Below are 57,671 nucleotides of genomic sequence, written 5' to 3' on the forward strand. Positions count from 1 at the left end.
ACGACGACACCATAAACTGGAAAACATCTCACCAGTTGAATATGAGATGAAATTAATGAAAAGTGCCTAATAAAGTGTCCAAGAAGAGTTGACCATTACACCATAGCAGCAACCGCCGATGTTTTTAAGTCCTCATCTCCATCTTTATCTAACACCAACAACACATAACCTTCTTTTATCGCATTTATCACGCGCTCTTTACTTGGGCCTAATTCTTTCATGGTTTTCTCTCACAATAATAATAGTCTCACTATTAAAGCACCGAATGAATAGCTTTTGATTAAGTAGAATGGTGCATGTAAACGTTCTAGGTAACCCCAGAACGGTTTAAGCGATGACCATCGCATTCCTTTCAACGTCAGTTAAATTAAGGGATGGCTTATTTTCTTTGAGGCAATAAGCCACCAGTCCACCCATCAAGTTGAGCGTAAAACCATTGATACTGCGATGACGGGAGTGTTCAATGAAAGATATATTCTTTAATTGGTCGTTAATCGTCTCGATAATGAATCGCTTTGACAGCATTGCCCGATCCCATAATGACATCGCTTTTGCTTTCATGTTCTTGCGAACCGTTGTGATAAGCGTGACGCCTTTATCAAATAAATTGTCTCTCAGAGCATTGCTTAAGTAGCCTTTGTCGCCGTAAAGTTTATCTGTTAAACCTTTCGCTAGTTCTTCGACTGGCTTGGTATCATGCACGTTACCAGTGGTGACTTTAGCAGCAACAATTTCACCCTTATAGTTAACAATTAAATGCAACTTGAACCCATAAAACCAGCCCATCGTACCTTTACCTCTTTGTGCAACACCATCAAAGGTTTTATGCCTTGGTATACGAATGTTATGGCACACCTTTAACGTTGTAGAGTCAATGAATTCAATGCCTGTGGGTTTGCCTTTGAGTGAAGTGAAATAAGCGCCCATGGGCACAATGAGGCTAGGCATCACTTCCAAAAATCGTGTGTAGCTCAATAATTTAGGGAAGTCATTTTTATAAAAACACGAGATATAGCCTAGGTAATAATTCTTGAAATCACGGTGATGACTCATATGGAAACCAATGACGACTGTCATCATTTCGCTTATAGACATACGGCTATCTCTGCGCCTTTGGCGACCACCATCTTCTAATAACTGCTTTTGCCATTGCGGAATGAATACTTTGCAAAAATCATCGACATCACAGTACAACTCTACTAAATTCTTCATGCCTGTTCCTTGTGTTGATTGGTCTCTCTTGGTCGAAAGATCCGATCAGGGAACAGGCATTTAGTTCAATTTCTTAAACCGAGTTGGGGTTAGTTAAAAAACACAACCGTGATATGCCTGCCAGGTTTGACATGATTAAAACACAAATTGAAAAATCACTTAATTAAGCCTCACGAAGTTAAGTGTTTTTTACGCCTGTTAAATAGTAAATGGCCGTGGTTTATAGGGAATTTAAATTGTATAAAAAATTTCACATTTTTTGTTCTCATATTGACTAGGATCAATACTAATTTGATAAAAAACTGCTTTAATTATAACTAGGACAGGGTTTCGTCCTATTACATTTAAATGTGAGGTAAACCATGTCGATGACGCAGCAAGTAAATATAAATCAAGTGCTCGATGACACCTATGTTGTCCTCTTAGCGGGCGGCCAAGGCAGTCGATTACACGAGTTGACGCAATCAAGAGCCAAACCTGCGTTGGAATTCGGTTGTAACCATCGAATTATTGATTTTCCCCTTTCCAACTGTGCCAATTCGGGACTGAAAAAAATTGGGGTAGTGACTCAATATAAAGCACAAAGTCTGATACGTCATTTGGTGAATGGTTGGGCTAACTATCAACGGGGTTTTAACACTTTCTTAGAGATTATGCCCGCGTCACAGCAAATTAATGCCGACTGGTATACTGGTACTGCTAACGCACTTTATCAAAACTTAGAATTTTTGAAGTCTACCAAAGCAAAATTCATCTTGGTGTTATCTGGCGATCATATCTATAAAATGGATTATCGTACATTACTGACCGAGCATGTCCGTTCAAAGGCAGATATGACAGTGTCATGTATTGAAGTGTCAAAAAATGAAGCTGCAGGTCAATTTGGGGTGATGAACGTCGACAGCAAAGATAGAGTAACCTCATTCGAAGAAAAACCTAGTAATCCACCAAGTTTACAAGACTCCCCTGGTAAGGTGCTAGCCTCCATGGGCAACTATGTATTTAATACTGATTTTCTTGTTCAACAGTTGGAAAAAGATGCTAAGGACCTTGCGTCAAATCACGATTTTGGTAAGGATATTATTCCCAATATTATTCAACAATTTCATATACAAGCATCTCGCTTTCATGCAAACGACGGTGACACAACCGCCTATTGGAAGGATGTTGGAACGATTGACGCTTATTGGCAAGCTAATATGGCGTTATTGGCGGCTAATCCTGCGGCAAAAGTGAATGATGTTAACTGGCCTATTTGGAGTAACCCTAGTTGTAATGCGCCTACGCAGATAATCAGTGATGAACTTGGACGTTCAGCTAGAATAAAAAATTCACTATTGGCAAATGGCACAACGCTTCAAGTTTGTAGCATAAGTGGCTCTTTGTTGTGCAGTAATGTAACTGTTGATGAAGGTGCGAATGTGATCGATGCGGTTATTTTACCAAATGTTAAAATAGGCAAAAACGCGGTGTTAACTCGTTGCATAATTGATAATGATTGCCATATTCCTGCGGGTCTGAAAATAGGTCTAAATATGCAAGAGGATAGAAAACGTGGCTTTCGTATAAGTGCAAAAGGTATTAGGCTAGTAAATCAGAGTATGATTGATAAATTAGCCTATGTGCAACCGCAGCCTAATCTTTATCAATCTAGTGAAAAAAGTGCAGCCGAAACTGATAGAGCGGCTAATATGTTGCCGCTTTTAGTTGAACGAGAAAAAGAAAATACTCACATCTCAACATTTTGAATAAAATTGTGAGACTTTTCGATGGTCATTTGGGACCATTGAATGGAGATTTTAATAGGAGGAGCCATGCTCAAAACTATCCCTACTTTATTGCAGGAAGCGCGACAGAATGTGCGCATGTTAACCGCTGAAGAAGCGAATGCGGAAAAAAAGCAAAATAATGGAATCATTATCGATGTGCGTGAACCCGCTGAATTCGAAGCTGGATCAGCCAGTGGGGCCATTAATGTTCCTAGAGGACTGCTAGAAGTAAAAATGTTAGAGCTTGAGAAAGACCCCAAACGTCCTATTTATTTGCATTGTGCGTCTTCGCTACGGGCTGCGCTTGGAGCTGAGCAGTTGGCAAGAGTCGGTTATGAAAATGTCAGTGTCATTACGTGTTCATTGGATGAAATTAAAAAAGTTTGTTGCTAACTAGGTTTTTTATCTACCTCAGCACACATTTTCAAAGGTTATAAAAATGAGAGTGTGTGTGAGGGTAAGTTAATGTTTATCCCTCACATTCGTAAGCAAATCATTTAAATTCTATCGCAAATTATGCAATTGTGAATCGTACTTATCTGTAGCTTATAGGTTTGCTATCGCTCGGTCATTGTTCTGGCTGTAGCTTCAGATTCGAATACTTCATCAGTCCCCATGTCCATTGATTGATCTTTCAAGCGCGTTGCAAAATAAGCTGCAATCAACATACAAATACCACACAATACCAGCGCATTGCGCGGATCACTTTGTAACAATGAGTCATAAAAAAGGCCCACAGTGAACATGCTGAATATTTGCGGTAAACAGATAAAGGCATTAACTAGTCCCATGTAAACACCGATTTGTTTAGCTGGAACAGAATCTGTGACAATAATGAAAGGCATGGTCATGATGCCTGCCCATCCCATCCCTACCAATACCATTGCTGCATAAATTAAATATAAGTTGGTGGTAAAAAGCATTGAGACAAAACCGATTCCTGCCAATCCTAACAACAACGCATAAGTATTTTTCTTACCTAACTTGTGCACAATGGATGGGACTAAGAATGACATACACAAAGTGGTAATGTTCATTACGGTTAATGCAACACCGCCTCTGGCGACACCTTCTGCAAAAAGTTCAGATTCAGGGCCTGGCGCATTGAAGCTATGGCGTGCAATAGACAATCCAAGATATTGCCACATTAAGGGTAAGCCATACCAAGAAAAGAATTTAACCCACCATAGATTTTTAACTTCTTTAGGCATTGTTTTGACTGCGCTGACAATATCCTTAACAGCGCTGAGCATGACATTCTTATTTTTACGTTCGGCTAAAATTTGCTGTAGATTTTCAGGAGGATCTTCTTTAGTGGTGATGGCTGTCCAGGTCATAGTGGTAAGCATGGCAATTACACCAATTACAAAAGAATATTTCACCACATCAGGAATTGAATTGACTGCGCCTTCTTCAGAGATACCTGAAACCCCAACCGCCAGCATTATCAATGGCATTAATCCGGCAAGTATTTGACCGGCCGCCACCATAAATGTCTGAACCGCATAACCTACAGTACGCTGGGGAGTGTTGAGTTTATCTCCCACCAGGGCACGATAGGGCTCCATAGCTGTATTCATACCTGCATCTAAAATCCAAAACAAGCCAACCGCCATCCAGAGATAGGGCACGTAAGGCATGAACATAACCGCAATACTGCCTACCAATGCGCCGATTAAAAAGAACGGTTTACGTCTACCAAAACGTGTCCAAGTACCATCACTTAGCGCGCCGATTAACGGTTGAATTAGCAATCCGGTAATTGGCCCTGCTAACCATAATATAGGTAATTCCGATTCCACAGCGCCGTGATATCGAAAAATAGGGCTTAAATTGGCCTGCTGTAAACCAAAACCATATTGAATGCCTAAGAACCCGAAGCTCATGTTCCATATTTGCCAAAAGGACAAGGTTGGTTTTTGTTTACTGTATTGCGACATAAGGTTCTCTTTCGATTCTAAAAACAACCGCAAATTAGCGGTTGATTGATGCTTGTTAATGTTTTGTTAGTTTAATCTTAATGGTTTAAGAGTTTGAATTCCAGCATTTATTAACTGGAAATTTACAAGTGAATAGGGTTAAACCCGGCACTTTCTAATCTAATTCCGACGATTTAGCGGCTGTTATCGAGCAAACCGTTCTTCTTTGGTTAGATTTAGCGGTCGATTTTTCACTAACTTAATGGTTAAGTTAGTGAAACTAATTGTATATTGAACATAGGTAAAGAGATGATTGCGCTCAATTTAGAGATTTAATTGTTTTTCTTTTGAATAAAAACAATTGAAAAAATGGATTAAAGTAGCTTTAATCTGAATAACCTTTAAGATTGTTAAGGATTTATTAAGATACTTCTTAAATTTAAGATATCGATTAAGAAGCTGTCTAATTAAACGTTGTCGATAATTTGGTGTGGGTCGTTTGCAAGGGGAAAGTTAAGTGGGAAGAGCAAAAAAGTTGAATCTTAAGCAAGTTGCTGAGGCGTTGGGCGTATCAACCGCGACTGTTTCCAATGCATTTAACCGACCAGATCAATTATCAGCAAAATTGCGCGAGCGCATTCTACTTGAAGCCGCTGATTTGGGCTACCATGGCCCCAATTTAGCCGCTCGTACTTTGCGTCGAGGCGAATCAGACGTGATAGGTGTAATGCTGCTCGATTCACTTAAATACAGTCTGTCAGATCCCGTGGCCAATCAACTCTTGCAGGGGATTGCGGAAGTCTTAGTGGAACGCAATAAACATATGTTGCTGCTATCTAGTCATGCTGATGCGGATCAACAGCGAGGGGCTGAATCTTTACCTGATGGTTTCATTTTGTATGGTGCTATCGATCCACGTTCTTTTGAGTTTATTTTAAAAACGGGTAAACCTGTGGTGGTTGTCGATTCTGAATATAAAGAGACGGCATCTATTAATATCGACAACCAAAATGGCGCATTCACAATTGCTGAATATGCTATTCGAGATGAAGACGAGCGAGTCGCTATTTTAGGACTTCGTTTAATTGATACTGACAGAGTATGTCGCCTCACCGAGGCCGATCTAAATGAAGACTCACAAGAAGTATCCCATGCCAGATTAGCCGGTTACCGAAAAGCAGCAGAGAAAATAAACTGCCATATTGCAGCGGCTTCAATGTGGCATATTCCTATTAATGATGCTGAGTTGGCAGAAATTGCTGCCCGTGAAGCGTTAACGATGAACCCACGTCCGACGGTATTGTTGTGTATGAGTGATATTATCGCTTTGGCTGCAATTCGTGTTGCTAGGGAATTGAATATTAAGGTGCCAGACGAGCTCAGTATCACGGGGTTTGATGATATCCCTGAGTCTGCTAGATCAGAACCTGCATTAACCACAGTGTGTCAACAGAGTATCGAAAAAGGCCGAGTGGCGGCTACTTTGCTATTGGATGGCAAAACCAATGAAAATGTGGTGTTAGAAACCAAATTGGTGGTCAGAGACAGCTGCAAACCGAGCTAACTTAGCATATAAATTGGCTCGGCAAGGTAGTTTGCCGAGCAACTGTTAATTATTTACTAGTGACAATTCCTAGTGCAACAAAAAGACTGCTATTTGGCGGTCAACCACATCACTTGATAGCCTGCGAGTTGAATGCCATTTTGAGCATGGCTTAAGGTGTTTTTAGAAATATGATCTTGATATTTACTGCCGTCAAGCTGCTGTAAAATTTCTGAGTCGATTAGCTGCGGATGCTCACTGAAATTGTTAATAGCTAGCAAAACCTCGCCTTCATCAGAGTATCGTGTGTAAGCAAACACATGTGGGTTTTGATTGTCTAATATTTGAGTATTTGCATCCCCTAATACCGGTAAGTTTTTGCGTAATGCAATTAAATTTTGCAGTTCTTTGGATACTGTATAAGACGTTGACTTAGGATTTTGCGCGTCGTTTATTGCCTGCTCAGTAAGTGTAATACGGTTGACCCATCGTGCATCATGCAATTTACTCTCATCAAGGCGATAACTGTAATCATTTAATAAGCCAATTTCATCCCCTGAGTAAAGCAATGGAATACCACCAATTGACAAGATAACTGCATTGATTAATTGAATTCGGGCAAGCGCATTTTGAATCAGTTCCTGATCGTTGAGTTCGATACCTTGCTCTAAACCTGCCAATGATGCCATTGAACCACAGACTCTGCAGTCTCCGGTGCTTGGGTTCTCGCCAAATGCGACTCCTTTGGCGAAACTACCGTCGAATCGTCCGGTGTAAAATTGGTTTAAAAATTGTCTATGATTGTGACCATCAATTCCTAAATGTTCAGCCACTTTGTCATCAAAAGTCCAACCAATATCATCATGACAGCGCACATAATTTACCCAACTACATTTGGGTGAAATACTGAAACTCTTTTGCATTGACTGGGTCAGTAAATTGGTCTTGCGCGTGGCAAGGCTATTCCACAATAACGCCATTAACAAAGGATTATAAGACAACTGACATTCTTCAGGATCAATGTACTTGAGCACTTCGTCTGGGTGCACAATTGCTTCAGATTTAAACACCACCGCTGGCGCTGATATTTGCAAACAGCTATTGAAAGCTTGAATTAATTTGTGTGCTTTATCTTGATTTTCACAGGTTGTGCCCATTTCTTTCCAAATGAAGGCGAGGGCATCTAAACGCAATGCTTCGCAACCTAAGTTGGCAAGAAATAACATTTCTGAGGTTATCCCATTAAAAACCGCAGGATTGGAGTAATTTAAATCCCATTGGAAATTATTGAAAGTAGTCCATACCCATTTCTGCGCATCTTCATTCCAGGTGTAGTTACCGCGTCGAACCTGAGGAAAGATCTCTCGTAAATTATGTTCGTACTGGTCGGGAATTGTGCGGTCATCGAACATATAATAAAAATCTTGGAATTCAGGATCACCTTGTTTCGCCGCCAACGCCCATTTGTGTTCATCTGACGTATGGTTAAACACAAAATCCAATACTAAGCTTATACCTTCTTTATTCAAGGCTTTTGCCAGTGCGATTAAATCTTTAGTGGTGCCTAACTTCTGATTAACTTTGCGATAATCGGATACAGCGTAGCCACCATCACTATCGCCTTTTGGAGAATCATATAGCGGCATCAAGTGAAGGTAGGTTATCCCTAATGATTTTAGATAGGGTATTTTTGCTTGTAAATCTTGAAGGTCTTGAGCAAATAAGTCTACGTAGCACGCCATGCCAAGCATATTTTCATTTTTATACCACAATGGATCTGCAAGACGTTGTTTGTCTTTTTGTTTTAACGCCCTAGAGCGTTCGCCAAAGCCTTTCGCAAGGCAAACTATAAGCTCTTGAAGATAATAGAAAACATCATAACGATGGCCGTAAATTTCTAGAAAAAGCGTAAATAATTTGGGAAAGTGATTGTGCAATCGTTGCTCAAATAATTGTTGGTCAGCTTTGCTCATCGAAGTCAGATCAATACTGTCTAAGATTCGTTTTAACGAGCGTTTACTCTCAATTTCTAGGTTCATAAATTACCCTGATAAGATATCTTTCTAATTCGATTAAGATTTATTTTATTGATGATACAGCGTGATAAAAGCATTATCAATAACAAATAAATAACATTTGTTAAGAATTTAATGGATTTAACTTAAACGTTATAGTAAGGTTGCTTAAATTGCGTTTGTGAACTAACTAAACAGTTATTTGCAAAGGTCTGATACGAAAATCAAGCTAGGGCTTAAATTAACCCGATAGCTTAATCATAGAGTCATAATTTAAGTGGCGCTGTAGCGGGATTAGGTCGTAAGTCAGACGTTAACATTTACTGGTTTAGCTAGGTTTTAACAACATGAGTTAATAAAATTGAGATTTAGAAAATGAATACATATTTTGCAGCGATAGAAGGTGGCGGTACTAAATTCAACTGTGCAATTATCGATAAAGAACGGAAAGTTTTGGCCAGTAGACGCATCGATACTCGCACTCCGGAATACACTATTGGCGAAACGATTACATTCTTTAAACAGCAACAAGAAGCAGGTTATCACTTTAGCCAGCTCGGCTTGGCCAGTTTTGGTCCGATAGATCTTCAACCTCAATCGAAGACTTATGGATATATTACTAAAACCCCAAAACCGTCATGGTCGAACACGCCAATAGTCGGGCAACTGCAAAGCGCTTTAAACTGTAACGTGGTTATTGACACTGATGTGAATGCCGCGGCGCTTGCTGAATGTAAATGGGGTGCGGCCAAACATACATCTGTTTCTGTCTACGTGACCGTTGGCACTGGTGTTGGTGTCGGTATTGTTATCAACGGAGAAACCTTAAAAGGTTTGGTGCATCCTGAGTTGGGCCATATGCTAATTCCTGCGCCAGAGGGAATTAAAGGTGTCTGTCCTTTTCATGGGAATTGTGTTGAAGGGCTGGCTTCAGGCAAGGCGATGAGTGATATTTGGGGCACGCCTGCGGAAACTTTGGCTGATGATCACCGAGCCTGGGACGTGCAAGGGCAAGTGTTGGCAAAGTTAGCCCACAACCTTACGATTAGTTACAGTCCAGAACGAATTATTTTTGGTGGTGGCGTAATGGCCAAACCAGGTTTATTAGATAGAGTGATTAAATACACTGAAGAATCTTTAAGTGGATATGTGGTTTTTCCTAAAGAAATCGATTTACAGCATATTATTCAACGTCCAGGATTAGGTGAGTTTTCGGGATTATTCGGTGCTTTAGCGCTTGTGATCGATAAGGGATAGTGGCGGAACTGGATTAAATTGAAAAATGTGAACACTTTCAACAAATAAGCATTTGTTTCTATCCGGCTGTCGAGATAAAGTTAACGCTGTATTTTTCCGATTGTAAAAAGGTGTTATGACAAATACTCCGACAGCCATCGAATTCGAAAACGTCTCTTTTGGTTATCCCAATCAAACGACTAGATTTAAAATCGACTCGCCAAAGAATGCAATTGATATAAAAAAGTGGCATGTGGACCAAGGACGTTCGGTGTTTATCTCTGGGGAGTCCGGCTCGGGGAAGAGTACGTTATTGAATCTGATCTGTGGCACCTTGGTCCCAACTAGTGGCAAAATATCGATCTTAGGGCAAACTTTTTCTGAATTATCGGAAAGAAAGCGGGACCGTTTCCGCGCGTTGCATATTGGGGTGGTATTTCAACAATTTAACCTCATTCCGTATTTAACGGTGAAGCAAAATATTGAGGTCGCCGCTTATTTTGGCAAGGGCCGAAAGTTTGCTCCAACTTCAAGTATTATAAATCTTTGTAGTCAGTTGAATTTAGCCAGTGAATTACTGCAAAAACCCGCCAATCAACTTAGTGTTGGGCAACAACAACGGGTGGCCATTGCTCGAGCTTTGATCAACCAGCCTGAACTGTTAGTTGTCGACGAACCCACCTCCGCCCTAGATACGTCAGCGCGAGATGGTTTCATCAAATTACTATTAGCATGTGCTAAGCAGTATCGGTTTACTTTGCTGTTTGTAAGCCATGATCTTAGTTTAGCAAACTACTTCGATCAGCATTTAAAACTAGCAGAGATTAACCATGCTCAAGAGGTGGTTGAATGATAATTAGTATTGCTGCACGCAGCCTAAAACATCGCTTACCAGCAGTATTACTGACTATGTTATCGATTATTGTTAGCGTGTCTTTATTGCTCAGCGTGGAACATTTAAGAGTGCAGGCGAAAGCCAGTTTTGGTCGCACTATCTCTGGTGTTGATTTAATTGTCGGTGCACCAACGGGACAGTCAAATTTATTGTTATATTCGGTGTTTCGTATTGGCAGCCCAACCAATAGTGTTTCCTGGGATAGTTATCAATCTTTATCGAAACTACCTAGTGTGAAGTGGATTATTCCAGTGGCTTTAGGTGACTCCCATCGAGGGTATAGGGTGTTGGGCACTAATAATCAATATTTTAAGCATTTTCAGTACGGCAATAAACAGCCTTTAGTCATCAATAGCGGAACATCATTTGAGTCAACATTTGATGCTGTCATTGGTTCAGAAGTTGCTCGTAAACTCAATTATAAATTAGGCGATGAAATCGCGATGTCCCATGGCTTAGCTGACGTGAGTTTCAGCAAGCATGTACACTCGCCATTTACTATCACGGGTATACTCGCACCAACAGGTACGCCGGTTGATAGAACTATCCACGTCAGCATGAGTGGCCTGGAAGTTGCGCATATGAGTGAAGCAAAAATAGATGAAATACAGCATAATATCGAATCAGGACAACCAGTTAATATAGCTGTAGATAGCGTGACAGCAATGTTCATTGGCCTCAATTCGAAGATGCAAATTTTTCAATTGCAACGTTCAATCAATACCTATAAACAAGAACCTATGTTAGCGATCATTCCCGGCGTGGCCTTTGCTGAGTTATGGCAATTAGTCGGTAGTGTCGAAAGTCTCTTGTTGTTTATTTCGGTGCTTATTTTGTTTTCATCGTTACTTGGACTTGCCACTATGTTGCTCACCACTGTGCGCGAACGACGTCAAGAAATGGCTGTGTTGCGGGCGATAGGTGCCCATTCGTGGGTGGTGTTTTTGCTGATCCAAATTGAAGCATTATTACTGAGTTTATGTGCAAGTTTGATTGCATTAGTGGTTGTTTGGGGTGGTTTTCAATATGGCGCGTCCTGGCTAAGCGCCGAGTACGGTCTATTTATTGAAAATACTATTTTAGGCACCCGTTCTCTAGTCATTATTGGGATTGTCTGTGCGGCTACCTTTGTGATTGCAAGTATTCCCGCTTTGAGCGCTTATCGTCAGTCGATTCAACAGGGAATTCAAGGGAAATGAGTGATACAAAAGAACCCGCTCAATTAACTCACTCACAAGCAATGCGCTATAGCCGGCATATCATGTTGTCCGGATTTGACTTGGAAAAACAAGAGTTACTATTATCCAAAAAAGTGCTGTTAATAGGAGTGGGAGGTTTAGGTTGTGCCGCAGCTCAATATATAGTGGCAAGTGGTGTGGCAGGGATTACCTTAGTTGATGATGACATTGTCGATGAATCTAATTTGCAAAGACAGATACTGCATAATGAATCCAATATTGGCGAGAACAAGTGCACATCTGCAAAACGCAAATTAGCGATGTTAAATAGCAGTACAAATATTACTGTAATTGAACGCCGTTTAGATACTTCAGCATTAGATAAGATAATAAAAAATCATCATATTGTAGTGGATTGCTGTGATAATTTAGCGACTCGAAATCAATTGAATTTGGCCTGTTTAAAAGCAAATAAACCGCTAGTTTCAGGTGCGGCTATTCGCATGGAAGGGCAAATATTTAGTATGCAACCGGCCAAACAAAGTGCCTGTTACGGATGTTTGAGCAGACATTTTGGAGAGCAGCAATTAAGTTGCAGCGAGGCAGGGGTATTGTCTCCTCTGGTGGGCGTTATTGGTGCCATGCAGGCATTAGAAACACTCAAGATATTAGTCGATTTCGGACAAACATTAAGCAATAAACTGATGTTATTTGACGCTATGTCTATGCAATGGCAAACACTTAATCTAAATAGAAGTGCTAAGTGCCAGACTTGCTCTGTATTTGATTTAAAATAATTAAAATCGTGAACAAACTGAATGCTACCGTTAGCGTTTTAAAAGACCTTTTCACTGTTTGCTGAATAATAGGAGTTAGCATGTCAGTACCAATTTCTTATCAAGGCATTTTTTTCTTAATCACAATGACTTGTGTCTCTGTGTTCGCTCACGCAGCCAAAACAGATAACACCGAGCTTTTTCAACAATTACTGGATGATCATTGGCAACATGAAAATCAGGAAAAAGTGTTTTTTAGAAACGATCCTGATGCGTTTAGAACGAATGGCAAATTACCCGATATGTCTGAAAAAGGACGGCAAAGAAGAGAAAAGTTTAATCAAACCTTGATTCAACGTTTAGCCAGAATTGATGTATCGCAATTGTCAGAAAATAATCAGGTAACTTACAAGTTATTTTCTTATGAAAGACAAGCCGAAGCCAAAACCTATCAGCAACTAGATCGCTATTTTCCATTAAATTATTATGCTGGGTATCACAGCTATTTCGCTGGCGCACCAGCAAATATGTCATTTTTAAGCGCTGAAGACTATGATAATTATTTGCTTAGTTTGGCCGACTTTCCTCGTTATAATCAAACGTTTTTAAGTGATTTGTCTGAGGCCGTCAACAAAGGTTATGTGCATTACTGCGAAACCTTTAAAAACTATGATAAATCTATCAGCAAACATATTGTAAACAATGTTGAAGACAGTGTTTTTTGGGCTCCATTTGCGACTCTTCCTGCGCGTATTTCTGCTCAAGAAAAACACAAATACCAGCAACAAGCTAAACGCCTGATCATGCAAACTGTCATCCCCGAGTACCAAAAGTTCTATGATTTTTTCACTCAACAATACATGCCTAATTGTCGCAAAACTGCGGGTATTAGCAGCGTTGATAACGGTGCTCAATACTATAAATATCTAATCGAGTACTACACCACAACAGATTTAAGCGCTGAAGAAATCCATCAAATTGGCTTAGAAGAAGTGGCCCGGATCAGATCTGAAATGCAAAGCATCATTGCAAAAGTAGGCTTTGAAGGCAATTTCAGTGAATTTATACATTACTTGCGAACAGACGAGAAATTCTACACTGATACAGCACTGGACATGGTAGAAAAAGCCAGCTACATCACACGTAAGATGGCGGGCCAATTACCGAAGTGGTTTAGTGTGTTACCGCGCACTACATTCGACATTAAATCCAGTCCCAACGGCGGGGCCTATTATGTTTCCTCTGATGGCAGTGGCACTACATCTGGTACATACTTTTTAGATACCAAAGATTTAAAAAGCCAACCTCTTTACACTTTAGAGGCGCTGACATTCCACGAAGCAGAACCCGGTCATCATTTCCAAAGCTCCATTGCACAAGAAATTGATATGGCCAATTTTAGAAAAAAACTTTATCACTCCGCATATGGTGAAGGTTGGGGCTTGTACTCAGAACGTTTAGGCAAGGAGATGGGGTTCTATCAGGATCCAATTAGTGACTTTGGTCGACTAACCTTCGAAGCGTGGCGCGCATGTCGCTTAGTGGTCGATACCGGTATCCATGCCAAAGGCTGGACTCGCCAGCAAGCTATCGATTATTTGGCAAAAAATACAGCGCTGAGTATGAACGAAGTGATTGGCCAAATTGACCGCTATATTAGTTGGCCAGGACAGGCGTTATCTTACAAAATTGGTGAGCTAAAAATTATGCAGTTACGGCAATATGCTCAGACCGAATTGGGCGAACAATTCGATGTGCGTAAATTTCATGATCAAATTCTTAAAAACGGCAGTTTACCCCTCGATTTGCTAGAAGAGTTGACGAAAGACTGGGTTGCCCAACAGAAAATTTAATGGTTTAAATTAGGATGTTAAATTGAATAATTTGGAACGCTTTAAAATAGCTTATTTAAAGGCAGTAAGCATATTAATGTTGCTCGTATGCACCTTTAATGGGTACGCTCAGGATACTTTGGTAAAACAAATACCACAGGGTTTTGTTACCGGGATTAAGCAAGATCAGAGTATCCAATTCAAAGGCATTCCTTATGCAAAGGCGCCGGTTGATGCGCTGCGTTGGCGACCTCCTGTAGCGCCTGAAAGTTTTGCGGGCCCCCTTGTTGCTGATCAATTTGGGCCAGCTTGTCCGCAACGAAATGGCAATTTAACCCAAAGCGAAAACTGTCTAACCCTGAATATTTTCACCCCAGAAACCCCAACCAATTTGAGTGAAACATCTTTACCTGTTCTGGTCTGGATTCACGGCGGAGGTTATGTTGCCGGTTCGGGGAATATTAAGCCTGATAGTCATAAAAACTGGACCGATAATGGGATTATATTGGTCACCTTTAATTATAGGTTAGGGGCGCTGGGAATATTTGCTCCAAGTGCCTTGGACTTGCCTGATGGAAATAACTTCAGCGTGATGGATATGGTCGCTGCGCTGAAGTGGATTAAAACCAATATTGGTGCATTTGGTGGCGATCCCAATCGAGTTACTATTGCGGGCGGCTCCGCTGGCGGCATGGCGATTCAAATGCTTATGGTCAATCAGGAAAGTCGCGGATTATTCCAAGGGGCTATAGCGCAAAGTGGATACGGCGCTTGGCCACTTTCTAGAGTGTCATCTGTTATTGAACTAGCTGGCAGTCCTGATGCACAAACAATTTCCGATAAAATTGCAATGCGCGCGTTAAATGCAGCGCAAGATAGTATAAATTCAGCGTCACTCTATGCACTGCCGGCTGATAAATTAGTTTCTGCAATTGATGGCTTTCATGTCCCCATTGTCGATGGAAAAACATTGCCAGAAGAGCCTGCGATAATGTTTATGCAAGGCAAACAACATGATGTTCCCTATATCAGTGGTGGGAATAGTTTTGATGGTAGCGTGTATCCTTATTCTGGCGTCCCAGCAGAGCACTTATTGTCATTGATGGGGAATCAAAAGGCACAGGCGGAAAAAGTTTATGAATTAACAACGCCTTCTATTCAAGCGCTGCCTTATCAGCATTTGTTTGGTGATTTGAGGTATGTGATAGCCGCGAAAATCACCTCACAAAGCATGAATCGAATAGGGCAAGCTGGTTATAGATATTTTTTTGATTATGTGAGTGATGCGCAGCAATACCCCAATGGTGCGAATCACGCTGCGGAGACATACTTCTTATTTAGGCCAGACAATGTGCCAGTATTAAACAAAATGCGTCAATACTGGTACAACTTTATAAAATCTCACAACCCGAACGGAGATGATCTGCCTGCATGGCCTAATTTAACGGATAAAAACTCACAATGGTTAAAAATCTCCGATAAGATTTCCGCCACATCACAGGTGCGAGAAGATAAACTCAAGGTTCTTGAAAAAGTATTTCTGCAGCGCACTCGCGGGGTGATTAAGCAATAAACAAAGCACTATTAAACTTGTTCGGTTAAATACAACCCGTGTTCATTGATATATTGAGCGACCTCTTTGGGGACTTGCTTATCAATGTCTTTGTGGTTTATGAGATTGTTACGCACCGCAGTTGAGCGTATAGCTACACGTTCAGGTACTACCAATATTTCCCACTTATCTGAAACTTCTTGGGATTTATAAAACTTGTGCCAATTTATTTGATTATCAGGTCCCATGACGAATGTGAGTTTTGCATCAGGAAAGTATTCTGCTTGCAAGTAGGTTAATAAATCAAAGGTGTAAATTGGGTTGGTACCATCACTTAGTTGATCTTCAACCGGGAATACTTCAATCTTAGGTTCATTAAGTTGTTGTGCGAATAGGTGTAACATTGCCACTCTGTGTTCATAAGAGAGCATTTTTTTTGAGAAAGCATGAGCATATGAGGGAATTAATAATATGCTGTCGAATGTCGGTTGTTGTGAAGCGATGTATTCTACTGCGTCTTGATGCCCTAAAGTGGGAGGGTTAAATGCCGCACCAAAAATCGCTATGTTCATATGTAGGGTTCCAGTAAAAACAATTGTTATGACGAATTAGAGTAAGGGTTAACGCCTTACTATTGAGCCATAACTTTGGCGAAAAGTGTAGTAAAAACCATTAAAAATTATAATCATAAAACTCAAAATGTTGTGTAAATGTATACAGCGTAAATGCGGTATTAAATTTCAGGAAAAAGGTGTTAATGAAATCTAAAATAGCGTCAATTAATGTGGATCCACAAAAAGGTTTTACACCTCTTTGCCCAGATGAACTGCCAGTCAATGAGGGCGATCAAATTGTTCCTGAACTCCTTGCTCAAAATGCATTAGCAGATTTAATAATTGGCTCCAGTGATGCACATTGTGAACAGGCTTTGTTCCGAGTCGACAAAGATGAAGAGCAATTTAAACCGCTTGATCACGCCAATACTGATTGCACTTTCAAAATGCATTGTCGTCCTGGAACCAAAGGATTTGAGCTTTTGGATGGCTTACCAACGGCCACTGAATACGATTTTTTTGTTTGGAAAGGTGTGGCACCAGACTTACATCCGTATGGCGCTTGTTATCATGACCTCGCGGAAAAATTATCAACGGGGATCATTGAATATTTAGTGTTTAATAATGTCGATACTGTGATTGTTGGTGGCTTAGCGACAGATTATTGTGTAGCCACCACGGCCTTACAATTGCAAGCTTCCCAGCGTTTTGATGTTGTCCTCAATTTAGCTGCGTGTCGTGGTATTACTCCGCAAGGGGTCACTGAGAAAATAGAGTTAATGCAAAGCCAAGGGATCACTATTTTGCAAAATAGTCATGAGCTAAAAAAATGGTTAGCTAATCGGAGTGCTGGTTAGTGAAGTTTTCGAAAGCGTCAGTTAAGCGCAATTCTTTATTTCGGAAAAACCTCAATTTTTCCACCTTAGATAATGACTATTATAAAATGAATATGTGGCAGTGCTTTATGCATCAATATCCCTATATTGAAGAAGCCGAATATCGTTTTTTTATGCGCAGTGATGTGGACTTGAGACCTTACAAAGCTGAAATCCAGCAAGAGTTGCAAAAACTGGACGGCCTTAAATTTACAGATGATCAAATTCGCTGGTTGGAAAAGACACCTTGGTATACCAAAGATTTCATAGAATGGGCGCGAATGTGGTCCTTTCAGAGTCGATTTTTGTACATTACCGAAGAAAATGAGCAATTGTCGATAAGTGCCCGTGGCCCACTAATGCATATTCATAATTTTGAAATGCCAGTTTTATCGACGGTCGCTGAAGTGTATAACCGCCGTAATTATCCGAATAAGTCATATCAAGATGTGCGAAAACCTTTATTTAAAAAAATTGATTGGTTAAAAGAGCAACACCAGAAACATGACCTCAGCGGCTTAACCTTAGCTGATTTTGGGACTCGCCGTAGATTTAGCTATGAAACTCAATTAACCGTAGTTGATATGCTAAACAAGCAATTGCCTGAATTTTTTATTGGCACTTCTAACATGCACATTGCTAAAGAGTTAGGGGTTAATCCCATAGGTACTATGGCACATGAAATATTTATGCTATCGCAACAGGTAGGCGTGCAATTAGCACACTCCCAAAAGCATACGTTAGAATGCTGGGTGAAAGAGTTTCGCGGACAACTAGGTTACGCCCTAACTGATATTATTGGTATGGACGCATTTGTCCGAGATTTTGATTTGTATTTTGCAAAGTTGTTCGAGGGATTGCGACAAGACTCAGGCTGTCCTTTTGAATTCGGTGAAAAAGCGATAAAAATGTATTCAGATCTGAAACTCGATCCGAAAACAAAAACGGTAATTTTCAGTGATGCCCTGAACTTTGAAAAAATGGTCGAGCTATTTCTGCATTTTCGCGGACGCATTCGCACATCTTTTGGTATAGGGACCTTTTTATCAAATGATGTGGACGGGGTTGAACCTCTAAATATGGTGATGAAGCTGGTTAAAGTAAATGGTAAACCTGTCGCAAAAATATCTGACACCGCAGGCAAAAACTTGTGTGATGATGAGAATTTTGTGCGCTATCTAAAAGACGTTTATAACGTTACTTGGGCTTAAAAAAACATTTATGTGAAAAAAAGCCTGAACTCACTGTATTCAGGCTTTTTTGTTATATAGTTAATCTGTAGGATATTGTTGGCTAATCCGATAAATCAACAACGCCGCCTTGTGCATATTCTTCGCGAAGCTCGTCATATCAGCAATCTCGCCTTTTGTATGACCGCCGGTTCCCATTAAACCTAAACCATCAAGGGCCATGTCTACGTGCTCTGCGGCGAATGAAATATCAGCGGCCCCTGCGTTACGCGGGTTGACGGCTGCCACTTTACCGTAACCGAGGGATTCACTGATATCACTATACCATTGCAACAATTGATAATTCTGCTGAGTTGGAGCCATAGGTGGATAGCCTTCACCAATCACTAGCGTGGCGCTGGTATGCAGTAAGTTTTGTTTTACAATCTTATGCATAGTGGTTTTTGCGGTATTCAACTCATCTTGAGTCAATGCTCTTATTCCACCTTTTACTATTAGATGCTGAGCTACTACGTTATTTTTACCAAATGTTGTGCCAATGGCAGTTTCATCTTCGAAGTTTACTTCGGTACCGCCTAAGATAACCCCTGGATTGAAGGTTAAATCACCAAGGTTGGCTAACTCCTGACGAAATGTATCTAGGATACGAGCACCTTCAAAAATAGCGCCAAAGCCCACCTTTTGGCTAAATATTTGCGAGGAATGGGCTGGCCGTCCGGTTACATCTAGTTGCCAATCAACCGAACCTCTACGGGCAACCACTGCGGTTTCTATATTGCCATCACCATCTTCGAACCCAAGAGCGATATCTGCCCATTTGGCAGCGTTGATAATTGCCGCTTTTGAGGCGGATAAGGGTTTACCGCTGCGTTCTTCATCGCCAGTCATGACAATCTGAATACTTACATCATCAAGCAGTCCTAGGTGTTTAAGGGCGCGCATCACTTCAATAATAATAACGTCTCCGCCTTTCATATCTGTGACACCAGGGCCTGAAGCTTTATTGTCAGCTAAAGCTTGGTAGGTTTGAAATGCATCTGTCTTAGCAAATACCGTATCTAGGTGACCGATCATTAGAATTTTCGGACCTTTTGTTCCATAGCGTGCAATCAAATGTCCAGCTCGTCCAAATTCAGCACCGTCTTGCCACTGGGTTTCAAATCCGAGTTGTTCTAATTCATTTTTAAATAACATTCCTACTTTTTTAACACCGCTAAAGTTCATGGTGCCGCTATTGATGTTAACCGACTCAATTAACAGGGCTTGCGCTTGTGGAAGTTGTTGATTTAATGTGTCAACGATTTTAGATTCGATTTGTGGCTGAGTCTGGGCCGCGTTTATCGCCAATGAAATTAGCATTAAAGAACAGATAAAAGAGATTCGAAACTTCATAATAATCCATAGGGTTTGATTTATTTAACAGGATAAAATTTGCGTCTTATAAAGTCTAGTTATAAGAAAAAAGAGTAAATCCGTTTATTTTTACTATCTGATTAAGTATCGAGCTATAAATATTCCCCATATTCCTGTAAATTACGCGCACTTTTTGTCATCATGTAACGTCAATGCCACTTATCATCCGCTGTGGATTGACCACCAAATTCAACGAGGAATCATATGAAAACACTTTCTGACATAGCCGTAGTAGGCTTAGCCGTAATGGGCGAAAACCTAATTTTAAATATGGCCAGTAAAGGGTTTACGGTCACGGCTTATAACCGCTCGTATAGCAAAGTGGAAAATTTTCTCGCGACCCGAGCGAAAGATAAAACGATTCGTGGTGCCGACTCTATTGAGTCATTAGTTGCATCATTGAGTTCGCCTCGCAAGATTATGCTAATGGTTAAATCTGGTCAGCCAGTAGATGATTTTATACAACAGCTCATTCCACATTTGGATAAAGGTGACATCATCATTGATGGTGGAAACAGCCAGTTTGAAGATTCTAATCGTCGTACCGCTATGTTAACGGACAAAGGTTTGTTGTATGTAGGGACGGGCGTGTCAGGTGGAGAAGAAGGCGCGTTGCTTGGTCCTTCAATTATGCCCGGTGGAAATCCTGAAGCATGGCCTCATGTGAAACCTATTTTTCAAGCTATTTCAGCGAAAGTTAAAGACGAAAATGGCGAGCTATCAATTCCATGTTGTGATTGGGTTGGTGAAGGTGGAGCGGGTCACTTTGTAAAAATGGTACATAACGGCATTGAATATGGTGATATGCAAATCATTTGCGAGGGCTTCATTTTAATGCAAGATTTGTTGGGAATGAGTACCGACGAAATGCAAGCTGTCTTTAAACAGTGGAATGAAACTGAATTATCAAGTTACCTGACAGAAATCACCGCTGATATTTTAGGTTACAAAGAAAATGGTGAAGCGCTGGTTAATAGTATTTTGGATACTGCAGGGCAAAAGGGAACGGGTAAATGGACCGGTATTACGGCCTTGCACTTAGGTGTTCCTCTAACCCTAATAGGTGAAGCTGTTTTTGCTCGTTGTCTCTCTGCAATAAAAGATCAACGAGTACAGGCTGCTAAGACCATATCTGGACCAAAAGCAGAATTTACCGGCGATAAGTTGGCTTTCCTTGAAAGCTTACGCCAAGCATTGCTTGCTTCAAAAATAGTCTCTTATGCACAAGGGTTTGCGGTACTTCAAGAGGCAGCCAAAGAATATAAATGGAATCTCGATTATGGCAGTATTGCGATGATGTGGCGTGAAGGATGTATTATTCGTTCAGTATTTTTGGATAACATTAAAGCCGCTTACGATAATAACCCTAATTTGGATAATTTATTGCTAGATGATTATTTCAATCAAGTGGTTGCCAAGGCTCAACAAGGCTGGCGTGAAGTGGTTGCAACTTCAGCAATGCAAGGTGTGGCAGTGCCTTGTTTGTCGTCTGCACTGAGCTATTTTGACGGATATCGTACGGAAAACTTACCTGCTAATCTGTTGCAGGCCCAACGCGACTATTTCGGTGCGCACACTTATGAGCGTAAAGATAAACCTCGCGGAGAATTTTTCCATACAAATTGGACTGGTAGAGGCGGTGATACTGCTTCCACTACTTACGATGTATAATTGGTAATATCGCGACAAAAGGCTGCATATTGCAGCCTTTTTTGCAGGCGTATATTAATTTTCCGGCCATCTTAACGATTGCTGTATTAACGGCATAAAATGCCTCGCTAACTGAGTGTGTTGGGCTAGGGTTGGGTGAGGATCAAAATTGTCTCCTTTACAATTAATACAGGCTAAATAATCCAGTTGTGGCTCCTTTAGCTCATCCACAAGATCTTTTAAAGATTGGATTAAGATTCGTTTTTTGACTTCATTTTCAGAGGTGTCGCATAACATGGGTCCTTCTGAAATCATGATTTGAACATCAGGATATAAATTCAACAAGTGTTTTACACCAAGGGCATAAGTTCGTTTAAAAATACTCAGGTCAGGCGTATTGATATAAAAATCATTTGTCCCCAAACAAATGAAAATGCCCTCTGGTATGTAGGCATCAACTGGCCATTTTTGGGTATAGGGAGGCACGGGTATTGTCAGTGGAAAAATCTCTGGTAATTGGGCTTCACTCGCTAGCATGTTTGAACCTTGGATTAGTCCTCGGCCACCAAACCCAATAAGATGCACTTGAGCTTTGAGTAAACGTCCTAATTGCATACCAAAAGATTGATAAGCATTGGCCAATTGAGGTCCTTTTTTCGCATTAGGATGTCGCTCCATTAATGCGCCTGTCACAATAGAATCACCTATGAATATCAACTTTCTATCAGGAAGTTGGGGCGGTTCAATAAGTTCACCATCTTGTATGAGTAATGAGATTAAATTAATAACCCCGTGCCAAGACTCCCCCCGATTAAGCAATTCAATTTTGACATTTTGTTTATGTTTTGCCGAAAATATGCGGAACGTTCTAGGTGTTTTCGCAATAACAAGCTGTTTGCTAAGCGTGTTATTGATGATCACATCTATTCTGCCTTTACCAACGGCACATTTAGCGACTAATTCGACATTTTTAGCCTGCACATTGAATGAAATGCTTACACCTGGATAACTAAACGCGATTCCTTCATCTAACCTCAGGATTCTACCCATAACTGTTATTTTTGCGTTATTACAATCGATGATATTTTTCATTTGCAGACTAAATTCAGTTAGTTATGCGATATTTGACACTAATTATAAGGTAGATGGTATGACGAATTACACAGTAAAGAGTAAACTATCACTGAATTGTTTTGTTGGGTTACACAATCAGTACCACTCTCTAGTTGGAATTCAATAGATTCCATCCAGAACGGGGTTACTTTCCCGATTGTGACTTGTGAAACGCTTCTCCCCAATTTTCCAGAAAATCTGGACATTTTATGCCCCGCTTTTTGCGGGGCTTTTTTTATTTCTGGCTTATCAATCTGGCACTTGCTGATATTTTAATCAATTTTCGGCGAGCTGAATTTTTCGTTTTAACTTTTTCGGTAATTTTTTTTCGATTTTTACAAAACAAAATTTCGATTATAAATTTCAAATTTATCTTGAAAATTAAGATTTCAAATGTGAAAAAGCAATATAAAACAACTGGTTAAATCTATGCAAACGATTGTTATTGATGTTTGGGTATATAAATTGCCCCGATTAAGTGTTGGTTTGTAATAAGTAACTTACTATTTTGTAACGTTTTTTTAGCAAAACAGGTTGATAAATTAGGCATATCCAACTATAAATAAAACTGTGATTAGGCTATAAAAATTCTTATACATCAAAAAATAGCTTATCCAACATGACGATTTCAGTATCGGTGCGCCAATAAGGACTTAACTGAATCGCATGATTACGTCGAACAATGGACGGAAAAACCAAACACTTAATTATGGGAACAACACATGAAGAATAACTTTTCTAAACTCTCTATGGGGATCAAAATGGGATTGTCAGCAACAGCTGCATTGTCTTTGACAATGACCACACCGCTGATGGCTCAAGAGTCCACAGACAAAAATGCAAACGTTGAAAAAATAGCGGTGGTTGGTAGCCGCGCGGCACCACGTTCTGTTGGTGATTCTCCAGTACCAATTGATATTATTGGTTCTGATGAGCTAACAAAAGCCGGTAATACCGACATGCTAGAAATACTCAAAGGTACTGTACCTTCACTTAACGTTCACACTAACCCAATTAGTGATGCCGCTACTTTGGTTCGTCCTGCAAATTTACGAGGGTTATCAGCAGACAGTACCTTAGTTCTGTTAAACGGGAAACGCCGCCATCGTTCATCCGTTATTGCGTTTTTAGGCGGTGGCATTAACGATGGTGCACAAGGCCCTGATATTTCAGTTATCCCAAGTATTGCTTTGAAACAGGTCGAAGTGTTAAGAGATGGTGCTGCGGCACAATATGGTTCTGATGCAATTGCCGGTGTAATGAACTTTGTGCTCAAAGATGATTCAGAAGGTGGTTCATTGGTTGTTCGCCACGGTGAATATTATGAAGGCGATGGCACTACAACAGAAATTTCTGGTAACGTAGGTATGCCATTTACTGATGATGGTTTTGCAAACTTAAGCTTTCAGTACAAAAATGCAGATGCAACCAGTCGCAGTGTACAACGCCCAGATGCCGCAGCGTTTGCTGATGCTGGTTTGACCGTTGAAGATCCTGCACAAATATGGGGTTCGCCTGAAATAAACGACGACATTACTATCTTTGGTAACGTCGGTTTAGATTTAGGTAATGATAAAGAATTTTACATGTTTGGTAACTATTCCGAACGGGATGTTAGAGGGGGCTTCTACTACCGTAACCCTACAACCCGTCCGGGTGTTTATGGCGGTATTGTGCGTAACTTAGATGGCACACCTTCTTATCGTCCTGGTGATGATGATCCAACCGGTCAAGCTGCTTGGGATGCAGCACCTGCAACGGTTCTTGTTGGTTCTTTAGATGGTTTGGAGCAGCAATTAAATTGTCCAGTAGTTGAAATCGGTGACAATGGTCTTCCTGATCAAACGGCACTAGATTCATTAACTGCGGCAAATTGTTTCTCTTTCAACCAAATGCTCCCTGGAGGTTTTACTCCAAACTTTGGTGGTAATATAACTGATACTTCTTTAACAATTGGTACCAAAGGTGAAATTAAAGAAGGTTTCGCTGAAGGAATTTTATACGATATTAGTGGTGCTGTTGGTCGTAATGAATCGCAGTTTTTCATCTACAATACAGTCAATGCTTCCCTTGGTCCTGATACTCCTCGCGATTTCTCACCGGGTAAATACATTCAATTAGAGAAAACCTTTAATTTCGATTTGGTTAAATTGATTGATGCCGACTTATATGATGACATTAACCTTGCCGGTGGTCTTGAATGGCGTGAAGAATCTTTTGAAGTGATTGCAGGTGACGAAGCATCTTTTGTTGCTGGCGATCTTTTCTCTCAAGGGTTTAGCGTAGGCTCTAATGGTTTCCCTGGATTTAAACCTTCAGATCAAGGGGTTTCAACTCGTCGCAGTGCTGCCTTGTATGTTGATGCAGAAGTTCCCTTCACAGAAGCTTTCTTAATGGGTTACGCTTTACGTTACGAAGATTATGATACCTTTGGTTCAACGACTAATTACAAGATTTCAGCACAGTTTCATGCCACAGATGATCTCTCATTCCGTGGTTCTGTAAGCACAGGTTTCCGTGCTCCTACTGTTGGTCAAGCGAACGTAAGTAACGTGCAAACTAACTTAGACAGTGGTGTATTAGTTGATTCAGCGTTGCTTCCGCCTACTAATCCAATATCTGTGCAACTTGGTGGTACTGAACTAGAGCCAGAAGAGTCTCAAAGCTATACCTTTGGTATGATTTATCAAGTTGGTAGCGTGTTCGTTACAGTTGATTACTACAACATTCAAGTTGAAGACCGTATTAGTCAATCGGATAAAATCAATCTGTCTGATGAAGATAAAGAAGTCCTTAAAGATGCAGGTGTACAAAACGTCGATGGTTTGGCACAGGTTAGCTTCTTTACTAACGACTTTGATACAACTACACAAGGGATTGACGTAGTGGCAAATTACACTACCAGTCTTTTTGATGGGAGTTCAACGTTTGCCTTAGCGTATAACTGGAATGAAACCGAAGTTGATAGATATTCTGATATTACCGGTGAATTCAAAGTTAAGCGTATTGAAGAAGATCTACCTAACCACAGAGCTACGCTGACATGGTCACAAAGTTGGGATAGCTTCAGCATGTTTACACGTTTGAATTACTATGGTGAATATCAAGGTGTGCATGTAGATTATGATGCAACGGCAATTACTGCTGATTCAGCCGTTACGGTTGATTTTGAAGCGAGTTATTTCGTGAATGATGCAATTACTCTATCTGCTGGTGCGCAAAACTTGTTTGATCAGGATGCTGAAAAAATCAATATTCCTGCGGATCAAGGCATTGCGAATAACACATGGGGTGGCGTTTATTACGAAACTTCTCCTATGGGATTCAATGGTGGTTTTTATTACTTAAAAGCAACCTACAACTTCTAATCTAAGCGGAAGTATGAAAGCCTTGTCAGTAGACAAGGCTTTTTTTTTGAGAAGTGCGATAGAAATGCGAGAGAAATATTGAATAATCAAATTCGAATAGGAAATGACTATTTAGCCAAAGGTGATTTGCTCAATGCGCAGAAGATATTTGTTCAGTCACTGAAAAATGATCCAAATAACGGGGCAGGGTATCTCGGCTTAGGCAAAGTCGCTAAAGCGGCGTTCCAATATGATCAGGCTATCAATTTACTGCAAAAAGCCTGTCATTTATTAGATAAACAACCTGAGCCACTGTTAGAGCTAGCAGATGCTTTCGGTATTGTACATGCCACTGAGGATGCTCAGACTGTATTACGTTACGCTTATGAAAATTGTTCGCAAAACAAAGCTGTGCTCGCAGCATTGATACAACACTACATTGCCACTGCACAAAATACGCAAGCGCTGCCACTGCTTTGGTCACAAATTCGTTCTGCAGATCCAGAATTTTCAGCCTATGGATGGCTCGATTTAATTCGCACACAAGTGACACCCTTAAATCCAGATGAATGGGCATTATTGACGTCTAGCTACGCCAGTTCCACACCTGCATCACAGCAACGAATGCTACTTGATTACGCACTAGGTCAGGCATATGACAAACTGAAAAATTACCCCAAAGCCATAGAACACCTGCAAATGGCCAATGCATATCAGTTAACATTGTGTCCTTATAGAACGGAGCAGATGTCAGCATTTTTTTCGACACTTTCTGACAGCTATCAACAGGTTGCATTTGCGCAAAAGAAATCAAATGACAATACATATGCGGTTACCCCGGTTTTTATCCTAGGATTGCCCCGCACAGGCTCTACATTGTTGGAGCAAATGCTATGTCAGCACAGTGACATAAATAGCTGCGGTGAACAGGCATATCTAAGTCAATATAGTGTGCCTTTTTTAGAGAAAATGACGCAGTTGAGTTATCCTGAATTAGCTAGCAAGCTAAGCGAGTTTGATACCTCAAAGGTATCAGAACATTATTTAAAATTGATAAAAATTGGTTTAAATGAAGCTTTTATCATTAATAAGTTACCGGCAAATTTTCAAAATATCGGTCTAATTTATCAACTTTTCCCGAACGCAAAAGTGATTCATATTACTCGGCAGATTAAAGATGTTTCGCTATCGATTTATAAAAACTATTTCTACGAAAACGAACCATATTTTTGTGATATTGAGGAGTTTGATAAATATGTCAGTTTCTATCAGCAACAAATGCAGTTCTGGGAGGCGTTGATACCCAACAGAATCCTCACCATTACTTACGAAAATTTAGCCGCTGAGCCAAAACAAGTCATTAAAAACGTACTCAACCATATGGGACTTGAATGGCAGGCGTCTTGTGTGACTGCCATTGATGGCAAAGGAACTATCAATACTTTAAGTGCGGCACAAGTACGTAAACCTATTCACCACAAATCAATTGGCCAGTGGCAAAACTATAAAGCGCTTTTCAATTAGCTAAAAAAACGCCAAATGGCTTCCAGCCATACTAAGGTTAATATGGTCAATGCGATAAAAACTGCGGAGGATCCCATATCTTTAGCACGTCCAATCAAAATGTTATTTTCTAGCGTAACGGCATCCGCGAGCGCTTCAATGGCTGAGTTAATAATTTCTGCAAACAACACAAATAGTAATGTACCAATAAGCGCCATTAGATGGACTGTTGAAGAGGATAAAACAAAAGCAAAGGGCAGCATGACCATTACCAAAATTAGTTCTTGGCGAAATGCTGACTCATGTTGCCATGCTGCGCTAAATCCACGAAAAGAACACTGAGTAGCCTTGAATATCCGTGAAAATCCAGTGCCATTCGGTTTATTCACCAGCACCGATTCATCTTCAACCACCGATGCTTGAGTAACTTTGTTTTTCATATCTTTGTACTTCTGCTTTACTCGTCAACTCGCAACACTGTAACTTATCACTAAATGCGTTTTAGTTTGGGTAACGTTTTTGCAGTCCTTGATATACACAATCACTGTAATTGTGAAGGGTAATATCGAGTTCGTTTAACACTTCCACTAAGTGTTCATTGTCTTCACGACCTAGCCAAACTTTCAAATAACTACCGTCTTTATACCCATTATCTTGTCGAAAGAAGTTAAGCACGTTTTTACCAACGTACTGACGGTAAAGTTCATCCGAATCCATTTCCGCTTGTTCGACAATTTTGATGAATAGAGGCACAGAAAATCGTTTTGCTGCACATAAACCCGCCATTAGTTCCAAATTTTCTAAAATATCTTGGTCATTAAACGCATATTCTTTGCCGTCGAACGTAACTGACTGGACACCACTATTCAATTCACTTGCAATGGTTTCGGCAGAGGACTCTATGTTGCCATCAAAGTCGATAATGATTGCGGAAAGAGCAAAGTGCCAAATGTCCACTAATTCCATTTGCAACTGGGGTAGGTCTTTTTGTTGCGCTTTCCACCATTTCCAACCATGATGTTCAATCCCCTCGACCGCCTCTATCATTGCAGCTCTAAGGTATTGATATCCGGCAGTTAACCACTGAGCATTAACCTTTTGATTCATTTTGGCTTGAAGGTTAAGCATGGTGTTAAGTTGAGTAGAGGAAAGCATAATAGTCCTTATGTAGAATTAGCGAGTGCATAGTGTACTTGTTTTGTGATAATCGGCATAGCCTGAAACAGACTAATCATAATTATAATATTAACCTTAAGATAGTATGAATATCCTCATGTTTTAAGCATGGATTGGGCTTATTTCTATCAGGTAATAAACTAAAAATTTAGGAGACAGGTGTGAAAAAATACGTAGTTATTTGCTTGATGTTATTTTCATCAGTTGCGTTTTCCCAGAGTAAGTCGATAAATGACTTTACCAGTGGAATGCAATCAAAGGAGGGGTTTTACACCGTCTATTATGAACAAGATAGTGGGAAGTTGTATTTACAAATTGAAAACTTTGGGCAACAAGTATTGTTCCAAAGTAGTTTGCCACAAGGCATAGGCTCGAATGATATCGGCCTAGACAGACTCCAGCTTGGTAAAACTCGTTTAGTGGTTTTTGAGCGCTTTGGCGATAAAGTTTTGCTAAAACAGTTAAATACCATGTTTCGTTCTACAACCGATAATGCTGCCGAGGCTGCTAGTATCGATGAGGCTTTTGCTGACTCTGTCATTGCTGGTTTTACGGTTGTTGCACAGCAAGATGGCGCCGTTTTAGTCGATTATACTGATTTCCTTTTGTCTGATATCCATGGTATTTCCCAGCGCCTAACTCGTGCTAAGCAGGGCAGCTTCAAAGTCGACTCGAAGCGCAGTGCAGTGTATATGCCGCGCACAAAATCCTTTGTTGATAATACCGAAATGGAATCATTAGTCACTTTTGGTGGCACCAATCCAGGCAAATACTTGCAGCAAGTAACCCCTTCTCCAGATAGTGTTACTGTGCATTTACATCATTCTTTGATCAGATTACCTGATGATAATTATAAACCGCGGGCATTCAGCCCTAATTCCGGTTTTAACAAGATGACCTATCAGGATTATTCAGTTCCTATCGAAGCATCGATGGAACAAAGCTTAATAACTCGCCACCGTTTGTTTAAGAAAGATCCAAAAGCAGCAGTAAGTGAAGCAGTTGAGCCTATTATCTATTATTTAGATCCAGGTGTGCCAGAGCCGGTCAGAAGTGCCTTGTATGAAGGTGCTATGTGGTGGGATCAAGCCTTTACTAAAATAGGTTATAAAAACGCGTTTCAAGTGAAAATGTTACCTGAAGACGCGGATCCAATGGACGTAAGATACAACGTCATTAACTGGGTGCACAGAGCAACACGCGGATGGTCTTACGGAATGTCAGTGCGTGATCCACGTACGGGTGAGATTATAAAGGGGCAGGTTACCCTTGGTTCTTTGCGCGTCCGTCAGGATTATCTTATCGCCTTAGGTTTAACCAGTCCGTTTAAACAAAGCGATAGCAGCATTGAAGCGCAAAAAGAAATGGCGTTAGCCAGAATCAGACAATTATCTGCCCATGAAGTTGGCCATACGCTAGGTATTGCTCATAACTTCGCAGCCAGTGCCTATGGTCGCGAGTCGGTAATGGATTATCCTCATCCTACTGTGACGGTAAAAGATGGCAAAGTTGATATTTCCGATGCGTACGCAGTAGGTATGGGAAAATGGGATGACCATGTGATCGCTTACGGTTATCAAGATTTGCCAGATAATGCTGATGAAGCCGATTATTTACAAAATACGATTCAAACCGCGCTCACTTCAGGTTTGCTCTATATCAGCGATCGTGATGCCAGACCTAGTCACGCCATTAGCCCAATTGGTCACTTATGGGATAACGGTAAAGATCCGGTAGAAGAGCTGCACAATCTGATCGAGGTGCGTAAAGTTGCATTATCACAATTTGGGATTAATTCTATTCCAGAAGGTACAACTTTAGCTTCATTGCAAGAAACCTTAGTACCTGTTTATTACTTGCATCGTTATCAATTGGATGCAGTGGCTAAACTTATTGGTGGTTTAAACTACGCTTACGAAAGTAAAGGCGATTATAGTCAGCCCAAGGGTGTGTCGTTTGTTGAACAAAGCAAGCAGATGGCCGCGTTAGATGCCATGATCGAAACGCTTTCGCCGAAGTTTTTACATATACCTGAGAACATTAGTTCTTTGATTACACCTAAAAGCCTTGGCGAGTCTAATACCCGTGAAAGCTTCAATGGTCGTAATGGTTTGAGTTTTGATCCTATCAGTGCCGCAGAATCAGGAGCGGGTTATACCTTGAGCTTAATGCTAACAGCTGAGAGATTAAACCGTCTCGCTGCGCGTCCTATTAATAGTCGTGATCAACTAACAATCCCTGTTTTATTAGAAAAATTATTCGCGGCTACTTTACAACAAAAGCCGAGTAAATTTGCTGCTGATGTTAAACAACGGGTAGATTATGTAGTGCTCAATAGTGTCATTCAAGCTATGCAAGCTGAAGATATCGCACCAGAAGCTCAAGGGGCTTTATTAGCTGGCTTGATGGACTTACATAGTTGGTTGAAAAAGAACTCTCGTTATGGCCAAAATAAAGTAATGGCTAAACAGTTAGACTGGTTTATGGCAACAGGTGACTGGAAAGGTAACTTTGAAGTGAAACCGCTTCCTCCAGGTTCGCCAATCTAAATACTTATTTTATATTTACTGTATAAGCCGGCTATTGCCGGCTTTTTTATGGTTATCCTGAATTTTTTGACGTTACACAAATTGATACTCAGTAATTTTTATTTTTCATGTACTTAGCCGTCATAATTGTCAAAGTGATGGTAAAATGACTTTTGCTATCTTTGCTAAACGAGCATTGATTAATCCCTTTAATTTAAATTTTGTCACATGTGGTGTGTGCTTGGGTTGTGTTTTAAATGAAAAGTAGAAGAGTGCATAAAGTCCTAGGGTTGCTATTAGTTTTACCTATGATTGGTTGGGTAATTACGGGGCTCATATTTTTTATAAAGCCAGGTTATCAAGATGCATATGAACAGTTAGCGATTAAAACTTACCCATTGGAGCAATCATTTGTCATCCCAAATTCAACTAATTGGATAGAAGCAAGAGTTGTTAAGACGATACTAGGACATCATTTACTGGTCAAAACAGCACAGGGATTTGAGCATCTAGATCCAGTTTCCTATCTACCTAAAACGCTTTCCGAACAATCTGAATTTCATACGCTGGTAAATGATGCTGTTTTGCATAATCCACAACGTTATGGAAATGTAGTGTCGAGTGACGGTTATAAAGCAAAAACAAACACTGGGGTTGAAGTGAATCTTAATTGGAATCGCTTAACCTTAAGTCAAAGTGGTGGTGACACCAAGTTAATAAACACCCTGTATAAAATTCACTATTTACAATGGACTCCGTTTAAAGAATTCAATCAAATTTTGGGATTTTCGGGTCTCATTTTATTACTTCTATTAACCATTTTAGGCATCAAAATATACCTATCAAGCAAAGGTAACATTAAGATTAATAGGGGATAAATTAAACCGCTAAAATTGCGACCTAATTTATGCCGTTTAAAAATTAATTTTAATAACAGTGGCGACTCCTGCGACATTTATTACATCACTCACCTATATAATATTTGACATGTGAAATTTAACATATATGATTAATCGCATATGTGAATAATCGAATGTGTTTATGAGTCCTTTACAAGTTTTTAAATGTCTTTCTGACGATACTCGACTTAAATCCTTAATGTTGATAGCTGAGTCTGGCGAGTTGTGTGTATGTGATCTCATGGAGGCACTTTGCCTCGATCAACCTAAAGTTTCCCGTCACTTAGCTGAGCTGCGTAAATGTTGCATTTTGCAGGATGAAAGAAGAGGGAAGTGGGTGTATTACCGTCTTCATCCAGAATTACCCGACTGGGTAAACAAAGTGATCACAGAATCTACTTTTCATAACCAATCCTATTTCGAAGCGGCTTTTAAACGACTTAAAGCTTCTCCTAATGCTCAATATAACTGTTGTTAACCGGGGTTCAACGATGAAAATTTTATATATTTGTACTCATAATCGATGTAGAAGTATTCTCTCAGAAGCAATCACTAATCAGTTAGCAGGTGATGTGATTGTGGCTCAAAGTGCTGGCAGTCAACCAGCAGGGCAGGTACACCCTTTATCTATCAAATATCTGCAAGAAGCTGGAATTTCGGTGCAGGGACTCAAGAGTCAATCTTGGGATGATTTTGAACAATTTGATGCCGATGTGGTGGTCACTGTCTGTGATTCAGCCGCCGGTGAAGCTTGCCCCTTGTGGTTTGGGAATTCTCTGAAAGTGCATTGGGGACTGACTGACCCGTCAAAGGTGCAAGGCACGGAACAAGAGATAGCCGCCTCTTTTAAACATTGCATTGAAGAAATCACCGCTCGGGTTAAGCAATTGCAAATATTGGCCAAAAAGGATCTTAATCCAGACCAATTGAAAGTTGCCTTAGCTGAATTAGGAGCACACTAAATATGCTACGGGACATGTCATTAGCGAATATTGAAGAGCAGAGTTTAGATAAACCTACATTTGAAAAATGCATTGCCGAACCGTTAGAACACGCACCGCGTATTTTACTTTTACATGGATCGATGCGTAAGCGAGCATTTAGTCGATTGGTTGTAGAAGAATGTGCACGTTTACTGATTCATTTCGGTGCCGATGTGAAAATATTTAATCCTGAGGGTTTACCGCAAACAGATACTGAAGATGAACATCATCCCAAGGTTAAAGAATTGCGTGAACTTATGATGTGGTCAGAGGGGCAGGTATGGTGTTCTCCAGAGCGTCATGGCTCTATGACTAGCATCTTTAAAAGCCAAATTGATTGGGTGCCATTGAATATTGGCGGTGTCCGTCCTACCCAAGGTAAGACCCTCGCGGTGATGCAAGTATGTGGAGGCTCGCAATCGTTCAATGTGGTTAATCAGCTACGGGTTTTAGGCCGCTGGATGCGCATGGTGACGATTCCTAATCAATCAAGCGTGGCTAAAGCGTATTTGGAGTTTGATGAAAACGATCGAATGAAGCCTTCCGCCTATTACAATCGAATTGTCGATGTGATGGAAGAGCTAATGAAGTTCACCTTATTGCTACGTAACAATAAAGATTATTTTGTTGATCGCTATTCTGAACGTGTTGAATCTGCTGAGCAATTAAGCCAGCGAGTAAATCAACGTTCAATATAAAAGGAGAAAACAACATGGGATTGTTTGAGCGTTTCTTATCTGTTTGGGTTGGTCTGGCTATAATCGTGGGTATTTTCGCTGGCAGTATCGCACCGGATGCATTTGCGGTGATTGCAAGTTTTGAGTATGCCCATGTCAATATTGTTATTGCCGTGTTAATTTGGCTAATGATTTATCCAATGATGGTACAAATTGACTTTTCATCAATTAAAGATGTAGGGAAAAAACCAAAAGGATTAGTACTTACGCTTGTGGTCAATTGGTTAATTAAGCCTTTTTCTATGGCATTTTTAGGCTGGTTGTTCCTTAAAGGAATATTCGCCGATTGGGTCGATCCTCAAACCGCAACGGAATATATCGCAGGCATGATCTTACTCGGTGTGGCTCCTTGTACCGCGATGGTGTTTGTTTGGAGTCAACTGATCAAAGGTGACGCTAATTATACTTTGGTGCAGGTCTCTTTAAACGACATTATTATGATATTCGCATTTGCGCCTATTGCCGGATTATTGTTGGGTGTAACGGATATTACAGTTCCTTGGGATACCCTGTTTCTATCGGTTGTTTTGTATGTATTAATTCCTCTAGTTGCTGGGGCGATTACCCGTAAAAAATTAGATAAATCAGATGACCATTCTAAATTAGAACAGTTTCTTGCAACGATGAAACCTTGGTCGATCATTGGCTTGTTAGCCACAGTGACTTTGTTATTTGCTTTTCAGTCGGAAACGATTTTGGCGAAACCCGAAGCTATCGTATTAATTGCGATTCCGCTGTTGATTCAAACTTACGGTATTTTTGCGATTGCTTATTTTATTGCAAAGAAAATGAAGATGCCCCATAACGTCGCGGCACCAGCTTGTATGATAGGTACCTCAAACTTTTTTGAACTGGCTGTTGCGGTTGCAATTTCGTTGTTTGGTTTACATTCAGGGGCTGCTTTAGCAACTGTCGTTGGTGTGCTGGTAGAGGTACCCGTTATGTTGTCATTAGTTTGGTTTGCGAATCGAACTCGTCATTGGTTTACAGAATAACCGTTTGGAGGATGAAAAATGTTCGCCGTGTTCACTCAACTAGCTGATTGGATAGCCTATTCTTTATTGAAGTTGACCCCCGAGTCAAAGTTGGGTGACGCAGTTCATTTTTTTGTTGAGGACGTTAGTAAGATATTCGTTTTATTGATTGTCATGATTTACGTCATTGCGTTGTTACGCGCTTCAATGAAAGTTGAGCGTGTGAGGGATTACCTTGCTGGTAAGAATAAAGGCGTGGGTTACGTGCTTGGTTCAGCTTTTGGTGCGATAACACCGTTTTGTTCTTGTTCAAGTATCCCGGTATTTCTTGGTTTTACCTCTGCCGGCATTCCAGTCGGGATTACGATGGCTTTTCTGCTGACCTCGCCATTGGTGAATGAAGTTGCGGTATTGTTGTTGATGAGTTTGCTTGGTTGGAAGTTTACCTTAATTTACGTTGTGACTGGCATAACCGTTGGGATTGTTGGAGGCTTCTTTTTAGACAGTATTAAAGCCGAGCGCTGGTTACAATCCTTTGCCGCTGAAGCTCTCCACAAGGGGCAAAATAAACCCACTTCTGTGAATTCAACGGTAACGTCAGCACCCACTAAAATCCCCTTCTCACAAAGGCATCAATTCGCTAAAGATGAAGCCCTCGAAATATTTGGTCGAGTGTGGAAATGGGTAATAATAGGTGTTGGTCTAGGTGCTGCACTGCATGGTTTTGTGCCAGATGGTTGGATTGAACAACATCTTGGAAATGGCCAGTGGTGGTCTGTTCCAGCGGCCGTATTATTAGGGATTCCGCTGTATTCAAATGCGACTGGCGTTATACCCATTATGGAGAGTTTGATTGTTAATGGCTTACCGATAGGCACAACACTGGCCTTTTGTATGAGTACGGTTGCTGCGAGCTTTCCTGAATTTATTTTGCTTAAACAAGTGATGCAATGGCGCTTATTGGCGATTGTTTTTATGATGTTGTTAGTATCATTTTCTATTGTGGGTTGGATATTTAACGCATTTTCTTTTTTATTGTGAGGTGATTTATGAAACATATAAAAGTATTAGGTACGGGTTGTTCTAAATGTATTAAAACTGCAGAGTTATTTGAAAAGTACGCAAAAGAGTTAAATGTGGCGATTGATGTCACAAAAGAAACCGATCCTCGGGTGATTATGGCTTACGGTGTAATGAGTACGCCAGCGGTCGTGATGGAAGAGGAGTTAGTTCACTCTGGTTCAATTCCCAACAGTGCTCAAGTTAAAGAGTGGCTCGCCGAGTAGCGTTTTCGCATAAACGAATGTTTTACGTAAACTCAATTCACTCAGGTTTTGAGTTTTCAATTCTAAGGATTAATATGATAGTTATATATCACAAGCCAGAATGCGGAACCTCGAGGAATGTGCTTAAGATCATTGAGGATGCAGGATATCAACCTATCATTATTGATTATCTAACCCAAGGGTGGACAAACAGTCAATTGTTGGGGTTGTTCGCTGCAGCCAATTTAACTCCCCGTGAAGCCTTAAGAACGAGTAAATCGCCAGCTAAAGAACTTGGCTTATTCGATGAAAGTGTAGCTGATGAGACAATTTTAGCGGCCATGCTGAAGTTCCCAGTATTAGTAAATCGTCCAATAGTGTGCAGTCCAAAAGGCGTTAAGTTATGTCGCCCGAGTGAAGCAGTCCTAGCGCTACTAGAAAATTGGCCTGCAGGACCTTACTATAAAGAAGATGGTCAACAGATCCTCGATGAAAATAATAAACGGCTATGTTAATTTTAAAGTACTTAAGGTGTACTTAATTTAGCATTGTAATAATGGCTGAAATACCTAAGCAATGACTGTTATTAAGCGGGGGAGATTAACCTGTAAAAATAGTAATCTGCTTTTTACTTCCCCTCATATATTCCCTTCTATTTTAAGCGCGCCATATTTGAATGTGGTCATAAAGTAGGCAGATGTGTCAATCTGCCGTAAGCCGAAAAGCTAATTTTAGATAAAATGTAAATTATTTGTTATTGATTTTACCTTTAATGAATATTTTGTCATGCTCTACAACCCAATAAAATCAGTGCTTAAGGATAGGGTGTTTAAAATTAGATTCAGCTTATATCTATTACTAATACAAAAGTATTCGAATAATTAATTAAACTTATACAACTAATCACTCTACTATTTTTGTATTCTAAAACAGAGGATACATTTCATGCACTTTGATTACTCTCCAAAAACCCAAGCTTTACTTGACCGTCTTAACCAGTTTATGGACGAAAATATCTATCCCATAGAGCAAGAATACATAGAGCTTGTTGAAAATAATCCACAGCGTTGGACGACTCCTGCATTAATGCACGAGTTAAAAGAAAAAGCTAAGGCTGCGAATTTGTGGAATTTGTTTTTACCTGAAGAATATTTACCTTACGGTGCGGGTTTAACCAATTTAGAGTATGCCCCTTTATGCGAAGCTATGGGACGCGTGTTGTGGAGTCCTGAAGTTTTTAACTGTAGTGCTCCTGATACCGGCAATATGGAAGTATTGTCTAAGTATGGTAGTGAGGCTCATAAAAAACAGTGGTTAGAGCCTTTGCTTAATGGCGAAATTCGCAGCGCATTTGCAATGACTGAACCTGCTGTTGCATCTAGTGATGCTACGAATATTGAAACATCGATAGTCCGCGATGGTGATGAGTATGTGATTAACGGTCGTAAGTGGTATACCAGTGGCGCTATGAACACTAACTGTAAAATCATGGTGGTTATGGGTAAAACTGATACCACAGCGGAACGTCACAGACAGCAATCGCAAATATTGGTGCCGATGGACACTGCCGGTGTAACCGTTGTGCGTCCGATGAAAGCCATGGGTTTTTATGATGAGCCTATTGGGCATGCCGAAGTGCTGTTTGAAAATGTACGAGTGCCAGCAAGCAACTTATTAGTTGGTGAAGGTGAAGGCTTTGCCATTGCACAAGGGCGCTTAGGGCCAGGCAGAATCCACCACTGTATGCGTTTAATTGGCTGCGCTCAACGGGCACTAGATTTAGCCTGTGAAAGAGTAGAAGAGCGCATTGCCTTTGGTCAGCCTCTGAGCAAGCAACAATCCGTTAGAGAATCTATTGCACAAATGCACTGTGACATCGAGCAGGCCAGATTGCTTACTTTAAAAGCGGCTGACAAAATGGATCGTTACGGTAACAAAGTATCACGAGATATCATTGCTGCGATCAAAATCGTTGCGCCTAACATGGCTTGTCGCGTTATCGATCAATCGATTCAAATGCATGGCGCAGCAGGTACCAGTCAAGACTTTGTACTCTCAGCTATTTACGCCTATGCGCGAACAATCAAACTTGCTGACGGGCCTGATCAGGTGCATATGATGCAATTGGGACGTAACTTAATTAAAGATCACGTTGGTACATCAAAAAAATAGCGTTTAGGTCGTTTTTATTTACCTAATAGTTTGTAATTTAGATTATTTATCGAGGTTAAAGTGACAAAACCAGATCCAGTGAAGCAACTTGATATGAAAGCGTTAGAGGCTTACTTCCGCACTCACGTAACAGATTTTACGGGTGCGTTTAGTGCTGAGAAATTTAGCGGCGGGCAATCTAATCCCACATTCAAGATTACGGCTGGGGATGCTAATTATGTCTTAAGACGGCAACCGCCGGGGAAATTACTCAAATCAGCGCACGCTGTAGATCGCGAGTTTAGAGTAATTTACGCACTGCAAGATACTAAGGTGCCTGTTGCCAAGGTTTATCACCTGTGCGAAGACACTAGCATCATTGGCAGTATGTTTTATGTGATGGAGTATGTTGACGGGGCAGTCTACTGGAATAGTGCCCTGCCTGAGATTAACAGTAACGAAAAACGTAATGCTATGTATCAGCAAATGAGCCAAGTGTTGGCTGATTTGCATGCCGTAGACGTGGACAGTGTTGGCCTTAGTGATTACGGTAAACCTGGAAATTACTTTGATAGGCAACTCAGTCGCTGGTCTAAGCAATACAAATTATCCGAAATAGATAGCATACCCGATATGGATAAGCTGATTAGTTGGTTGCAGCAAAATATCCCAGCCGATGATGGAAAAGTGTCTTTAGTGCATGGCGACTATCGTCTAGATAACTTAATGTTTTCGAAAACATCGGCGCAGATCATTGCCGTCTTGGACTGGGAATTATCCACCCTAGGACACCCCTTGGCTGATTTAGCTTATCAATGTATGCAATTACGTTTACCTGCACACATCGGCCATTCCAGTGGTTTGGGAGGCGTTGATAGGCAAGCTTTGGGGATTCCTAGCGAGGAAGAATTTGTCAGTTGGTATTGTCAACGTGCAGGCTTAGCAAAAATTGATAATTGGCCTTTCTATCTCGCCTTTAGCTTTTTCCGGTTAGCTGCGATAGCACAAGGTGTCGCCAAGCGGGCATTAGAAGGTAACGCGTCAAATGAACAAGCCAGCAAAGTAGGGGCTATGGTGCCGCCGTTGGCCAAAATGGCAGTAGAATTAATCGAGGAACATCAATGAAAGCAATAGTATGTAAGGAATTCGCCAGCGTAGAAAAATTAAGTTATCAAGATGTACCTGATCCAAAAGCTGGAAAGGGACAGGTTATTGTTGATATCAAGGCATCTGGGGTGAACTTTCCAGATGGATTATTAGTTCAGGGGCTGTATCAGAGCAAACCTGACTTTCCATTTATTCCCGGTGGCGAAGTTGCAGGGGTGATCAGTGAAATCGGTGAGGGAGTCTCACATCTAAAAGTGGGGAGCCGCGTTATCGCGCTGTGCACCTTAGGTGGTTATGCTGAAAAAGTGGCTGTTCCTGCTACTCATGTTTTACCTTTACCTGACGAAATTCCTGACGAAGAAGGTGCCGCTTTAGTAACAGCTCACGCTACTGCTCATCATGCTTTGAAACAGCGAGCCAATATTCAGCCTGGTGAAACCTTAGTTGTTACTGGTGCCGCTGGAGGTACGGGCTTGGCTGCTGTGCAAATAGGCAAAGCGATGGGAGCTAAAGTCATTGCCGTTTGTTCAACGCAAGAAAAGCTGGATATCGCTAAACAAAATGGTGCAGACATTCTGATTAACTACACCGAAAAAGACCTTAAAACCGCACTCAAAGAAGCAACTGGCGGAAAAGGCGCTGACGTGGTTTATGAATGTGTTGGTGGGGATACCTTCCACGCATGTTCAAGAAGCATGGGTTGGAATGGTCGTTTGCTGGTAGTTGGTTTTGCTGGTGGCACTATCCCTGAATTTCCGGTGAATCTAGCCCTGGTGAAAGGATATTCAGTGGTTGGCGTATTTTGGGGATCGTTTACCCAGCACCAACCCAAGGATTTCCAAGACAACATGAAAGAGCTACTTAGCTGGTACTTACAAGGAAAGGTCAAAGTTATTGTTGATGAGACTTTGCCATTGGAACGAGCGCACGAAGCACTTAATAAAGTACTAGGGCGCGAAGTTAAAGGTAAAATGGCGCTACGCCCATAGAAGTTTTAACTATGGCAGCCAGGGAAAGTGATTAAACATCATACTTGAATCCCTGCAAGTGAAATAATACACTGCGGCCTCATTTCTTTGAGGCCTCATTTATTCATGTATACATCTGTGCGTCAATTTCTGGTTTTATTGCTATCAGTGATTATATTACTCACTGGTTGCTCGGCTAAAAGAGTCTTGACCCAAGCCGAATTACAAGAGCTCGATGAGCACAATCAGTTATTCAATGATGCTGAGCAGTTTGTACATGCTAATCTTTTTACAGCTATGGTGCATGTGAGAGCAACCAATCTAGCCGATTGGAATGCGCTCTTAATCGCTTATTCGTGCTCTGCAGATATAGACCACAGTACCCTCGATAACTCCTATAATCGCAATCAACCGATTTTTACCGAGGCGATGAAGACGCTAGCCGAACAGGAAAATTTATTTACGGCCGAACAACAACAAGATGTTTTGACCGACGTTTCACAACTTGCTTATCGTCTATTTAGTATTAGTTACGCGAAAGGCTACGCCCGCCAGATTGAACTCGCCGACGACCTATCGCCAGGCATACGTGAAGAGTTGTGTGATGGCAAAGTAGGGGGGCTGAATAGCCCTTACCTAGGATATCGTAACTCAGTAGCTTGGCGCTCGTTTAATACGCCTTTATTGAAAAGCCTGAATGGGTTACAAGCGCATGCTCGAAATGGTGATAAAGCATTCCAAATTTTGCTTAATCAACAATATGTACAATTTGATGCATTAGTTTACAGTCACGCCTATCAGCAGACCGATGCTTATCAATCGTTATTTTTTGAAGTAAATAAGTTTGAAAACGTAGAACTTTATGGCAACGAAGTATCCAAGTTATCACCTCAAATTAGCGATATAAAAGCGCAAAATAAACACAATGATTTTGCCTATTTAGTGTTATCTTCTGGCTATCATTGGGGCATGATGTCGGTGTTGGCTATGCTAGAAGAAGAATATCCGAGGGTGCATGATCTTAAAAAAGCCCAAGCGACTCAAATGGTTTTAGAAACGTTAAAAAACTTGCAAGATAGCGCTTAGATTTTGTTTGATAAAGTGATCGCAATGGGGGAGTCACTCAAATTTTTGTCATCGATCCATTGTTGTAATGTTTTACCATCGGATTCTGGCAAACGTAAATTCAATTTTGGTAATTTTTTGATTAATAGCTCAGCCGTTTGGTAGGCATCATTGATTATGGCTGCTCTAATTAAACTCTGCCCATCACAACTAATACTATTATAATAATGTCGCAGCTTTAGTCGGTAATGTTTGTTAACTTCCTCGATTTTATTTCGTAAGTCTGATGAATCATCGGAAACCACGATAGTGCATATATTCATCAAAGTTGAATTGATATCAGCCTTTGCCTTGGTGGCAAAAACGATATTTGCCAGAAAAATAGACATCAAAAAAAATAGTATTTTTGGCAAATTTGAATTCTCCCTTTTTCAATTTTAGAATGCTGTTTTAGGTGGTTTTACGTAGCAGACTCTTTTGCCTTGTGCGTAAGCGACTTCTAAGCGCTATCACACCAATTAAAAACAGTAAAACAGTCGGTGCATTTGACACTGCTGCTGCATTGTTAGTGAAGTTCAATAATATGTAATCTTGCGATGACCAACGAGTATTATGTAAATTAAACGCTAGGAGTTCACCGTCAAAATCAATGTCTGACGCATCAAATCCCACCACCGCGGTAATGAGATCAAAATCACTTGCAGAGAACAGGTTAGGCAGCAAAGAAAAGCTCAGTAATTCGTTTGCTCTCAACTGTAAATTGCTCTGAAGATTACTGATCAGTAATGAGTCGCTTTCAAAATTAACACTGAAGTACGCGTTACCCATCAACAGGATATTAAATTCGCTATTGTTCTCTTGAGCAACTGAAATTCTGTTATCACATTCCCACAAAATTGAAGGTTCTATGTCACAAGCGACTTGTGTGCCTATGATCGAAGCATTCGCTGACCATGAAAAAATCACGAGCAGGAAGGAGACTGTAAATACTTTCATTCTGGGAAAGGCCTTTAACGAATAAAAAACGGTTAATAGCTCAATTTAAAGTGATTTAGAAGGTGAAAGGAAGTCATTGCTTGATACATCGGTATGAGTACTTATACCTGATGGCGGCATATCACAAAGCAGATTTTGCTTCATGATATACCGTTTTATAGTGGCTTAATGAGGAAATTCGTAGTCTTTGTAGTTGTCTCTTAATGCCAATTTATTAAGTTTTCCGGTGGCTGTATGCGGAAGTTCGTTGGCAAATACAACATCTTCAGGAAGCGACCATTTGTGGATTTTGTCTTTCAAATAATCAATGACATCATCGCGGCTTAAGTTGGCGTTTTCATTTTGAACCACCACTAGAAGAGGTCGTTCTGTCCATTTAGGATGATAACGTCCTATTGCCGCCGCTTCGGCTATCTGTGGGTGACTTGCAGCGGCATTTTCAATGTCGATAGAACTTATCCACTCACCTCCAGACTTAATCACATCTTTGGTTCTATCGGTTATTTGCAAATATCCTTGTGGATCTATAGTCGCAACGTCACCGGTATTCATCCAACCATCTTCATCAACTGGGCAGTCATCGTCTCCAGGGGTTTGTGACATGCCGTAGTAGCCGGTTGCAATCCACGGTCCTTTCACTTTTAGGGCCCCAAATGCCACTCCGTCCCAAGGTAACTCATTGTTTTCGTCATCGACTATTTTCATTTCAACGCCAAATACGGTTTTACCTTGTTTGAGTCGAAGTTCAGTATCTTCTTCATCGGAGAGGTTTTCCATGCCCGGCATTAAGGTAAATAAGGTACCTAGTGGGCTCATTTCCGTCATGCCCCAACCTTGTTTTACTTCTGTTTGATAATCATGTTTGAAGCGTTCAATGATACCTCTAGGACAAGCCGCACCGCCAGCAGTGACACACTTCAAAGTGGGTATCTTTTTGCCGGTTTTATCTAAGTACTCTAACAACGCCATCCATATTGTGGGGACACCAGAGCTGAGGGTAACGCCTTCGTTTTCAATTAGGGATTGTAATGTTTCTCCGTCAGCCATTTTAGGCCCCGGCATCACTAGCTTACTTCCAACCATCACACCAGCATAGGGAATACCCCAAGCATTTACATGGAACATCGGCACTATGGGGAGGGTAACGCTGTTACTAGACGCGCATGTTGCATCAGGTAAGGAGCCTGCATAGGCGTGCAGTACCGTTGAACGGTGGCTGTACACTACGCCTTTAGGGTTACCTGTGGTACCTGAGGTGTAACACATACCCGCAGCGGTATTTTCATCAAACTCTGGCCATTGATAGTTGTCATCAAATTGCGCTATGAGCTCCTCGTAACAGATAACGTTTTTAATAGTCGTTTCTGGCATATGTTGTCGGTCGGTCAACACCACAATTTTTTCAACACTTTTGAGATGATTCTGCAAGGCTTCAACTAATGGCATTACTAATACATCAACAAACAACACTTTATCTTCTGCGTGGTTGATAATGTAATTGACTTGCTCAGGGAAAAGTTTTGGATTAATCATATGGCAAACCATGCCAGTGCCAGAAATAGCATAGTAAAGTTCTAGGTGCCGATAATCATTCCACGCTAATGTGCCTACGCGATCTCCAAATTTAACTCCCATTGATTCCAAAGCATTGGCTAATTGGCGGGTGCGTTTGGCAAAATCTGCGTAGGTATATCGATGTCGTGGATTGTCTGCGGTAACAGATACTATTTCACGAGTGGGGAAGTTTTTTTCAGCATGACGCAATATTGACGATATCATCAATTGCGTATTCATCATTAGTCCTTTCATGTATCAGCTCCTATTAAGCTAACTAGATTGTGATTAAAATCGAGAAATTATTTTTCGGAAAGTTCAGCGTTTGCTTTTTACTAAAAAATTGAATCAATGCCCCAAGCTATGACGCTGATTTACCGGGCGTCAACGCTATTTTCATCAAACGTTGACGCTATGTTTATTAGGTGCTTAGGCTATTTTTTTACCAAGCGCTGAGACTACTCTTACCAAGCGCTGACGTTACTTTTACCAAGCGCTGACTGCACCATCAATCGCGATGGTTTGACCGCTCATATATGAGTTTCCAGGAGATAAAATCAGTATCATGGTGTTGACTATTTCCTGAGGTTGGCCCAATCGTCGCATCGGTGATCCTTGTGCTAAGCGTTGTTGATTTTCTGGTGAATCAAAACCGTCTAACGCTAAGATATTGGTCGGACTATAAAAAGGGCAGATAGCGTTTGCGCGTATGCCCTTTTTGGCATATTCCACCGCAGCAGTGCGAGTTAGACCTACCACCGCATGTTTGGCAGCTGCATAAGCTGCTCCTTTTGGAGCACCACCGATTCCGGCCATTGAACTTAGGTTCAAAATATGACCAAAACCTTGTTTTAACATGGCTTCAATTTGATACTTCATGCCAAACAGGACACCATTTACATTTACCGCCATTTGGCTGTCCATTGTCGCTTGATCTATTTTATGCAGAGGCGTTAAGTGATGGGCGATTCCTGCGTTGTTGACGCCGATGTCGAGTCTGCCGAAATTTTCAATTGCAGCATCAACCATCGCCTTAACTTGATCTTCTTTGCTTACATCACAAAGCATTGATATTACTTTGTTTTCTCCCAATTTAAGGGATGAAACCGTATTCGCAAGTTCTTCACTGTTGATGTCACTAATGACTAAGTTACAACCCCTCGCTGCCAAACCTTGTGAAAGTAAACGACCAAATCCACTGGCAGCTCCTGTTATCATGGCCACTTGGCCGCTAAAATCGAGAAGTGAGTCCAAAAAATGTACCTTCTTTTAAAATGGTTTAAATAATATTTACAGCCCATCAATCCTTACTTCTTGGATGAAGTATCGTTGGTGTTTAACTACAAAAGTGAGTTGTAACCAACTAATTTTCTAAGGGATAAATAACGTTTTTGTGTTAACGGTATGTAAAGCTATGTATCTAGAAAATCAGATGCAAAACCGAAAGTCAATATCTAAGAATTCCCTGTTTACGGGCAGTTAGCCTTATAATCAACAAAATCAACCGCTATCAGCTATATCAATTTCATTTATTTGCAATTATAAAATCAATAAATTTGGATGATTGAGTGGGCTGGCCTAGTATCAGCGTTCTAATGAATTATTAATCTTTAAATTGAGGATTTTATGAGCACTGAACAATCTGCTGCTGTAGTAAGTCAAAATCAAGGTGAGATTGCCTTAGTTATGATGCAAAACCCGCCTGTTAATGCATTATCGAAGTCGGTACGTGTAGGACTAATTGATGAAATAAAAAGGGCCTTGGACGATTCAAGTATCAAAGCAATTGCCATTTCCTCTCAGTTAGGATTATTTTCTGGCGGGGCAGATATCAGTGAATTTTCCTCAGGAGACATGGAGCCGTTGTTACCGGTAGTACTGGATTTGATTGAGAATGCTAACAAGCCAATCATTGCAGTGTTAAATGGTCCAGCTTTTGGTGGTGGACTGGAAGTCGCTTTGGCCTGTCATTACAGAATTACTTTTGCAGATAATAAAATTGGCTTGCCAGAAGTTAACCTAGGAATTCTGCCTGGTGCAGGTGGTACTCAGCGTTTACCTCGTTTAGCCGGCGTGGCAAAAGCATTGGATATGATAGTTTCTGGTAAACCGGTTAAAGCATCCGCAGTGACTGGAGTTTTTGACTTAATTGTTGAGCAGCCAGCAAACTTACTAAACGAAAGTCTCGCATTTATCACTGCTCTGATTAAAGACGGTTGTTCAATTAAACGAGTGAAAGATATTGAAATCGACCCAGCGACTGCTCCGGCAGAGTTGTTTGCTCAATATCGTCAAGGTATTGCCAAACAAGCCCGCGGATTTTTCTCTCCAGAAAGATGTATTCAAGCCGTCGAGGCCGCCGTTAGTTTGCCTTTAGAAAAAGGCCTCGAAAAAGAAGGCGAATTGTTTATGGAGTGCATGAAATCTCCACAAGCAAGAGCTCAACAGCATTTTTTCTTTGCGGAAAGAGCTGCAGGACACGTTTCTGATTTCGACAAAAACACCCCAGTTCGAGAAATTAAAAAGGTCGGTATTATTGGTGCTGGCACCATGGGTGGCGGGATCGCAATGAATTTTGCCAATGCTGGTATCCCTGTGGTTATGCTTGAACTTAAGCAAGAGGCTCTTGATAAAGGGCTAGGCGTTATTCGTCGTAACTACGAAAACTCTGCGAAAAAAGGCAAGCTCAGTCAACAAGACGTTGAAGCTCGTATGGCCTTGCTACAAGGCACCACTGAATATGCTGGTCTAGCGGATGTTGATCTAGTAATCGAAGCTGTATTTGAAAAGATGGACGTGAAAAAGCAAGTTTTCACTCAACTTGATGCCGTGTGTAAACCAGGTGCTATTTTGGCATCCAATACCTCTACTTTGGATGTGAATGAAATAGCCGCTTGTACCTCGAGACCTGAAGACGTGATTGGTTTGCACTTTTTCAGTCCGGCAAACGTGATGAAACTGCTAGAAGTGGTTAAGGGTGAAAAAACCTCGGCTGATGTAATCAAAACGAGTATGCAATTAGCTAAGAAAATTCGCAAAGTTGCGGTATTGGTTGGCGTTTGTTTTGGTTTTGTCGGCAACCGCATGATTGAACCTTACGGACGTGAATCTAACCGAATGATGTTAGAGGGCGCTTCCCCAGAGCATGTAGATAAAGTCATTTATGATTTTGGATTGCCTATGGGGCCATTCACTATGGGCGACATGGCAGGTTTAGACATAGGTTATTTTGTTCGTCAATCTCGACAAGAACATATTGCTCATGATCCTAGTTATGCCGTAGTAGCCGATCGTTTGGTTGAAGACGGTCGTGTAGGGTTAAAAGTGGGTAAAGGTGTTTATCTTTATGAGCAGGGTAACAGAAAGCCCATTTTGGATCCCGACGTAGCAGAAATTGCTAAACAAGAAGCTGAGCGTTTAGGCGTGGAGCAACGTCAGCATAGTGATCAAGAAATACTTGAGAGATGTATTTTCACATTAATTAACGAAGGTGCACATATTTTGGAAGAGGGCATTGCTGCCAAATCCAGTGATATCGACGTTATTTATGTATATGGATACGGATTCCCTGTCCATCGTGGTGGCCCAATGCAATACGCTGATGAAATTGGTTTAGATAAAGTGTATGCCGCGATGTGTAAATATCGTGATGAGTTGGGTGAATACGGGAAAGCGTGGTTTGAACCAGCGCCTTTGCTGAAAAAATTGGCTGAACAAGGCAAGCGATTTTCTGACTTCCGTAAGTAAAGAACTATAAACATTGTAAAGAATTTAAGGATTGATTATGAAAGAAGCAGTTATTGTTTCAACAGCACGTACACCAATTGGCAGAGCTTATCGCGGTGCCTTTAATAATCTAGAAGCGCCGAGTTTGGCTGGTCACGCAATTAGCGCAGCGGTTAAAAAAGCGGGTATTGATCCAGCAAGTGTCGATGACGTTATTTTAGGTAGTGCCCTTACTCAGGGTTCTGGTGGAATGAATATTGGTCGTTTAGGTGCCCTTGCTGGTGGCTTACCCGTTACTGTTGGTGGCATGACGTTAGATCGCCAATGTAGTTCAGGTATGTACGCTATTGCAACTGCGGCAAAACACATTATCACCGATAATGTGCCCGTTATGGTTGCCGGTGGATTGGACTCAATCAGTTTAGTTCAGAACGACAAAATGAATATGTATCGTGCGGTAGACAAAGCCTTAGTTGCCAAACACAAAGATATCTATATGCCAATGTTACAAACCGCAGAAGTGGTTGCTAATCGTTATGGTATTGGCCGTGATGAACAAGATGAATATGCCTATCAAAGTCAAATGCGCACTGCAGCGGCACAACAAGCCGGTAAGTTTGATGATGAAATAGTGCCAGTTACAGCAACAAAAGTTGTCGTCAACAAAGAAACAAAAGAGCAGAGCCTAGAAGAGGTGACTCTGACTAAGGATGAGGGAAACCGAGCTGAGACTACCCTAGAGGGACTAAATAGCCTTAAACCGGTCATTGAAGGTGGTTGTATTACTGCGGGTAATGCTAGCCAACTATCTGACGGTGCATCAGCCAGCGTTATGATGGACAGTAAATTAGCTGAGCAATTAAACCTTACCCCCCTTGGCGCGTATAGAGGAATTGCTGTGGCTGGTTGTGAACCAGATGAAATGGGTATTGGTCCCGTTTTCGCTATCCCCAAACTGCTGAAGCAACATGGTTTGAAAATAGAAGATATTGGCCTTTGGGAATTGAATGAAGCATTTGCCGTGCAAGTGCTTTATTGCCAGAAAACCCTTGGCATTCCTGCTGAATTACTGAATGTAAATGGCGGCGCTGTGTCGATTGGTCACCCTTACGGAATGAGTGGCGCACGTATGGTTGGACATGCGTTGATTGAAGGTAAGCGTAGAGGTGCGAAATACGTAGTCTGCACCATGTGTATAGGCGGCGGAATGGGCGCGGCCGGCTTATTTGAAGTGTATTAAAGAATAATAAAGGTAGTAAAAAATATGCAAAATTATAAATCTCCGGTACGTGATACCTTGTTCGTTATGAACGAACTGCTTGGTTTCGAAAAGCATTATGAAAAATTAGGTTTTGAAGATGCAAACCCTGAAATGGTCGAAGCTATTACCGCCGAAGCGGCAAAGTTTACAGAAAATGTTTTAGCACCAATTAATGCAATTGGTGATGAAGTTGGGTGTAAGTGGGAAGACGGCAATGTCACAACCCCTCCTGGGTTCAAAGAAGCGTACAAAACCTATTGCGAGGGTGGTTGGCCTTCGATGACCCACCCAGTTGAATACGGTGGTCAAGCATTACCGTACTCATTGGCCTCAGCTATTGCTGAGTGGACATCTGGTGCAAACCATTCGTGGGCTATGTATCCTGGCTTGAGTCAGGGGTGTATCGCTACAATTACTAGTCACGGTACCGACGAACAGAAACAAACTTTCTTGCCACCTCTTATTGAAGGTCGTTGGACAGGGACTATGTGTTTGACTGAGTCCCATTGTGGTTCAGATTTGGGGATGTTGAAAACCAAAGCTGTACCAAATGATGATGGTACTTATAGCCTGACTGGAACTAAAATATTTATTTCTGCTGGTGAGCATGATTTTTCTGAAAACATTGTGCATATCGTTCTAGCCCGTTTACCAGATGCGCCTGCAGGAACTAAAGGTATTTCTCTTTTCGTTGTGCCTAAGTTCAACGTAAATGAGCAAAGTGAAGTTCTTGACCGCAATAACGTTGCATGTGGTTCTATTGAACACAAAATGGGGATCAAAGCCAGTGCCACTTGTGTTATCAACTTTGATAACGCTAAGGGATATCTAATTGGTCCTCCAAACCGCGGTTTGAACTGCATGTTCACCTTTATGAACACCGCTAGAATCGGTACTGGTTTGGAAGGTCTAGCTGGCACCGAAGCTGCGTTCCAAGGTGCATTAGCCTACGCCAAAGATAGATTGCAGTTCCGTTCTACAAAAGGTCCGGTTAATCCAGAAGGTCCTGCAGATCCAATTATCGTTCATCCAGATGTTCGTCGTATGTTGTTGACCCAAAAAGCCTTTGCTGAGGGCAATCGCGCTCTGGCAATTTACTGTATGCAAATGGTGGATATCACTCTATACAGTGAAAATGAAGAAGAAAAACAAGTAGCTGAAGCTAAGCTTGCTTTATTAACACCGATTGTTAAGGCTTTCTTAACGGAAACCGCTCAAGAGACAACCAGTTATGGTATGCAAGTATATGGCGGACACGGATTCATCAAAGAGTGGGGAATGGAGCAACTAGCCCGTGATACTCGAATCTGTACTATGTATGAAGGAACGACCGGTATTCAAGCTATCGATTTGTTGGGGCGTAAAATTCTTGGTTCCAATGGCGAATTGCTGAAAACATTTATTAAGGAAGTTCAAGAATATTGCTTGAGTGTAAGAGATAAATCACAATTTAATGCTTGGTCTAATGCAATTGAATCACACATTGATGAGTGGTCTCAAATGACTCAGGAAATAGCCAAACGTGCAGCCGGAAATCCTGATGAAGTGGGCGCAGCGTCTGTGGACTACTTAATGTATTCTGGCTACATTATTGTTGGCTACCTATGGCTTAAAATGGCTGTCGTTGCCCAGCAAAAGTTAGATGAAGGAACTTCAGAAGTTGCGTTCTACGAAGCAAAACTGAAAACTGCTGGTTTCTACTTTGCTCGATTACTTTCACGCACGCGTTCTCATGCTTCGGCAATAGAAACCGGCTCTGAAAACTTAATGAGCATGCCAGTTGATTATTTCATGATTGACTAATAGTAAACTTGGTTAGACTACACAGGTTTATGTTTGATAAAAGCGGATGATATTTCATCCGCTTTTTTATTTACTCTGAACTAAGCAAAATTTTGGATACGTCTATGCAAAGTAAACTCGCCCAAATTGATGACTGCTACATTCATTATGTAGAAATGTGTGATTGTGACGCTCCCAAGGGAACTCTGATATTTTTACACGGTTTTCCAGAAAATTGGCGAACCTGGCGAAATCAAATGACCCACTTTTGTAAACACTACCGAGTGATTGCCCCTGATCTTCCGGGTTATAATCAATCATCTAAGCCAAACGATATAGAATTTTATCAAGTTACTAATTTAGTCGAAGTGTTGAGTAGGTTTGTAACTTTTGTTGCTGCAGGACAGCCTGTTTCACTTATTGCCCACGATTGGGGTGGGGCAATCGCCTGGCCACTTGTGGCTTTTCATGCAGATTTGTTTTCCAGTTTAGTGATTTTAAACGCAGCTCACCCGAGCACTTTTACCCGTGAAATGATAAGCAATCAAGTGCAACGAGAAAAAAGCGGCTACATACATCAACTTATTGCATCTGATGCGATTGAAAAAGTATCAGAAGATGATTTTCGCTTTTTAAAAGATATGTTCTTGGATGAAAATGGTAATTCTGCTTTGACCCCTGCAGAAATATTGGAATACCAACAAAGTTGGCAAATCTCTGGGGTTTTAGATGCAATGTTAAATTACTATCGAGTCATGCCTCAGTTAGCACCAGTTAATACTAATGGGCATGCTTCTGGGCCTGTTAAAGATACACAAAAGATGAAGATCCCTAATATAAGAATCAATGTACCAACATTAGTGCTGTGGGGGATTCGTGATTTAGCGTTTGTTCCTGAGATATTAAATGGTTTAGATGATTATGTGCCCAATCTAAAAGTGGTTAGGTTTGAGAATGCAAATCACTGGTTGCATCACCAATATCCTCAACAGGTAAATGAGCAAATTGAACGTTTTTTAGGTTAGTCAGCCTTGGTCTATAGACGCTATTACTAGTATGTAATGTTGTTTATCAATATTCATATTTTGTTTGATTAAACGAAAAACAGCCTCAAAAGAGGCTGTTTCCCGAGGACGTAGGCAGCGCCCTGCCTACTTACCATGTTGAACTGGTTCAGTTCTAAGTAAAGTCCTTAGATGCGATCTTTAATCACCGCTGAGATAGGAGAAGCATCTAAGCCATTCTCTGCTATCCATGCTTGCAATGTTTTTCCATCACTCTCTGGAGAGGTTAGGTCTGACTTTGGCATTTTTTTCACCATAAGCGTACCCGTTTCAATGGCGTCACTTAACATTGCTGTGCGGATTAGGCTGTTTCCGTCGCAGGATACACCTGTGTAATAGTCTTTTAATTTTAATCTGTAGTCAGATTGTACTTTTTTCATCTTCTTGCGAAGCTCACCTTTGTCATCAGTTTTCACGATGGTGCAAATATTTTGCAAAGCATCATTAATATCTGCTTGGGCTGTACCCGCAAGTAACAAAGAAGTGGCTGCGATGGCGATAGAAGTTTTAACAATTTTCAACATGGTTAAATTCCTCAGTAGTTAAAATTTTTGGTTCACGTTTTGACGGGATTAATTAAAAACGATTTCACGGCACATTAAAATCTGCGCCTTGATACTTGGGTATGCGAAGCTATACCATAATGTGTGTGATATTGCCTAAAATACTGATATATATGATTAATATTTAATTTTAAAAGTCTGTAAAAACGCATTTTTACTTTTTTGAGGTGTGTATAACTTGAGTTTTGGATTAAAAATTTGAGCTTAATAAATCCGTTACTAATAACGAAAAACAGCCTCAAATGAGGCTGTTTTCCGAGGATGTAGACAGCGCACGTCTACTTACCATGTTGAACTGGTTTAGTTCTTTATAAAAAGTCTTTAGATGCGATCTTTGATCACGGCAGAAATAGGTGAGGCATCTAAGCCATTTTCTGCTATCCAAGCTTGTAATGTTTTACCGTCCTTTTCAGGAGTCGTTAAATCAGATTTTGGCATTTTTTTAACCATTAATGTGCCCGTTTCAACAGCATCACTTAACATGGCTGTGCGTATTAGACTGTTCCCGCCACAGGACACACCGGCGTAATAATCTTTTAATTTTAGTCTGTAATCTGACTGCACTTTTTTCATCTTCTTACGAAGCTCACCCTTATCATCGGTTTTTACAATAGTGCAAATGTTCTGCAAAGCATCGTTAATATCTGCTTGGGCGGTTCCCGTTAATATTAAAGACGTGGCTGCGATGGCGATAGAAGTTTTAACAATTTTCAACATGGCTAAATTCCTCAGTAAATAAAATTAATTGTTGTGTCTGCGTTTGACGGGGTTGATTAAACGCGGGTTTTACACCAGTTAAAATCTAACTGTTGATACTAAGGTATAGAGCCTTATACATTGCCAATGATATGGGATGTCACGAGAATATGCGGGGAAATCCCAAATTTAACAATCCAACTCCCGTAGTTTCTAGGGAGTTGGAATCTAGTCAAGTGTGTATTAGTGGTGATTAAATTGGCGGGCCACTTCTAAAATCTGTTCCCGCATCCAAATGTGCGCATGGTCATGATCTGCGCTTACGTGCCAATACAGATAGTGTTCTACCAATGGAACTTCAAAGGGCATTTCATAAAATGACAGGTCATAGTGTTTTGCGAGGTGATAGGGAATACACGCAATCAAATCTGTTTTTACTATGATACTGGGAATAGTCAAAAAATGTTGGCCACGCAATACTATTTTGCGTCGTTTACCAATTTTGTCTAATGCTAATTCAATTGGGCCGGGATCGCTGCGTCGATGGGATACATTGACTTGGCCGAGTCGCAAAAATGTTTCTAAATCAATACCATTACGCAAATCTGGGTGATTTTTCCGTGCCATCACCACAAATCTATCTTGGGCAAATTGATGTTTGCACAAGTGTGGATCAGTGAAGGTTGATGAGTCAGCAAAGAAATCTAAACTACCACTTGCCATCGCGGACACGACCGCATTTCGAGACAGTTCAAAATTCGTTATTGCTATTTTAGGGGCTCTGGTTTGCAAATTGGCAAGTAGCCTGGGCATTAAACTCGCTTCAAAAAGATCTCGGGTGGCAAAGTGAAAGGTTTTTTCAGCTGTTTCAGGATTAAAAGTATGGCTGTCTTGCACACTTTTTCTTAACAATGAGAGTGCATCCCTAGCAGGTCCAATAATATTTTGAGCGACTGGAGTAGGGGTCATACTATGACCCGTACGCACGAACAATGGGTCATTCAACATATCCCGTAATCGAGCAAGGGAGTTACTAACGGCTGGTTGGGTAATACATAAAACATCTGCTGCTTTGGTAAGACTGCCAGCGGTATAAATCGCATCAAAAACAGCAAATAAATTCAAGTCAATTCGATTTAAATTCATATGGATCCTATATTTAAATTTCACATAACCAAGACGGATAGTTTATTAAAAATCATGATAGAACATTATACATAACATTCATTTCATTAATAGTGGTTAGGTTGGTAAGATTTAAAATATTTGTTAATTAATGTAAATAAATGAAGGTGATACATGTCAAAAGCTTTAATAGATTTAGTAGAAGGCGATAATTTAGGCGAGACTAATTGGATTACTATTGATCAAGAAACAATTAATAAATTTGCCGATTCAACAAATGATCACCAATGGATACATGTGGATAAATCCCGGTGTGAAAAAGAGAGTCCGTTTGGGATGCCTATTGCCCACGGATTATTGTCAACGGCGTTAATGCCAAATGCATTTTATCAATTAATTGAATTGAACTCTGCAACGCAAACTTTGCTGAATTATGGTATCGATACGCTACGGTTTTTAGAGCCAGTCAGAGTGAATGATCGGATTCGGTATCACGTCTCATTGGAATCTAAGACGGTTAAACCCACAGGTGTTCTATATAGGTTTAACACCCAAGTAGAAATTGAAAACAGAGAAAAACCGGCCATGATTGGGAAGTTTCTGATGCTTCTAGTTCAGTAGTATCTGGTCTACCTGTCTATCGACTGGTAGGGCCATATATTTAGCAAATGTTAACATATAAGTAACAGTAAATTTACATAGAGCGATTATCCCCCTACTATTTGTGGGAGGCTGCGGGAAATCGCTAGCCCAAAACAAAAATTAAAAACTATCAAGTGAGAGTGTTGGTTTTATCACATTGCTATTAGATGTTGCTTAGACCGCTGCTGCTCACATTGATTTAGGGGACACTCAATGAAAATCAAGACTCGTATTAGCGCGATAGCGGCAATAGTCTCTACGCAATTTTTAGCGATGCCTCAAGTGGCTGTTGCACAGGAGCAACAAGCTAATGAAGAAGTAGAACTAATAATGGTCACCGGAAGCTTTGTAAGACGTTCCGAAAATTTTGAATCACCATCACCTTTAGCGGTTATCGATAGCGTAGCAATAGACGCCATCGGTGCTAAAAATATCGCAGATATTACGCAAACCCTCACCATTAACTCGGGCTCTGAAAATAATCCCGATGCTTTTACCCAAAATGCAACTGCAGGTACCTCTAATATCAATTTACGTGGTCTTGGGGTCGCTTCAACATTGGTACTGCTGAATAATCGTCGTCAGGTTGTAAATTCTCAACCAACTAATGAAGGGTTGAACTTTGTTGATACCAGTTCATTGGTGCCGATGATAGCAATAAATCGAATGGAAGTAGTTAAGGACGGTGCCTCAGCGCTTTACGGATCTGATGCTGTAGCCGGTGTTGTTAACTTCATTACTAAACGCAATTATGAAGGCGCGATGATGAGCTTTGATTACCAAGATGGTGCTCATGGCGATAATAAAGAATACGTGATGCAAGGCTTGTGGGGAGCTAACGGTGATAAAGGGAATATCATGGCTGCGGTCAGTTATACCAATCGTTCCCCTTTATTTATTAGCGACCGTCGTCTTAGTCGTCCTCAAGATGATACCAGTGCTTTAGGTAACCCTGGTTCGTATTTTTTAACCATTCCAGGGGTAGGAACCTTACCTATTATTGACCCCTATGGTTGCGAAGAGTTTGGTGGCTACCCTGATTTACGTGCTCCTAGTGGAACTATTCCTGGGCTTGAAATTGGTTTATGTGGATTCGACTTTGGTCCTTATTATTCATATGTTGCAGATGAGTCTCGTACTAATATTTATGCACAAAGTACTTATCAGCTAACGGAAGAAATTATGTGGACCACCGAATTTGGTTACGCAAGAAACCGTGCCGAGCGTGGTGGAGCGCCAAGCTTCCCTATATTAACTTCACCTATCGTACCTGCTGACCATCCGCAAAACCCATTCGGTGCGCCAGTTGCTTTCTTTGGACGTGCCGAAGGTAATGGTTTCGATGGAGATCCCGCGCAAACTGAATCAGATACCTTTAGATTTAATACTGCTTTGCAAGGTGAGTTAGAAAATGGTTTCTGGGAAGTGAGTTATACCCGCGCCGTCAATGACTTCCTATTTAAAGTACCTGATGTGTTAAATACAGAGTTTAACTTAGCGTTAAATGGGTTAGGCGGAAGTCAGTGTAATCCACTTACTGGAACGCCAGGGGAAGGGGACTGTGAATACTTTAATCCATTCGCTAATTCTTTCACTACAGCACCTAACTCTCAGTATGTGGTTGATTCATTTACCGGTGAAGAATCGATTGATTCAAAAGCTGATTTAGAAGTGTTTGAAGGCTTTGCTTCATTCGAAGCATTTGATTTAGAAGGTGGTGCAGCTGGAGTTGCGCTAGGAATGCAATATAGAGAAGAAAAACTATCTCAAGATTATGATTCTTTGGCTAACCAAGACAGTTTTACGTTTGTAATTGGTAACCCTGACTTTGAAGGCTCTTTAGATGTGTGGGCTGTGTTTGGCGAATTAGCTTTACCCGTTAGCGAAAATCTTGATATTCAAATAGCCTTGCGTTACGAAGATTACGGCGGTTCTATAGGTGATACTTTAGATCCAAAACTAGCTTTTTCTTATCGGGCTAGTGAGACCTTGTCGTTACGCGCATCTGTATCAACATCGTTCAGAGCGCCAACTGTATTTTTAAGAAATGGTGGTGCGACGTCTTTACAACAGTTGATCGACCCGGTGCAAGAAGCACAGGCATTCGCAGCTGTCCGTACTTCGGGTAATGAAGATCTCACGCCTGAAGAATCGACTGCTTATAACTTAGGTGTTTCTTTTGAACCTATTGATGACTTATCAATCGAGGTAGATTATTGGAGTTTCGAGTTTGATAATCTAATTATTCAAGAGAACGCTCAGGCGGTACTAAATGCTGAGCCTACGAATCCTGACCGCGTTGTTCGCGCCGGAGACCCTTTAACTGGTCCTGTTTTACAAGTTAATAATACTTATGTTAACGCTAGCTCGTTAAAGACCTCTGGATTAGATTTTGTCAGTAGCTACAAGATAGAAACAGAAAACGCGGGTACCTTTACGCCTTCAATTAATGCAACCTTTATTACCAAGTATGACTTGAATGATCCCCAGGCTGGTGAAATTGATGGTGCAGGCAGACGTAACTTTAATAATATTGGCGTATCTTCACCTGAATTACGTATGAATCTAGGATTACATTGGAATACAGGCGTTCACGCAGCTAACGTATTTGTTCGTTACATCAGCGGCTATGATGATGATCAAAACTGTAGCGATGGCACCTTAGCAACTGGCGGTGTATGTGCGACTAATAGTTTTTACGAAGTAGACAGTCACGTAACGGTTGATGCTCAATACAATCTTGATTTGGGAACAATGTTAGAGTCTGACATGAGTTATGTACTATCTATTGGTGGTATTAACTTGATGGACGAAGAGCCTCCTCAATTGTTCACAAA

At 40.9% G+C, this 57,671-nt stretch carries 49 protein-coding genes (1 of these 49 running past the window's edge); 33 read left to right on the forward strand and 16 right to left on the reverse strand.

Annotation, left to right across the window (positions count from 1 at the left end):
• Positions 1 to 95 precede the first annotated feature (95 nt).
• Both KO530_RS22155 and KO530_RS16145 read right to left on the reverse strand, forming a co-directional pair.
• Positions 96 to 221 (reverse strand): hypothetical protein, encoded by a 126-nt coding sequence (locus KO530_RS22155; protein ID WP_289847924.1) that lies wholly within the window; start codon positions 219 to 221, stop codon positions 96 to 98.
• Positions 222 to 327: 106 nt separating this feature from the next.
• Entirely contained in the window at positions 328 to 1,212 is an 885-nt protein-coding gene (locus tag KO530_RS16145; RefSeq protein WP_216049491.1) for an IS982 family transposase, read from the reverse strand.
• 368 nt (positions 1,213 to 1,580) lie between these two features.
• On the opposite strand from KO530_RS16145, the gene glgC reads away from it, so the two are divergent.
• Positions 1,581 to 2,960 carry a glucose-1-phosphate adenylyltransferase gene (gene glgC, locus KO530_RS16150; protein ID WP_252729329.1) on the forward strand — a complete coding sequence of 460 codons (1,380 nt, stop codon included), beginning with the start codon at positions 1,581 to 1,583 and terminating at the stop codon, positions 2,958 to 2,960.
• Positions 2,961 to 3,026: 66 nt separating this feature from the next.
• On the forward strand, positions 3,027 to 3,374 hold the full coding sequence (locus tag KO530_RS16155; protein WP_216049493.1) for a rhodanese-like domain-containing protein: 348 nt from the start codon (positions 3,027 to 3,029) through the stop codon (positions 3,372 to 3,374).
• Positions 3,375 to 3,538: 164 nt separating this feature from the next.
• Here KO530_RS16155 and KO530_RS16160 read toward each other — a convergent pair whose 3' ends face one another.
• Complete coding sequence (locus KO530_RS16160) at positions 3,539 to 4,921, reverse strand: MFS transporter (RefSeq protein WP_216049494.1); 1,383 nt, start codon at positions 4,919 to 4,921, stop codon at positions 3,539 to 3,541.
• A gap of 496 nt (positions 4,922 to 5,417) precedes the next feature.
• Between KO530_RS16160 and KO530_RS16165 the strand changes: the two genes are divergently transcribed.
• On the forward strand, positions 5,418 to 6,464 hold the full coding sequence (locus tag KO530_RS16165) for a LacI family DNA-binding transcriptional regulator (protein WP_216049495.1): 1,047 nt from the start codon (positions 5,418 to 5,420) through the stop codon (positions 6,462 to 6,464).
• Positions 6,465 to 6,553: 89 nt separating this feature from the next.
• Here the strand turns inward: KO530_RS16165 and KO530_RS16170 are convergent, their stop codons facing one another.
• A complete protein-coding gene (locus KO530_RS16170; protein ID WP_216049496.1) occupies positions 6,554 to 8,482 on the reverse strand; it encodes an amylosucrase in 1,929 nt (642 codons plus the stop codon).
• Between the two features lie 351 nt (positions 8,483 to 8,833).
• Between KO530_RS16170 and KO530_RS16175 the strand changes: the two genes are divergently transcribed.
• The 6 genes from KO530_RS16175 to KO530_RS16200 all read left to right on the forward strand — a co-directional run bounded on the left by KO530_RS16175 (position 8,834) and on the right by KO530_RS16200 (position 15,948).
• Entirely contained in the window at positions 8,834 to 9,715 is an 882-nt protein-coding gene (locus KO530_RS16175) for an ROK family protein (protein WP_216049497.1), read from the forward strand.
• A 115-nt stretch (positions 9,716 to 9,830) separates the two neighbouring features.
• Complete coding sequence (locus tag KO530_RS16180) at positions 9,831 to 10,547, forward strand: ABC transporter ATP-binding protein (RefSeq protein WP_216049498.1); 717 nt, start codon at positions 9,831 to 9,833, stop codon at positions 10,545 to 10,547.
• Complete coding sequence (locus KO530_RS16185) at positions 10,544 to 11,788, forward strand: ABC transporter permease (RefSeq protein ID WP_216049499.1); 1,245 nt, start codon at positions 10,544 to 10,546, stop codon at positions 11,786 to 11,788. Before KO530_RS16180 ends, KO530_RS16185 begins: the two co-directional genes overlap by 4 nt.
• Positions 11,785 to 12,564, forward strand: a complete 780-nt coding sequence (gene moeB / locus KO530_RS16190; protein ID WP_216049500.1) for a molybdopterin-synthase adenylyltransferase MoeB — start codon at positions 11,785 to 11,787, stop codon at positions 12,562 to 12,564. The genes KO530_RS16185 and moeB overlap by 4 nt, the downstream gene beginning before the upstream one ends.
• 80 nt (positions 12,565 to 12,644) lie before the next feature.
• On the forward strand, positions 12,645 to 14,396 hold the full coding sequence (locus KO530_RS16195; RefSeq protein WP_216049501.1) for a DUF885 domain-containing protein: 1,752 nt from the start codon (positions 12,645 to 12,647) through the stop codon (positions 14,394 to 14,396).
• A 22-nt stretch (positions 14,397 to 14,418) separates the two neighbouring features.
• Complete coding sequence (locus tag KO530_RS16200; RefSeq protein WP_216049502.1) at positions 14,419 to 15,948, forward strand: carboxylesterase/lipase family protein; 1,530 nt, start codon at positions 14,419 to 14,421, stop codon at positions 15,946 to 15,948.
• Between the two features lie 11 nt (positions 15,949 to 15,959).
• Here KO530_RS16200 and KO530_RS16205 read toward each other — a convergent pair whose 3' ends face one another.
• Entirely contained in the window at positions 15,960 to 16,499 is a 540-nt protein-coding gene (locus tag KO530_RS16205) for a nicotinate-nicotinamide nucleotide adenylyltransferase (RefSeq protein WP_216049503.1), read from the reverse strand.
• Positions 16,500 to 16,684: 185 nt separating this feature from the next.
• Between KO530_RS16205 and KO530_RS16210 the strand changes: the two genes are divergently transcribed.
• Entirely contained in the window at positions 16,685 to 17,338 is a 654-nt protein-coding gene (locus KO530_RS16210) for an isochorismatase family protein (protein WP_216049504.1), read from the forward strand.
• Positions 17,338 to 18,567: a nicotinate phosphoribosyltransferase gene (gene pncB, locus KO530_RS16215; protein WP_216049505.1), complete on the forward strand. Its 1,230-nt coding sequence runs from the start codon at positions 17,338 to 17,340 to the stop codon at positions 18,565 to 18,567. Before KO530_RS16210 ends, pncB begins: the two co-directional genes overlap by 1 nt.
• A 60-nt stretch (positions 18,568 to 18,627) precedes the next feature.
• Here pncB and KO530_RS16220 read toward each other — a convergent pair whose 3' ends face one another.
• Positions 18,628 to 19,938, reverse strand: coding sequence for a M20/M25/M40 family metallo-hydrolase (locus tag KO530_RS16220; RefSeq protein ID WP_216049506.1), 1,311 nt, complete (start codon positions 19,936 to 19,938; stop codon positions 18,628 to 18,630).
• A gap of 225 nt (positions 19,939 to 20,163) precedes the next feature.
• Here KO530_RS16220 and gnd point away from each other — a divergent pair, with 225 nt between their 5' ends.
• Positions 20,164 to 21,630, forward strand: coding sequence for a decarboxylating NADP(+)-dependent phosphogluconate dehydrogenase (gene gnd, locus KO530_RS16225; RefSeq protein ID WP_216049507.1), 1,467 nt, complete (start codon positions 20,164 to 20,166; stop codon positions 21,628 to 21,630).
• A gap of 54 nt (positions 21,631 to 21,684) precedes the next feature.
• On the opposite strand, the gene KO530_RS16230 is transcribed toward gnd, so the two are convergent.
• Positions 21,685 to 22,701 carry a GDSL-type esterase/lipase family protein gene (locus tag KO530_RS16230; RefSeq protein ID WP_216049508.1) on the reverse strand — a complete coding sequence of 339 codons (1,017 nt, stop codon included), beginning with the start codon at positions 22,699 to 22,701 and terminating at the stop codon, positions 21,685 to 21,687.
• Positions 22,702 to 23,444: 743 nt separating this feature from the next.
• On the opposite strand from KO530_RS16230, the gene KO530_RS16235 reads away from it, so the two are divergent.
• Together KO530_RS16235 and KO530_RS16240 are read left to right on the forward strand one after the other, a co-directional pair.
• On the forward strand, positions 23,445 to 26,090 hold the full coding sequence (locus KO530_RS16235) for a TonB-dependent receptor plug domain-containing protein (RefSeq protein WP_216049509.1): 2,646 nt from the start codon (positions 23,445 to 23,447) through the stop codon (positions 26,088 to 26,090).
• A gap of 78 nt (positions 26,091 to 26,168) precedes the next feature.
• Entirely contained in the window at positions 26,169 to 27,593 is a 1,425-nt protein-coding gene (locus KO530_RS16240) for a tetratricopeptide repeat-containing sulfotransferase family protein (RefSeq protein WP_216049510.1), read from the forward strand.
• Here the strand turns inward: KO530_RS16240 and KO530_RS16245 are convergent.
• Entirely contained in the window at positions 27,590 to 28,012 is a 423-nt protein-coding gene (locus tag KO530_RS16245) for a diacylglycerol kinase (RefSeq protein ID WP_216049511.1), read from the reverse strand. The genes KO530_RS16240 and KO530_RS16245 overlap by 4 nt on opposite strands.
• Positions 28,013 to 28,073: 61 nt before the next feature.
• Positions 28,074 to 28,727: a dUTP diphosphatase gene (locus KO530_RS16250; protein ID WP_216049512.1), complete on the reverse strand. Its 654-nt coding sequence runs from the start codon at positions 28,725 to 28,727 to the stop codon at positions 28,074 to 28,076.
• A gap of 209 nt (positions 28,728 to 28,936) precedes the next feature.
• Here KO530_RS16250 and KO530_RS16255 point away from each other — a divergent pair, with 209 nt between their 5' ends.
• From KO530_RS16255 to KO530_RS16315, 13 genes are all read left to right on the forward strand, one after another.
• Positions 28,937 to 31,297 carry a zinc-dependent metalloprotease gene (locus KO530_RS16255; protein WP_216049545.1) on the forward strand — a complete coding sequence of 787 codons (2,361 nt, stop codon included), beginning with the start codon at positions 28,937 to 28,939 and terminating at the stop codon, positions 31,295 to 31,297.
• A 236-nt stretch (positions 31,298 to 31,533) separates the two neighbouring features.
• A complete protein-coding gene (locus KO530_RS16260; protein ID WP_216049513.1) occupies positions 31,534 to 32,154 on the forward strand; it encodes a hypothetical protein in 621 nt (206 codons plus the stop codon).
• A gap of 163 nt (positions 32,155 to 32,317) precedes the next feature.
• Positions 32,318 to 32,653, forward strand: a complete 336-nt coding sequence (locus KO530_RS16265) for a metalloregulator ArsR/SmtB family transcription factor (RefSeq protein ID WP_216049514.1) — start codon at positions 32,318 to 32,320, stop codon at positions 32,651 to 32,653.
• A 13-nt stretch (positions 32,654 to 32,666) separates the two neighbouring features.
• Entirely contained in the window at positions 32,667 to 33,137 is a 471-nt protein-coding gene (locus KO530_RS16270; RefSeq protein ID WP_216049515.1) for an arsenate reductase ArsC, read from the forward strand.
• 2 nt (positions 33,138 to 33,139) lie between these two features.
• The gene (gene arsH / locus KO530_RS16275; RefSeq protein WP_216049516.1) at positions 33,140 to 33,856 is read left to right on the forward strand and encodes an arsenical resistance protein ArsH; all 717 of its coding nucleotides are present in this window, start codon (positions 33,140 to 33,142) and stop codon (positions 33,854 to 33,856) included.
• 14 nt (positions 33,857 to 33,870) lie between these two features.
• A complete protein-coding gene (gene arsB, locus KO530_RS16280; protein ID WP_216049517.1) occupies positions 33,871 to 34,890 on the forward strand; it encodes an ACR3 family arsenite efflux transporter in 1,020 nt (339 codons plus the stop codon).
• 18 nt (positions 34,891 to 34,908) lie between these two features.
• Positions 34,909 to 35,910 carry a permease gene (locus KO530_RS16285; RefSeq protein WP_216049518.1) on the forward strand — a complete coding sequence of 334 codons (1,002 nt, stop codon included), beginning with the start codon at positions 34,909 to 34,911 and terminating at the stop codon, positions 35,908 to 35,910.
• Positions 35,911 to 35,918: 8 nt separating this feature from the next.
• The gene (locus tag KO530_RS16290) at positions 35,919 to 36,155 is read left to right on the forward strand and encodes a thioredoxin family protein (RefSeq protein WP_216049519.1); all 237 of its coding nucleotides are present in this window, start codon (positions 35,919 to 35,921) and stop codon (positions 36,153 to 36,155) included.
• Positions 36,156 to 36,229: 74 nt separating this feature from the next.
• Positions 36,230 to 36,649, forward strand: a complete 420-nt coding sequence (locus KO530_RS16295) for an arsenate reductase family protein (RefSeq protein WP_216049520.1) — start codon at positions 36,230 to 36,232, stop codon at positions 36,647 to 36,649.
• 430 nt (positions 36,650 to 37,079) lie between these two features.
• Positions 37,080 to 38,306: an acyl-CoA dehydrogenase family protein gene (locus KO530_RS16300; RefSeq protein WP_216049521.1), complete on the forward strand. Its 1,227-nt coding sequence runs from the start codon at positions 37,080 to 37,082 to the stop codon at positions 38,304 to 38,306.
• Positions 38,307 to 38,366: 60 nt separating this feature from the next.
• Positions 38,367 to 39,410 carry a phosphotransferase gene (locus tag KO530_RS16305; protein ID WP_436792306.1) on the forward strand — a complete coding sequence of 348 codons (1,044 nt, stop codon included), beginning with the start codon at positions 38,367 to 38,369 and terminating at the stop codon, positions 39,408 to 39,410.
• Positions 39,407 to 40,381, forward strand: coding sequence for an NADPH:quinone oxidoreductase family protein (locus KO530_RS16310; protein ID WP_216049522.1), 975 nt, complete (start codon positions 39,407 to 39,409; stop codon positions 40,379 to 40,381). The genes KO530_RS16305 and KO530_RS16310 overlap by 4 nt, the downstream gene beginning before the upstream one ends.
• Positions 40,382 to 40,486: 105 nt before the next feature.
• Complete coding sequence (locus KO530_RS16315; protein WP_216049523.1) at positions 40,487 to 41,446, forward strand: hypothetical protein; 960 nt, start codon at positions 40,487 to 40,489, stop codon at positions 41,444 to 41,446.
• Here KO530_RS16315 and KO530_RS16320 read toward each other — a convergent pair.
• The 4 genes from KO530_RS16320 to KO530_RS16335 all read right to left on the reverse strand — a co-directional run bounded on the left by KO530_RS16320 (position 41,443) and on the right by KO530_RS16335 (position 45,229).
• Positions 41,443 to 41,838, reverse strand: a complete 396-nt coding sequence (locus KO530_RS16320; RefSeq protein WP_252729330.1) for a DUF3718 domain-containing protein — start codon at positions 41,836 to 41,838, stop codon at positions 41,443 to 41,445. The genes KO530_RS16315 and KO530_RS16320 overlap by 4 nt on opposite strands.
• A gap of 37 nt (positions 41,839 to 41,875) precedes the next feature.
• Positions 41,876 to 42,421: a hypothetical protein gene (locus tag KO530_RS16325; RefSeq protein ID WP_216049524.1), complete on the reverse strand. Its 546-nt coding sequence runs from the start codon at positions 42,419 to 42,421 to the stop codon at positions 41,876 to 41,878.
• Positions 42,422 to 42,586: 165 nt separating this feature from the next.
• On the reverse strand, positions 42,587 to 44,230 hold the full coding sequence (locus KO530_RS16330) for a long-chain-fatty-acid--CoA ligase (protein WP_216049525.1): 1,644 nt from the start codon (positions 44,228 to 44,230) through the stop codon (positions 42,587 to 42,589).
• A gap of 231 nt (positions 44,231 to 44,461) precedes the next feature.
• Positions 44,462 to 45,229, reverse strand: a complete 768-nt coding sequence (locus KO530_RS16335) for an SDR family NAD(P)-dependent oxidoreductase (RefSeq protein WP_216049526.1) — start codon at positions 45,227 to 45,229, stop codon at positions 44,462 to 44,464.
• Between the two features lie 372 nt (positions 45,230 to 45,601).
• Here KO530_RS16335 and KO530_RS16340 point away from each other — a divergent pair, with 372 nt between their 5' ends.
• The 4 genes from KO530_RS16340 to KO530_RS16355 all read left to right on the forward strand — a co-directional run bounded on the left by KO530_RS16340 (position 45,602) and on the right by KO530_RS16355 (position 51,769).
• Complete coding sequence (locus KO530_RS16340; protein WP_216049527.1) at positions 45,602 to 47,722, forward strand: 3-hydroxyacyl-CoA dehydrogenase NAD-binding domain-containing protein; 2,121 nt, start codon at positions 45,602 to 45,604, stop codon at positions 47,720 to 47,722.
• A gap of 37 nt (positions 47,723 to 47,759) precedes the next feature.
• Positions 47,760 to 48,941 (forward strand): acetyl-CoA C-acyltransferase, encoded by a 1,182-nt coding sequence (locus KO530_RS16345; RefSeq protein ID WP_216049528.1) that lies wholly within the window; start codon positions 47,760 to 47,762, stop codon positions 48,939 to 48,941.
• A 24-nt stretch (positions 48,942 to 48,965) separates the two neighbouring features.
• Positions 48,966 to 50,765 carry an acyl-CoA dehydrogenase C-terminal domain-containing protein gene (locus KO530_RS16350; RefSeq protein WP_216049529.1) on the forward strand — a complete coding sequence of 600 codons (1,800 nt, stop codon included), beginning with the start codon at positions 48,966 to 48,968 and terminating at the stop codon, positions 50,763 to 50,765.
• A 104-nt stretch (positions 50,766 to 50,869) separates the two neighbouring features.
• Positions 50,870 to 51,769, forward strand: a complete 900-nt coding sequence (locus tag KO530_RS16355; protein ID WP_216049530.1) for an alpha/beta fold hydrolase — start codon at positions 50,870 to 50,872, stop codon at positions 51,767 to 51,769.
• Positions 51,770 to 51,936: 167 nt separating this feature from the next.
• Here KO530_RS16355 and KO530_RS16360 read toward each other — a convergent pair whose 3' ends face one another.
• The 3 genes from KO530_RS16360 to KO530_RS16370 form a co-directional block, all read right to left on the reverse strand.
• Positions 51,937 to 52,332, reverse strand: coding sequence for a DUF3718 domain-containing protein (locus KO530_RS16360; protein ID WP_216049531.1), 396 nt, complete (start codon positions 52,330 to 52,332; stop codon positions 51,937 to 51,939).
• A 360-nt stretch (positions 52,333 to 52,692) separates the two neighbouring features.
• Complete coding sequence (locus KO530_RS16365) at positions 52,693 to 53,088, reverse strand: DUF3718 domain-containing protein (protein WP_216049532.1); 396 nt, start codon at positions 53,086 to 53,088, stop codon at positions 52,693 to 52,695.
• Positions 53,089 to 53,310: 222 nt separating this feature from the next.
• On the reverse strand, positions 53,311 to 54,213 hold the full coding sequence (locus tag KO530_RS16370; protein WP_216049533.1) for a LysR family transcriptional regulator: 903 nt from the start codon (positions 54,211 to 54,213) through the stop codon (positions 53,311 to 53,313).
• Between the two features lie 153 nt (positions 54,214 to 54,366).
• Between KO530_RS16370 and KO530_RS16375 the strand changes: the two genes are divergently transcribed.
• Complete coding sequence (locus KO530_RS16375) at positions 54,367 to 54,813, forward strand: MaoC family dehydratase (RefSeq protein WP_216049534.1); 447 nt, start codon at positions 54,367 to 54,369, stop codon at positions 54,811 to 54,813.
• A gap of 234 nt (positions 54,814 to 55,047) precedes the next feature.
• Positions 55,048 to 57,671: the 5' portion of a TonB-dependent receptor plug domain-containing protein gene (locus tag KO530_RS16380; protein ID WP_216049535.1), read on the forward strand. Its footprint extends 73 nt past the window's final position; the window shows 2,624 of its 2,697 coding nt (coding positions 1-2,624); its start codon is at positions 55,048 to 55,050; its stop codon lies off the right edge, out of view.

It is taken from the genome of Aliiglaciecola lipolytica (assembly GCF_018860635.1).
Lineage (GTDB): Bacteria > Pseudomonadota > Gammaproteobacteria > Enterobacterales > Alteromonadaceae > Aliiglaciecola > Aliiglaciecola lipolytica_A.

Coding starts and splice junctions, on each gene's coding strand:
- KO530_RS22155 (WP_289847924.1), bottom strand. CDS start 221: ATGAAAGAATTAGGCCCAAGTAAAGAGCGCGTGATAAATGCGATAAAA.
- KO530_RS16145 (WP_216049491.1), bottom strand. CDS start 1,212: ATGAAGAATTTAGTAGAGTTGTACTGTGATGTCGATGATTTTTGCAAA.
- glgC (WP_252729329.1), top strand. CDS start 1,581: ATGACGCAGCAAGTAAATATAAATCAAGTGCTCGATGACACCTATGTT.
- KO530_RS16155 (WP_216049493.1), top strand. CDS start 3,027: ATGCTCAAAACTATCCCTACTTTATTGCAGGAAGCGCGACAGAATGTG.
- KO530_RS16160 (WP_216049494.1), bottom strand. CDS start 4,921: ATGTCGCAATACAGTAAACAAAAACCAACCTTGTCCTTTTGGCAAATA.
- KO530_RS16170 (WP_216049496.1), bottom strand. CDS start 8,482: ATGAACCTAGAAATTGAGAGTAAACGCTCGTTAAAACGAATCTTAGAC.
- KO530_RS16175 (WP_216049497.1), top strand. CDS start 8,834: ATGAATACATATTTTGCAGCGATAGAAGGTGGCGGTACTAAATTCAAC.
- KO530_RS16180 (WP_216049498.1), top strand. CDS start 9,831: ATGACAAATACTCCGACAGCCATCGAATTCGAAAACGTCTCTTTTGGT.
- KO530_RS16185 (WP_216049499.1), top strand. CDS start 10,544: ATGATAATTAGTATTGCTGCACGCAGCCTAAAACATCGCTTACCAGCA.
- moeB (WP_216049500.1), top strand. CDS start 11,785: ATGAGTGATACAAAAGAACCCGCTCAATTAACTCACTCACAAGCAATG.
- KO530_RS16195 (WP_216049501.1), top strand. CDS start 12,645: ATGTCAGTACCAATTTCTTATCAAGGCATTTTTTTCTTAATCACAATG.
- KO530_RS16205 (WP_216049503.1), bottom strand. CDS start 16,499: ATGAACATAGCGATTTTTGGTGCGGCATTTAACCCTCCCACTTTAGGG.
- KO530_RS16210 (WP_216049504.1), top strand. CDS start 16,685: ATGAAATCTAAAATAGCGTCAATTAATGTGGATCCACAAAAAGGTTTT.
- KO530_RS16220 (WP_216049506.1), bottom strand. CDS start 19,938: ATGAAGTTTCGAATCTCTTTTATCTGTTCTTTAATGCTAATTTCATTG.
- gnd (WP_216049507.1), top strand. CDS start 20,164: ATGAAAACACTTTCTGACATAGCCGTAGTAGGCTTAGCCGTAATGGGC.
- KO530_RS16230 (WP_216049508.1), bottom strand. CDS start 22,701: ATGAAAAATATCATCGATTGTAATAACGCAAAAATAACAGTTATGGGT.
- KO530_RS16235 (WP_216049509.1), top strand. CDS start 23,445: ATGAAGAATAACTTTTCTAAACTCTCTATGGGGATCAAAATGGGATTG.
- KO530_RS16245 (WP_216049511.1), bottom strand. CDS start 28,012: ATGAAAAACAAAGTTACTCAAGCATCGGTGGTTGAAGATGAATCGGTG.
- KO530_RS16250 (WP_216049512.1), bottom strand. CDS start 28,727: ATGCTTTCCTCTACTCAACTTAACACCATGCTTAACCTTCAAGCCAAA.
- KO530_RS16255 (WP_216049545.1), top strand. CDS start 28,937: ATGTTATTTTCATCAGTTGCGTTTTCCCAGAGTAAGTCGATAAATGAC.
- KO530_RS16260 (WP_216049513.1), top strand. CDS start 31,534: ATGAAAAGTAGAAGAGTGCATAAAGTCCTAGGGTTGCTATTAGTTTTA.
- KO530_RS16265 (WP_216049514.1), top strand. CDS start 32,318: ATGAGTCCTTTACAAGTTTTTAAATGTCTTTCTGACGATACTCGACTT.
- KO530_RS16270 (WP_216049515.1), top strand. CDS start 32,667: ATGAAAATTTTATATATTTGTACTCATAATCGATGTAGAAGTATTCTC.
- arsH (WP_216049516.1), top strand. CDS start 33,140: ATGCTACGGGACATGTCATTAGCGAATATTGAAGAGCAGAGTTTAGAT.
- arsB (WP_216049517.1), top strand. CDS start 33,871: ATGGGATTGTTTGAGCGTTTCTTATCTGTTTGGGTTGGTCTGGCTATA.
- KO530_RS16285 (WP_216049518.1), top strand. CDS start 34,909: ATGTTCGCCGTGTTCACTCAACTAGCTGATTGGATAGCCTATTCTTTA.
- KO530_RS16290 (WP_216049519.1), top strand. CDS start 35,919: ATGAAACATATAAAAGTATTAGGTACGGGTTGTTCTAAATGTATTAAA.
- KO530_RS16295 (WP_216049520.1), top strand. CDS start 36,230: ATGATAGTTATATATCACAAGCCAGAATGCGGAACCTCGAGGAATGTG.
- KO530_RS16300 (WP_216049521.1), top strand. CDS start 37,080: ATGCACTTTGATTACTCTCCAAAAACCCAAGCTTTACTTGACCGTCTT.
- KO530_RS16310 (WP_216049522.1), top strand. CDS start 39,407: ATGAAAGCAATAGTATGTAAGGAATTCGCCAGCGTAGAAAAATTAAGT.
- KO530_RS16315 (WP_216049523.1), top strand. CDS start 40,487: ATGTATACATCTGTGCGTCAATTTCTGGTTTTATTGCTATCAGTGATT.
- KO530_RS16325 (WP_216049524.1), bottom strand. CDS start 42,421: ATGAAAGTATTTACAGTCTCCTTCCTGCTCGTGATTTTTTCATGGTCA.
- KO530_RS16330 (WP_216049525.1), bottom strand. CDS start 44,230: ATGAAAGGACTAATGATGAATACGCAATTGATGATATCGTCAATATTG.
- KO530_RS16340 (WP_216049527.1), top strand. CDS start 45,602: ATGAGCACTGAACAATCTGCTGCTGTAGTAAGTCAAAATCAAGGTGAG.
- KO530_RS16345 (WP_216049528.1), top strand. CDS start 47,760: ATGAAAGAAGCAGTTATTGTTTCAACAGCACGTACACCAATTGGCAGA.
- KO530_RS16350 (WP_216049529.1), top strand. CDS start 48,966: ATGCAAAATTATAAATCTCCGGTACGTGATACCTTGTTCGTTATGAAC.
- KO530_RS16355 (WP_216049530.1), top strand. CDS start 50,870: ATGCAAAGTAAACTCGCCCAAATTGATGACTGCTACATTCATTATGTA.
- KO530_RS16360 (WP_216049531.1), bottom strand. CDS start 52,332: ATGTTGAAAATTGTTAAAACTTCTATCGCCATCGCAGCCACTTCTTTG.
- KO530_RS16365 (WP_216049532.1), bottom strand. CDS start 53,088: ATGTTGAAAATTGTTAAAACTTCTATCGCCATCGCAGCCACGTCTTTA.
- KO530_RS16370 (WP_216049533.1), bottom strand. CDS start 54,213: ATGAATTTAAATCGAATTGACTTGAATTTATTTGCTGTTTTTGATGCG.
- KO530_RS16375 (WP_216049534.1), top strand. CDS start 54,367: ATGTCAAAAGCTTTAATAGATTTAGTAGAAGGCGATAATTTAGGCGAG.